This is a genomic window from Amycolatopsis plumensis, from assembly GCF_042652605.1.
Taxonomy (GTDB): domain Bacteria; phylum Actinomycetota; class Actinomycetes; order Mycobacteriales; family Pseudonocardiaceae; genus Amycolatopsis; species Amycolatopsis plumensis.
On record NZ_JBHSJY010000001.1, the window covers coordinates 3,611,542 to 3,668,722 of the forward strand.

Sequence of the window (57,181 nt, forward strand, 5' to 3'; positions counted from 1 at the left end):
TAACAAATCGACTACTCGCGGTGGCAGGCGGTGGGAGTGGTGACGGTGATCCTGGCCGTGCACGGGGTGGGCCGGCCGGCCCGCCAGCTCGACCCCGGTGAAGACGAGCGCTGGCTGACCGTCGAGCAGTTCGAGCGCGTCCTCGACGCCGTCGCGGACCGCGAGGACGTCCGGCTCACCTTCGACGACGGCAACGAATCCGACGTCGAGGTCGTCCTGCCGCGGCTCGCCGACCGGGGGCTGACGGCGGAGTTCTTCCCCTTGGCCGGCCGGCTCGGGCAGCGCGGTTACCTCGACCGCGACGGCCTGCGCGAGCTCGCGCGCGCCGGGATGGAGATCGGCTCGCACGGCTGGGAGCCGCGCGACTGGCGGCGGCTCGACGACCGGCACGCCGACCGCGAGCTGAAGGACGCCCCGAAGCTGCTGGGTGACCTGTGCGGCCGGCCGGTTCGGCGCTACTCGCTGCCGTTCGGTGCGTACGACCGGCGCGTGCTGGCGCGGCTGCGGCAGGCGGGCGCGACCCGCGTGTACTCGAGCGACGGCGGCGCGGCCCGCCGCGACGGCTGGCTCCAGGCGCGCACCGAAGTCCCGCACGACCTCGACGGCGACTGGCTCGACGGCGTCCTCGCCGGCTCCCGGCGGCGGGCCGGCCGGTGGACCAACCGCCTGTTCCGCCGCACGGCCCGCTGAACCCCTCGTGAGTGGTAAGGCGGGTTCTAACCCGCCTTACCACTCACGACCCCGGGGCGAGCGGCGGTCGTTCCGGTCACCGGCACACGGGCTGTGGGTCCTCGCGCCGGTGAGCAGCCTTTTCGTCACCTTCGGCCACCTGATGGGAAATTCCCGGACCCGGAGGTCTTGAACGCGCCCGTGCCGGGGTGCATCCTGGTGCCCCGCCGCCGTAAGGAAAGTTTCCTAACTAAAGGGAGCCCCAGGAATGCGGAAACTGATCCTGCTCGCGACGCTCGCGCTGGCCGCGGCCGTGATGCCGTCGGCCCTCGCGTCGGCGGCGCCCGCCCCGGCCGCCTCGCCCGCCACCGTCGAAGCCGCCCCGACCGCGGCCCAGCTGCTCGCGAAGACCAGCGGCTGCAACCAGATCTCGAACGGCAAGTACAAGACCGACGAAGACGCCTCGAGCAAGACGGTCGCCGTCTGCGACGCCAACGGTGCCGTTTTCTGGAAAGCCGACATGGACATCGACTGCGACGGCCAGCGCACCTCGCAGTGCAACGAAAACACCGACTGCTGCTTCCAGGACGACACCGCGTTCCACCAGTCCGACGGCAAGCCGCTCAACGCCGCGAAGCTGCCCTACATCGTCGTCCCGAGCTCCAGCAGCATCTGGAAGTACTCCTCCTCCGGGCTCAAGGGCGGCGGCTCCTGCGCGGTGATCTACAACGGCAAGGTCGAGTACGCCGTCATCGGCGACACCGGCCCCTCGCAGATCATCGGCGAAGCCTCCTACGCGACGGCGAAGGACCTCGGCATCAACCCCGACCCGTCCAACGGCGGCACCGACTCCGGCGTCACCTACATCTGCTTCAAGAACTCGACCGTCTCGCCGATCGAGAACCACGCCAACGCGGTGAGCAAGGGCCAAAGCCTCGCCACCACGTTCGTGAACAACAACTGACACCTATTCACGACCCGGCGGCGAATCGTGGTCGACGGCCACGGTTCGCCGCCGGATCGAGACGCAATTCTCACCCGGATCCCTTGCGTCTCACCGCAGTCTCACGCCTTCCCCCGTCCGCCGCAGTCGCGGTAACGATCCAGGGGCGCCCGCCGACCAACTTGAGGGTCGCGCGGAATAGCGGAGGTTTTGGCGTGAAGATCAGTGTCTTCGGGCTCGGTTACGTCGGCTGTGTCTCCGCCGCGTGCCTGGCGGGGCAGGGGCACCGGGTGGTCGGCGTGGACGTCAACCCGGTGAAGATCGACCTCATCACCCAGGGCAACGCCCCGGTGGTCGAGGAGCGGATCGGCGAGCTGACCGCCGAGGTCGTCGCGAGCGGCGCGCTGAGAGCCACGACCGACGTCGCGGAGGCCGTCGCCGACAGCGAGATTTCGCTCGTCTGCGTCGGGACGCCGTCGGCGCCGAACGGCAGCCTCTCCACGGTCTACCTCGAGCGGGTCGCCGAGGAAATCGGCGAAGCGCTCGCGAAGAAGAGCGAGCGGCACACCGTCGTCTTCCGCAGCACCATGCTGCCCGGCACCTGCCTCGACCTGCTGGTCCCGATCCTGGAGAAGTCCTCGGGCCGCACCGCCGGGGTCGACTTCGGCGTCGCGGTGAACCCGGAGTTCCTGCGCGAGGGCACCAGCGTCCGCGACTTCTTCGACCCGCCGAAGACGGTCATCGGCGAGATCGACCAAGCCAGCGGCGACGCCGTCGCGGCGTTGTACGAGGGCCTGCCCGGGCCGGTCTTCCGGGTGCCGATCCCGGTCGCGGAAATGACGAAGTACGCCGACAACTCCTTCCACGGCCTGAAGATCGGCTTCGCGAACGAGCTCGGCGCGATCTGCCGCGCGCTGGGCCTCGACTCGCACCAGGTGATCGACGTCTTCCTCGCCGACACGAAGCTCAACATCAGCCCCGCCTACCTCAAGCCCGGGTTCGCCTTCGGCGGCTCGTGCCTGCCGAAGGACCTGCGCGGGCTCGTCTACGCCGCGCACCGCGCCGACGTCAGCGTGCCGATCCTGTCGCACGTGCTCGCGTCGAACGACGACCACCTGCAGCGCGCGTTCGACCTGGTCGCGCGCACCGGCAAGCGCAAGGTCGGGCTGTTCGGCCTGTCGTTCAAGCCGGGCACCGACGACCTGCGCGAGTCGCCGCTGGTCGAGCTGGCCGAGAAGCTGCTCGGCAAGGGTTACGACCTGAAGATCTACGACGCCAACGTCAGCCTCTCGCGGCTGATGGGCGCCAACCGCGAGTACATCGAGAGCCGGCTGCCGCACCTCGGCCAGCTGCTCGCCGGGTCCGTCGAAGAAGTCGTGAACCACGCCGACGTCCTGCTCGTGGGCACCAAAGACCCGGACGTGCTGGCGGCCCTGCCGCACGGCCGGGAGATCGTCGACCTCGTCCGCCTGCCCGACGCCGCCGAGCGTCGCCTTGAAGAGGGATATGCCGGCCTTGCCTGGTAAAGCGCTCATCCTCGTCGAGAACCTCTCCGTTCCCTTCGACCGGCGGGTGTGGCAGGAGTCCACGACCCTGCGCGACGCCGGGTGGGAAGTCCACGTGATCTGCCCGCAGGGCACGAAACGCGACACCGAGGCCGAAGCCGTCGTCGACGGCGTCCACATCCACCGCTACCCGCTCAAGGCGGCGACCGGCGGCCCGGCCGGCTACCTGCAGGAGTACGGCAGCGCGCTGTGGCACACGCTGCGGCTGGCCCGCAAGGTCGGGCCGGTCGACGTCGTGCACGCCTGCAACCCGCCGGACCTGCTGTACCTGGTCGCGAAGGTGCTCAAGCGCCAAGGCGCGAAGTTCATCTTCGACCAGCACGACCTCTGCCCGGAGCTGTACCTCTCGCGGTTCGACCGCGGCCAGGACCTGCTCTACCGCGGGGTCTGCGCGCTCGAACGCGCCACCTACCGCGCCGCCGACGTCGTCATCTCGACGAACGAGAGCTACAAGCAGGTCGCCCGGATCCGCGGCGGCAAGAAGCCCGAGGACGTCTTCGTGGTGCGCAGCGCCCCGGTGGTCGAGCGGTTCCACGAGGTGCCGGCCGAGCCCGAGCTGAAGAAGGGCAAGCCGCACCTGCTCGCCTACCTCGGCGTGATGGGCCCGCAGGACGGCGTCGACTACGCCCTGCGTGCGCTCGCGAAGCTGCGTGACGAGGTCGGCCGCACCGACTGGCACGCGGTGTTCGTCGGCTCGGGCGACGCGTTCGACGACATGGTCGCGCTGTCGGCCAAGCTCGGGCTGGCCAATCAGGTCGAGTTCACCGGCCGGATCTCCGACGAGGATCTGGTCCGCTACCTGTCCACCGCCGACGTCTGCCTGTCGCCGGACCCGCTGAACCCGCTCAACGACGTCTCCACGATGAACAAGGTCATGGAGTACATGGCGATGAGCAAGCCGATCGTCTCGTTCGAGCTGCGGGAGGCGCGGGTGTCCGCGGGCGACGCGGCCGTCTACGCCCCGGCGAACGACGAATCGGCGTTCGCGAAGCTCGTCGCGCAGCTGCTCGACGACCCGGAGGAGCGGATCCGGATGGGCAAGCTCGGCCAGGCCAGGGTCGCGGGTCCGCTCTCCTGGGAGAACTCGGCGAAGGCTCTGCTCGCCGCATATGAGCACGCTGTGAAGTCTTGATCGCCGTTCAGTCAAGAAGTCACCGGACGTGTAACCAATGCTCCCGATCGGACGACGGTTGGGGTAACCGGCCGATCAACTGAACCCGTTCGGCGTACCCGGCTCAGGAATGGAGATCCCACCGTTGACTGACGACACGGTGCGCCTGGCCCTGGTCGGGCAGGTCCTGCGACGGCGGTGGCGGCTGCTGGCCGCCCTCGCCGTCCTGGGCGCGCTGGTCGGCGCCGGGGCGTCGATCCTGTTCTCGCCCGGCTACAAGACGACCTCGGGCGTGCTGCTCCAGGGGCCGCGCCAGGCCGACGAGCTGCTGACCCAGGCCGAGATCGCGACCTCCTCGGTCGTCCTCGACCGCACCGCAGCCATGCTGTCGTGGCACCCCAGCGGCGCCGACCTGAAGAAGCAGGTCAGCGCGTCGGTGGCGCAGAGCAACGTCGTGACGATCACCGTCTCGGCCGACACCGCCGAGCACGCGCAGCAGCTCGCCGACCAGGTCGCGCAGCAGTACGTCAAGTACTCGACGCAGCTGGCCACCAACTCCGCCGACGCCTCGGTGCAGCTGGCCCAGGAGCAGCGCGAGTCGCTGCGCGAGCAGGTCAAGCTGACCACGGACAAGATCAGCGACCTCGCCAAGAACGTCGGCGGCGGCCTGACCGTGGAAAGCGTGCAGGTGCGCACCCAGCTCGAGGGCCTGAAGACGTCGCTGGAGCAGGCGATCAACGACCTGAACCAGGCCGATCTCGCCACCGGCGTCGGCAACACCGTGGTGCTCGGCCCGGCCCAGCGCCCGACGTCGCCGGCGGCGCCGACGATGACCCACTTCGTCGCCGGGGGCGCGGTCCTGTTCTTCCTCGTGGGCGTGTTCGGCCACCTGTTCACCGCCCGCACCGACCGGCGGCTGCGGGGCGAGCCGCAGATCGCCTCCGCGCTCGGCGCGCCGATCCTCGCCGGGGTCGACGTCACCACCCCGGAGGGCGACCGCGCGCCGGCCACCGGCTTCCTCGGCAGGGTGCGGCACCTGCTCGGCGGCGACCGGCCGTGGGTGCTGCCGCCGGTCGCGACCTCGGCCGACGAGGTCAACCGCGACATCCGCTACCGCCGGGTGCTGGCCCGGCTGGCCACCGGCCCCGCCGACGTGCTGCTCCTGGTGGCCGAAGACGACGAAACCGGCCGCCTGGCCGCCGCCCAGCTCGCCGAGCTGGCCGACCGGCTGTCGGTGCCGCTGCGGGTCTTCGAGTTCTCGCCCGACCGGCCGACGGTGCCGGACGCCGCGGCGAGTTCCGGGGTCCTGGTCGTGCTCGGCGCCGGCACGCGCACCGCGTGGCAGCTCGTCCGGCTCGCCGAGGCCTGCGCCGACGCCCGCCAGGAGATCGTCGGCGCCGTCCTCACCCACCCCGTCCGGCCGAGCGAGCCGGCGAAACCCGGACCCGCGGCGGAAGCCCCCGAGAAAGCCCTGGCAGGTTCGGCGTGACGACTCCTCCCTCGCAGGCCCAGGCCGCGCCACTGGTCGATCTGCAGCGGCTGTTCGTCGCGATCCGCCGCCGCAAGCGGTTCTGGCTGGCCACCGCGCTGCTCGGGCTGATCGCGGGCGCCGTCCTCGCGGTCGTGCTGCCCGCGCCGCCGACCGCGGTCGCCAAGGTGATCGTGGTCCACCAGGACGACTCGCCGACCGACAGCGGCACGCTGATGCGCACCGACGTCGCCGTGCTGCAGACGACCCAGATCGCCGAAGCCGCGCTGAAGAAAGTGGGCAGCACGGATTCGCCCGAAGACTTCATGAAGAACTACGCGGGCCTGGGGCTGACGAACAACGTCCTGCAGATCACCGTCAAGGCCAAGAGCGGCGAAGAGGCCGTGGCGCGGGCGCAGGCGCTGGCCGAGACGTTCATCGCCGACCACGTCAAGCGCAGCCAGGCGGCCGCGGCCGCCCAGTCGCAGGCCATCCTCGACCAGCGCAAGAACGCCCAGGACGAGCTGAGCAAGGTCGAGCAGCAGATCGTCGAAGAGGAGGGCAAGGGCCGCCAAGCCAGCCAGCCCGCCCTCGAAAACCTCTACAGCCGCCGCGCCGCGCTCACCGCGCAGATCTCGGACTTCACCTCGCGCGCCCAGCAGGCCGGCATCGGCAGCCCGCAGGTCGCCGCGGGCACCCAGGTCGTCGACGCGGCCCGGCTGCTGCCCAAGGCGTTCCTCAAGACCACCGCGACCAACGCCGGCATCGGGTTCGCCCTCGGCCTGGCCCTCGGGCTCGCGCTCGTCGCCGTCGGCGCGGTCTCGCGGGACAAGCCGGTGCTGCGCCGGGAGATCTCGACGCACCTCGGCGCGTCCGTGATCGCGCAGCTGCCGTCGAAGCCGCGCGGACCGGCCCGGCTGTGGCGGCGCTCGCGCGCGGTCGCCGAACGTCAGCGCGTCGCCACGACGCTGGTCCGCCTGATCAAGCAGGACCCGCGCGAGGTGTCGCTGCTGGAGCTCGGCGCCCCGAACGTCGCCGCCGCGCTCGGCCTGGACATCGCCGGGGAGCTGGCCGCCGAAGGCGCCGCGAGCGTCATCGACGACCTGCCCGGGGAAGACGTCCGCAACCTCGCGCAGGAGACCCAGAGCGACGTTTCCGTGGTCGGCGCCGGTGACCCGCCTGGGAAGCCGGAAGAGCGCCGCGTCGGCGTCGGCACGGTGTCGCCCGGCACGGCGTGGACCGACCTGACGCACCTCGGCAAGGAAACCGTGCTGGTCGTGAAGGCCGGGCACGCGAACACGCTGTGGCTGCACACGGTCGCGCGGCAGCTGGCCGACCAGGAGATCCCGATCATCGGCGTCGTGCTGGTCGACCCGGACCCGCGGGACAAGTCCGACGGCACGCTGTGGGACGGCCTGCACACCGCCCTGCGCGGGCGGGGCCGCCCGGCGGCGCCGCCCGCCCCGGCCGAAGACCGTATCGACGAGCTGGTCGCTCGCGTCGCCGAGCGCGTCGCCAAGACCGAAGCGCCGACGCGCCGGTTCACCCCGGTCCGGCCGGTGCTCCCGCCCGCTCTCGCCACGCCGAGGCCGCCCGCGTCGCCGCTGCCACCGCCCGGCAGCGTGAGCGTGCCGGACCACCTGAACGCGCCGACGAAGAAGTTCGCCCCGGTCAAGCCCCCGAAGCGGCCGACGCCATTCAAGCGCGATCACGCCGAACCGAGCCACAAAGGCGATCTCGAACCCGAAAAGAGCGCGGAGGTCTCCTGACCCGCGCCGCAACCGAAGGGGAACGCACCGGAGATGTGCGGCATCGCAGGCACCTACCTCTGGCCGGACGGCGGGCCGCTCACCGACCGGCTGACCAAGACGCTGGCCCACCGCGGCCCGGACGGCTCCGGCCGCTACGAGCACGCGGCCGGCCCCGGCTCCGTGCACCTGGGCCACCGGCGGCTGTCGATCATCGACCTGTCGGAGACCGGCGCCCAGCCGATGGTCCTCGACGGGCTCGCCCTGAGCTACAACGGGGAGCTTTACAACGCCCCCGAGCTGCGCGCCGAGCTCTCGGCGGCCGGTGTCCGCTTCCGCGGGACGTCCGACACCGAAGTGCTGCTGCAGGCGTGGCGGCGCTGGGGCACGGACTGCCTGCCCAAGTTGCGCGGGATGTTCGCCTTCGCGCTGTTCGAGGAGGGCACCGGCGAGCTGTTCCTGGTCCGCGACCAGCTCGGGATCAAGCCGCTGTTCTTCGTGCAGCGGAACGGCGGGGTCGCCTTCGCCTCGGAGCTCAAGGCGCTCGCGGGTGAGCTCGGCGGGTCGCTGCAGGTCGACAACGCGGCGCTGATCGCGTCGCTGCTCTACTACTGGGTCCCGGACAGCCGGTGCGCCTACCAGGGCGCGGAGAAGCTGCAGCCGGGCACCTGGCTGCGCTGCCGCCCGGACGGCCGGGTCGACCGCGGCCGGTTCTGGTCGCTGCGGGAGGTCGCCGAGGAGGGCGCGGCCTTCGACGGCGAGGTCGACCTGCACGCCGTGATCGCCGAGTCGACGGCCAAGCACCTGCTCTCGGACGTCCCGGTGGCGACGTTCCTCTCGGGCGGCCTGGACTCCAGCTACCTGACGGCGCTCGCCGCGCGGTCGCAGCCGGGGATTTCGGCGTACACCATCGGGTTCCGGGCCGAGGACGCGAAGTTCGAGGCCATGCCGGACGACCTCAAGTACGCCCGGATCGTGGCGCAGCAGTTCGGCGTAGACCTGCACGAGATCGAGATCGCGCCGCAGGTGCTCGACCTGCTGCCGAAGATGACCTACCACCTCGACGAGCCGATCGGCGACCCGGCGGCGATCAACTCGTTCCTGATCTGCTCGGCCGCACGCGAAGCCGGCGTCAAGGTGATGCTGTCCGGGATGGGTGCGGACGAGCTGTTCGCGGGCTACCGCAAGCACCTCGCGAACCTGATCGCCCTGCGCTACCACAAGGTGCCGGGCGCGGTCCGGCGTCCGGTCGAGTCCATTGTGGACCGGCTGCCGGTGGCGTCGGCCAAGCGCGGGTACCGGTCGGTGCGGTTCGCGAAGCGGTTCCTGTCGTTCGCGGGCCTGCCCGAGGAGACGGCGTTCCGGCGCAGCTACACGATGTACGACCGCGCGGACCTGCTCGGTCTGGTGAACCCGGACCTGGCCGTTGACGTCGATTCGGTGTTGACCGAGCACGCTGACACGTACAACGACCAGGCCCTGGACGACTTCGTCAACCGGATGTGCCTGGCCGACTCGCGGATGTTCCTGCCCGGGCTGAACCTGACCTACACCGACCGCTCGACGATGGCGGCGTCCACCGAGGTGCGGACGCCGTTCGTCGACGTCGAGGTCGTGCGGGCGGCGTTCAAGATCCCCGGCAGCAAGAAGATCGTCGGCCGCGCCGGGAAGGTGGCGCTGAAGAACGCGGCGCTGAACATCCTGCCCAGCGAGATCGTGCACCGGCCGAAGGGCCTGTTCAGCGCGCCGCTGCGGGCCTGGATGAGCCGTGACCTGGCGCCGCTGGTGCGTGAAGTCGTCAACGACGGCGTGCTCGTCTCGTCGGGCTTCCTGCAGCGGGAGGCACTGCAGCGCATGGTCGCCGAGGACGCCGCCGGTCAGGAAGACCGCGGCAAGCACCTCTGGCACGTCTTGACCCTCGAATACTGGTACCGGAACGCGATGTCTGGAGCGGGAGCGAAGTGAAGCAGGTAGTCCAGAACTACAAGAGCGGGGAACTGGCGCTCCTCGACGTGCCCGAGCCGGCCTGCAAGCCGGGTGGCGTGCTGGTGCGGACGGTGTACTCGCTGATCTCGACCGGCACCGAGATGATGAAGGTGTCCGAGGCCAGCATGTCCCTGGTGGGCAAGGCCAAGGCCCGGCCCGACCAGGTCGCGAAGGTCATGCAGAGCGTGGCCACCAACGGCCTTTCGGCGACCTACCGCAAGGTGACGTCCAAACTGGACTCCTACACCCCGCTCGGCTACTCGCTGTGCGGCGTCGTCGAACAGGTCGGCGACGGCATCACCGACGTGGCGGTGGGCGACCTGGTGGCCTGCGCGGGCAACGAGCACGCGCTGCACGCCGAGCTCAACTGGGTCCCGAAGAACCTGTACTCGCCGGTGCCCGCGGGCGTCGACCCGCGGCACGCGGCGTTCGGCACCGTCGGGTCCATCGCCATGCAGGGTGTGCGCCGCGGCGAGCCGCAGATCGGCGACGTCGCCCTGGTGATCGGCCTCGGCCTGATCGGCCAGCTGGTGGTGCAGCTGCTGGCGTCGTCCGGCGTGCGCGTCGTCGGCGTGGACCCGGATCCGGAGCGGTGCAAGCTCGCCGAGAGCCTCGGCGCGCTGACCTGCGCGCACCCGGCGTCCGGCATCGTGGACACGGCGGTGGACGAGCTGACGCACGGCGCGGGCGTCGACCAGACGTACCTCGCCGCGGGCGGCAACACGAACGACCCGGTGGAGCTGGCCGCGAAGCTGTCGCGCGACCGCGGCCGCGTGATCGACATCGGCAAGTGCAAGCTCGACCTGCCGTGGAACGCCTACTACGAGAAGGAACTGGACGTCCGGTTCTCGCGTTCGTACGGGCCGGGCCGCTACGACCCGTCGTACGAGCTGGAGGGGCGCGACTACCCGATCGGCCAGGTCCGCTGGACCGAGCGCCGCAACCTCGAGTGCGTGCTGGACCTGATCGGGCGTGATCGGCTGGACGTCGAGCCGCTGATCACGCACGTCTCGGACTTCTCTTCCGCTGTCGACACCTACAAGTCGCTGAATGAGGGCGCGTTGAAGGCGGTGGCGGTGCTGTTCCGCTACCCGGACGGGGTCGCCCGGACGGAGCCGGTGGTGACGTCCGCGCGGGTCGCGGTGGCGTCCTCGTCGGCTGCCGCGCTGCCCGCGGGACAGCCGGTGCGCCTGGGCTTCATCGGGGCGGGCAACTACGCGTCGTCGATGCTGCTGCCGCACCTGGTCGAGCGCGCGGACGTGGAGCTCAAGCACGTCGCGACGACGTCGGCGCTGTCGGGCGCCAACGCGCGGCGCAAGTTCGGCTTCGCGGCGGCGTCGACGGACATCGACAACGTCCTCGGCGACTCGTCGATCGACGCGGTGTTCGTCGTGACGCGGCACAGCTCGCACGCCGAGCTGACCCGCCAGGCGCTGCTGGCGGGCAAGACGGTGTTCGTCGAGAAGCCGCTGGCGCTTTCCGAGTCGGAGCTGCAGAAAGTGCTGGACGCGATCGAGGAGTCCGGCAACGACCGGCTGCAGGTCGGCTTCAACCGCCGGTTCGCCCCGCTGCTGCACGAGGCCCGCGAGCAGTTCGGCCCGCGCGTCGGCCCGGCGAGCGTCCGGTACCTGGTCAACGCGGGCCGCCTCGACCACGGCAGCTGGTACAACCAGACGGAGTCGGAGGGCTCCCGTTTCGCGGGCGAGGGCGGGCACTTCATCGACACGGTGAGCTGGCTCCTCGACGCGGACCCGGTCTCGGTGTACGCGACGGGGGACTTGCAGGTGACCCTCGGCTACGCAGACGGCTCGACGGCGGTGATCACGTACGCCGAGACGGGCTCGTCGGGCTTCCCGAAGGAGACGTTGGACCTCGTCGCCGACGGAAAGGTCTTGAAGTTCGACGACTTCGTCCGCGCCTCGGTGTACTCGCGCAAGAAGTGGGCCAGCTCGCGTATCCCGAAGGGCCGCGACAAGGGCCAGGCGGCCGAGGTCAACGCGTTCTTGGAGGCGGTCCGGACGGGCTCGCCGATGCCGATCTCGGTGGCCTCCCTGGCCGCGACGACGCTGGCGACGCTGGCCGCGCAGACGAGCGCCGCGAACGCCGTGCCGGTGCGGATCGAGCTGCCGCAGAAGGCGGGTGCCCCGGCATGACAGGCATCGCGCCGACCCGCTCGAGGCGGCTGCGCTCGGGTGCGACGGGCACGGCGCCGGTCCGGCGGAGTGTGGCCGACTCGGCGGCGCCGAGGGTGGTCGGCCCGGCGGCGCCGAGGTCGGCTCGGGTCCGGTCGGCGGCGCTGTCGTGCTCGGCGGCGCTGAGGGTGGTCGAGGTTCGGCGGAGCGTGGCGGGTTCGGCGCCGAGGTCGGCACGGGTCCGGTCGGCGGCGCTTCCGGCGGTGGCGAGGGTGGCCGCGGTTCGGTGGAGTGTGGCCGGTTCGGCGGCGCTGAGGGTGGCTCCGGTCCGGCTGGCGGCGCTGCCCTGCTTGGCGGTGCCGAGGGTGGCCGCAGTTCGGTGGAGTGTTGTGGGTTCGGCGGTGGCGAGGTCGGCTTCGGTCCGGCCGGTGGCGTTGCCGCGCCTGGGCGTGCCGGGCACGGCGCCGGTCCGGTCGGCGCTGCTTCCGGTGGCAGGGGCGCGGCCATGATGGGACCCGGCTGGTACCTGCGCCGGCTGTCGCGGATGGGGCCGGCGGAGGTTGTCGGCCGTGCGCGGCATGCCGTTGTGCAGCGGCAGTGGCGGTCCGCGCTGCCGACGCCGCCCGACTGGCCCGCGCACCCGCGCTTCACCGCGGTGCTGCCCGCCGGCGTGCTGGGCAAGGTGTCCGGCGAGGCGGTCGCACGGCTGCTGGCCACCGCCGACGAGCTGATGGCCGGCCGCGCGGAGTTCTTCGGCGTCGAGCGCACCGATTTCGCGGCGCCCGACTGGTTCCTCGACCCGAAGACCGGGCGTCGCGCGCCCTCGGACGTGTACGCGTTCGACGTGCCGTACCGGTCGGAGGACACCGTCGGCGACATCAAGCAGATCTGGGAGCCGTCGCGCCACCAGCACCTCACCGTGCTGGCCGCGGCGTACGCCCTGACCAGCTCTCCGGCCTACGCCACGCGCGCAGCCGAGCACCTGCGTTCGTGGTGGGCTGCCAATCCGCCGTTGCAGGGGCCGCACTGGGTGAGCGGTATCGAGCTGGGCATCCGGCTGCTGTCGTGGGTCTGGACGCGCCGCCTGCTCGACGGCTGGCCGGGTGCGGCGGAGCTGTTCGAAGAGAACCCGGACTTCCAGCTCCAGCTGTGGCACCACCAGAACTGGCTCGCGACGCTGCGCAGCCACGGCTCCTCGGCGAACAACCACGTGATCGCCGAGGACGCCGGGCTGCTGGCGGCGGCGTGCGCGTTCGGCTGGTTCCCGGAGTCGGCGGGCTGGCGAACCGCGGCGATGCGCTCGCTGGACGTCCAGCTGGGGCGCAACACGTTCGCGTCCGGCCTCAACGCGGAACTGGCGTCCGAGTACCACGGCCTGGTGCTGGAACTCGGCCTGGCGGCGGCGGTCGAGGCCGACGCCGCGGGCACACCGGTGCCGGACTCGACGTGGGACGTCCTGCTCCGGATGACGGACGCCCTGGCGTCCATTGTGGACAACCGGATGCGCCCGCCCCGCCAGGGCGACGCCGACGACGGCTTCGGCCTCATCGTCGACGGCGCCTCGACCGACCGCTGGGCATCGCTGCTGGCCTCGGGGGAAGCGCTGTTCGGCCGCCTCGACTGGTGGCCGCCGATCCCGGGCGACGACGTGCGGACACCGTTGCTGGCGTCGCTGGTCTCGCGCACCCCGCGGGCGGCAGGTGTCCGCCCCGGCCGCCGTCCGGCGCACCTGCGGGACGCGGGGATGACGATCCTGCGTTCCGGCCCGGTGTGGGTCCGCTGCGACGGAGGCCCCCACGGCTTCCTGTCGATCGCGGCGCACGCCCACGCGGACGCGCTGTCGCTGGAGGTCCGCCACGATGGCGTGGATGTGCTCGCCGACCCGGGCACGTTCTGCTACCACGGCGAGCCGCAGTGGCGGTCGTACTTCCGGTCGACGCTGGGCCACAACACGCTCGAGCTGGCCGGCCGCGACCAGTCGGTGTCGGGTGGCCCGTTCCTGTGGACCCGCCACGCGGTGACGAAGGTCCTCGAGGTCCACACCCCGGACGACGGGCCGTCCCGCTGGTCAGCAGCCCACGACGGCTACGCCCCGGCGCTCCACCGCCGCACGGTCGAGCTGGACGGCGACGAGCTGTGGATCGTCGACGAGGTCCTGGGCGACGGTTCGCCGGGATCGGCACGGCTGGCGTTCCACTTCGGCCCGTCGGTGACGGTCATGCTCGACGGAACCACGGCCCGCCTCCGCTGGCCGGCCGCGCTCGATGCGCCGCTCGTCGGTGAGCCCAGTTCCACGGGCGGCAGCGCGCCTGCTGGTTCGGCCGCCGCCAGGTCGGCGACGGGGGCTGGTTCTGCTGGCGAGTCAGCGCCGCGGGCCGGCTCGGCGGCTGATGGGCGTTGGGCCGGTTCCGCTGGCGAGTCGGCGGCGGAAGCTGGTTCGGCGAGTGGAGGTTCGGCTGGTTCTGGTGGCGAGTCGGCGGCTCTGGCTGGCTCGGCGGCTGGTGGGCGTTGGGCCGGTTCCGCTCCCGAGCCGGCCGCCGCGGCCGGTGGTGGGCGGCCCGGCTCCGGTGAGCTTCCCGCCGATCCGGTGGTCGGGCGGGTTTCCGGTTCTCTCACCGGCGCTGTCCGGACCGCCGTGATGGAATTGCCGTCCGAACTTGCATGGACCGTGCACCGGGGGGAGACCGAGCCGCCGCTGGGCTGGTACTCCGCGGGGTTCGGGCGCAAAGAACCCGCCACCACCCTTGTCGGCTCCGGGTCGCCCGGTCACCTCACCACCCTGCTCCGCTTCAGTTAGGACCCGCCCGTGACAGCCCGCCGCTACCGACTTCGCCGCGCAGCTCCGCTGCTCGGCCTCCTGCTCACGGTCGCGGCGTGCTCGGGCGGGCCGGACACCGACGGCGGCCCGGCCCAGGCGACTCCGGCCCCCAGCGGGTCGGTCGCCGCCGTGTGCGACAAGCAGCCGGCCGGGCCCGCGGCCGCGCCGGCGGGGGCCGTGGTCGTCGATCCCGCCGTGCCGGGGGACCTGGCGGCCAAGACGCGCTCGGCCGGGCCGGGCACCACCTTCTGGCTCAAGCCCGGCAAGCACATCCTCGGCGACGACAAGTACGACCAGGTGTCCCCGAAGGACGGGAACGTCTACGTCGGCGCCCCGGGCGCGGTCCTCGACGGCCGGAAAATCAACCAGTACGCCTTCACCGGGCACGCGGCCAACGTCAAGATCAACTATCTGACCGTGCAGGGCTTCGCCGCTCCGCACGACGAAGGCGTGGTCAACCACGACTCGGGCGACGGCTGGGTGATCGAACACTCGACCATCCAGGACAACGACGGCGCCGGGCTGATGGCGGGCGCGCGCCAGCAGGTGCGCGGCAACTGCCTGCGCCGCAACGGCCAGTACGGCATGAACGCCTACTCCGGCAGCACCCCGATCACCGCGCTCGTCGTCGAGGGCAACGAGATCGCGGGCAACAACACCGGCGACTGGGAAGCCAAGATCGAAGGCTGCGGCTGCAGCGGCGGGATCAAGTTCTGGGACGTCAACGGCGCCGACGTGCGCGGCAACTGGGTGCACGACAACCACGGCACGGGGCTGTGGGCCGACACGAACAACAACGACTTCCTCATCGAGGGCAACCTCGTCGAGAACAACGACAGCGCCGCGCTGATCTACGAGATCAGCTACAACGCGATCATCCGCGACAACACGATCCGCAAGAACAATTGGGTCGACGGCCGCCGGTACGCCGACAAGAGCGACAACTTCCCGACGTCGGCGATCTACATCTCCGAGTCCGGCGGCGAGCCGCGGGTCAAGGCACGCACGGCGAAGATCGAGATCTCGCGCAACTACCTGGAGAACAACTGGTCTGGGATCACGCTGTGGGAGAACGCCGACCGGTTCTGCAACAGCCCGGCCAACACCTCCTCGGGTGACTGCACCCGGCTGGTGCCGTCCGTCAAGGAGTGCGCGGCCCCGGCGATCACCGGCGGGGCGCTCCGGTCCGACTGCCGGTGGAAGACCCAGCACGTCGACATCCACGACAACAAGTTCGTCCTCGACCCGGCGGTCGTGGGCTGCCAGGCCTCCTGCGGCCGGATGGGCCTGCTGTCGAACTTCGGCACCTACCCGGACTGGTCGCCGTACCGCGGCGACGACGTCCAGGAATCGATCACGTTCAAGCAGGACAACCGCTGGCACGACAACAGCTACGCCGGCCCCTGGACGTTCATCGCCCACTCGGCCGACCGCGTCCTCGAGATCGGCGAGTGGGAAGGCGCGCCGTACTCGCAGGACAGCGGGAGCACGTTCACCGCGCAGGGCGGGGGCTGACATGGCGGCGCATCCCGAACCGGCCGGCCTCCGCGGTGACGCCGCACCCGAACCCGCCTCCTCGACGCCGAAGTGGGCGGGCGTGGCGTGGGCCCTGCTGATCCTCAACACGCTCGGCTCGACCGGCGCGAAAACGGTCCTCCCGCTGCCGCGGTCGGTCAGCCAGCTGGTGACCATGGGCTCGCTGATGACGGCGTTCGTGATCGCGCTGGCGTTGAACAAGCACCTGCGGATCCGCCCGAGCGCGTACCTGCTGCTGCTGACGGCGTTGCTGGGGACGAGCATCCTCTCCAGCGCCGACCTGCAGGAGGGCGCCGGCGCGCTGTTCCGGTGCTTCCGGCTCACGGTGTTCGTCTCCACGCTCTGGCTGCTGACCCGCTGGTGGGACGGCGGGTTCAGCTTCGTCCGGTACCACATCCGCACGTACGCGGTCGTGCTCGCGTCGGTGGCTATCGGCCTGGTCATCTCGCCCGGCAACGCGATGCCGGAGGAGTACGGCGGCCGGCTCTCGGGCGCGATCTGGCCGCTGACCCCGCCGCAGATCGGCCAGTACGCGGCTGTCATCTCCGGGCTCACCCTCCTTCTTTGGTTCGGGCGCCGCACGACCTGGCGCAGCGCGCTGGCGATCGTGGTGCCGGTGCTGGGACTGCTACTGCTCACGCACACCCGCACGGCGACACTCGGTCTCGTCGCCGGGCTCGCGGTGGCCTTCCTGTCGATGGTGCTGACCAGCGCCCGCGCCCGGAAGGTGTTCGCGTGGACGGTCGGCATCGGCGGGGTCGCCGGCGTGGTGCTCGCGGGCGCGTTGCAGACGTGGTTCCTCCGCGGCCAGAGCGCGGACAACTTCTCCAGCCTGACCGGCCGCGCGAAGGTGTGGGACGCCCTGCTGGAGGCCCCGCGGTCGACGGCGGAGTACATCTTCGGGGTCGGGCTGACGGACAAGTCCTACGACGGCCTCCCGATCGACAACAGCTGGCTCGCGATCTACCACGAGCAGGGTTTCGTCGGGATCGCGCTGGTGGCGGGGTTCCTCCTCACGTTGGTCGTGGTGGCCGTGCTGCGGCCACCGTCGCTGGCTCGCGCGTGCGCGATCTTCCTGATCACCTATTGCATTTCGGCCTCGTACACCGAAGCGGGGCTCGGCGACGCGTCGCCGTACCTGCTCCACCTGGCGGTCGCCGCGTCGCTGCTGGTCCGCGGGGTGCCGCAGTCCGACGAACAGGCATTCATCCCGGCGAAGGGGGCAGACGTGCGAGGTGCAGGCGCGTGAAGGTGCTCGTGGTGCACAACCGCTACCGGTCCGAGCAGCCGAGCGGCGAAAACAACGTCGTCGACGCCGAGGTGACGCTCCTCGCCGACGGCGGCCACCAGGTGTCGTTGTTCGAACGCCGCAGCGACGACATCGCGGCGATGCCGCTGCCCCGCAAGGTCGCGGTGCCGCTGAGGGTGCCGTGGAACCCGGCGGTGCGGAAGGAGCTCGCCGCCCGGCTGCGGGCTTCGCGCCCGGACGTCGTGCACATCCACAACACGTTTCCGCTGCTGTCGCCCTCGGTGGTCGCCGCGTGCGCGGATGCGGGGGTGCCCGCGGTCGCGACGCTGCACAATTACACGATGGTCTGCCCACCCGGCACGCTCCACCGCGACGGCCGCATCTGCACCGAGTGCGTCGGCGGCTCGCCGCTGCCGGCGGTGAAGCACGGCTGCTACCGCGGTTCGAGCGCGGCCACGCTCCCGATGGCGGCGAGCATGGTCGCGAATCGGCGCCGGTGGTGGACGGGCGTGTCCCGGTTCTTCTGCATTTCGGCGGCCCAACGTGACCTCCTGGTGTCGGCCGGGATGCCCGGCGAGCGGATGGCGGTGAAGCACAACTTCGTCACCGACCCCGGCGTCCGCCGCACCGGCGCAGGCAAGCACGTGCTGTTCCTCGGCCGCGTCACCGAGGAAAAGGGGGTCGGCCTGCTGATGCGGGCCTGGGAGCGTCTCGACGGCGCCCTCGGTGTGCCGCTGGTCATCGCGGGCACCGGTCCGATGCAGGACGAGGTGGCGGCCTGGGCGGCCGGCCGCCCCGACGTCTCGTACGTCGGCCTGCAGAACAAGGCGGAATGCCGCGCGCTGACCGCCGACGCGGTCGCGGTGGTCGCGCCGTCGACGTGGCTCGAGGCCTTCGGCCTGGTGGTGGTCGAGGCGATGGCCGCCGGTGTGCCGACCGTCGCGGCGGCGCACGGCGCGTTCCCCGAGCTGGTCGACGACGGTGTCACGGGACTCCTGCACGTGCCGAACGATGCAGCCTCGCTCGCCGATCGCCTGCGCGCGGTCATCGGCGACCGCAACGGCGACATGGGCGACGCGGCCCGCGTCCGGTACGAGAAGGACTTCACCCCCGCGGTCGGCCTGGACCGCCTGATCGCCGGGTACGAGGCGGCGATCGAGGCGTGAGGCAGCTGGTCCGGACGGCGCCCGCGGCCCTGCCGGCCGTGCTGCGCACCCCGCTGGCGATGTCCGCCGCCCTGGCGACGGCGGTGCTGGTCGCACTGGGCATCCTGCACTTCCGCGACTCGGGCCTGACCGGCATCGACGCGGTCCTCCTTCCTTCGATCGATGGGGTCCGGCCACCGTGGCGGTACGTCGCCCTGGTCTTCGACTTCGGTGGCGAGCCGGTGGGGTCGGTGATCCTGATCGCGCTCCTTTCGGGGGTGTGCTGGCTGCTCCGCCAGGTCCGGACGGCCGTGCTGACGGTGGCCGGTGTCGTGGTGACGGTGGCGGTGACGACCGTGCTGAAGCCGGTGGTCGGCCGCACCATCCACGGCGAATTCCTGTCGTACCCGAGCGGCCACACGGCCATGGCGACGGCGCTCGCGCTGGTCATCGGGCTGTTGCTCACCGAGCGGATGGGGCTGGGGCGCACCGCCGGGGTGGCGCTCGCGCTGGGGTTGGCGTTGGTGGCCGGGGTGGCGATGGGCTGGGCTGAGGTCGCCTTGGGGGCGCACTACCCGACGGACGCTCTCGGCGGGTTCTGCGCTGCGCTGGCCGCGGTTCCGGGTACCGCTTGGATGCTGGACCGGGTGGCCGACCGGCTCTGAGGACGCTCGCTGGGGATGTCCTAAGTGGGTGACCGGACCGGGTGGAGGCTGCTCCCCGGCGCGGCCGGTCGGCCGGGGGGAGTGCTCGCTCGCTGCCGGACTTGGCCGGTGGATCAGGTCCCGCGTGGTGTCGGTTTCGGCGGGGCCCGTTCGTCGGTGGGGGACCTACCTGTGAAGGAGATCCCCGTGATCCAAGATCTGATCGCCGCCGAACGGCGGGAACTGGCCGCGCTGCTCGGCGAACTGCCGTCGGCCGCGTGGGGTGCGCGCACCCTGTGCGCCGGCTGGGGAGTGGCCGAGGTCGTGGCCCACATGACCATGCCCTTCCGGTTCTCCACCGGGCGGTTCGTTTGGGAACTCGCCAAGTCCGGCGGGCGCTTCAACGCCATGGCCGACCGCGTTGCCCGCCGCGAGGCCGCCGAGCTCTCCCGCGAAGCGCTGATCGCCTCGCTGAGGGACAACGCCGACCACCCGTGGCGGCCGCCGGGTGGGGGTGCCGAGGGCGCTCTGAGCCACGATGTCATCCACGGCCTGGACATCACGACGGCCCTCCAGCTGGACCGCCGGGTGCCGCTCGAACGCCTGGAAGCCATCTTCGCCGCGATGAAACCGAAGCAGGTCAAGTACTTCGGCACCGATCTCGCCGGAGTTGCCCTGCGGGCCGATGATCTCGACTGGTCGTACGGGACCGGTACGCCGCTCATCGGGGCGGCCCAGGATCTTCTCCTTGTCCTCTGCAATCGGCGGTTGCCCGCCGGGCGTCTTCGGGGTGAGCCGAGCACGCGGTTCACCATGGTCTGAGCAACGCGTCCACAGTGGAGGGACGAGGTGGTCGGAGCGGTCATGTCTTCGACGGTACCGAACACCCGTGCGAACGACAGTCGCTGAACCGGGTGAACGGGCTGCCGAAATTCTCCGTTCGCGACTTTCCCCTTGTGGCGCAACAGAAATCTACGCGGACGACGGAAACGGGCGGTGGAAATTGTCGGAGGCCGTCGGCAAGCTCGTGATCAGCAGCCGGCGGGTCCGCCGGTGAACGAAGAGCACTGATCCTGCGAGTAGGGCTTTGCCTTCCAGCCCGCAGCGTCGACCGTCTTGGAGGTGTCATGCGCCACGAAAGTCCACGGCCCGGAGTACGAGTTGTCGTGCCACCGGTTGGCCTGGCGGAAGGTGATGGCCTCTTCGATCACCGTTCCCTTGTAGGGCGACCAGTCCGGGAACGTCCCGAAGTTCGACAGCACGGCCATCCGCCCGCACAGGCTCGTGCAGCCGACGCGGCCGGCGTCGAAGCGGAAGGTGTTCCCGTGGATCTCCACCCGCTGCGTCTTCCAGCGGCAGTCGTCGTAGGCCGGGGCCTTCTCGATCGTGCCCGCGGTGCACGAAGACTTTGCCGCCACTTTCGTGCAGTAGCCCGTCGACGTGTTCGCCGGGCTGTTGCAGAAGCGGTCGGCGTTCTCCCACAGCGTGATCCCGGCCCAGTTGTCCTCGAACGTGTTGCCGCTGATGTCGACGGCCGACGTCCTGGCCCGCACGCGCGGATCGCCGCCCGACTCCGACAGGTACACCGTCGCCGCCGGGAAGTTGTCCCCGCGCGCCGCGAACACCCGGCCCTGGACCAGGGTGTTGCGGCGGAACGTGTTGCCGCGCAGCACCAGGTTGTAGCTGGTCTCGTAGAACAACGCCTCGGCGTCGTTGGCCTCGAACAGGTTGTCCTCGACCAGGAAGTCGTTGTTGTTCGTGTCGGCCCAGAGCCCGGCGCCGTGGTTGCCGTGGACCCAGTTGCCGCGGATGTCGGCCCCGTTCACCGCCCAGAACTTGGCGCCGCCGCTGCACCCGCAGCCGGGCACCTTGGCCTCCCAGTCGCCGGTGTTGTTGCCGGTGATCTCGTTGCCCTCCAGCACGAGCCCGGTGATGCCGTCGCCCTCCTGGTACGCGTTGAGCCCGTACTGGCCGTTGTTGCGCAGGCAGCTGTGCCGCACGACCTGGCCCGCGCCGGCCATCAGCCCGGCGCCCGCGTTGTCCTCGATGGTGGTGTTCTCGATGAGCCAGCCGTCGCCGGAGTCGTGGTTGACCACGCCCTGATCCTGCAGCGCGGCGAACCCGCGGACGGTGAGGCCGCGGATCTCGACGTTGCGGGCCCGCTGGGTGAAGGCGGCGCGGTTGATCCCGCGGCCGTCGACGACGGCGCCCGGCGCGCCGAGGTACACGTCGCCGTCCTTGGGGACGACCTGGCCGAACTCGTCCTTGCCGAGCGTGTGGGTGCCGGGCCGGAGCCAGAACGTCGTGCCGGCCGGGTGCGCCGCCGTCTTGGCCGCCAGGTCACCGTCGACGGCCGGGTCGACGGTGACGGCTCCGGACGGTGGTTGCTCGTACGCGGCCGGTTGGTGGCCGCACACCGGTCCGGGCCCGTCGGCGGCGCCCGCGACAACCGGGCACGCCACGGCGACCAGGAGCGAGCAAGCAGCGACGAGTACCGCACGAGATCTGCCCATGGCAGGAAGTTACGCACGATCGGGCCGGAAAACAGTCACCCTCAAGTGTCCTCATCGGACCCAACGGGTGATTCCGGCCCGATCGCGGAGGGATCAGGCGTATTTGCGGAACACGGGCTGCACCGGGCGCCCGCCCATCCACGGCGCCGGGTCGTTCGCGTCGAGGGCCTTCCGGTACACCGTGCAGGCCTGGGCGACGACGTCGATGGTCCTGTCGATGTCCGCCTCGGTGAGCGCGGCACTGACCACGAAGGACGGTCCGAGCACCCCGCCGCCGATCAGCTCGCGCAGGAACAGCGTCCGGTACGGCTGGGACGGCCTGCCCTGCTCGTCGAGCGTGCCGAAGACCAGGTTGCTGGCCCGGCCGCGGACGACCACGTGGTCCTCGACGCCGATCCCGGCCGCCACTTCGCGGACGCCGGCGGCGAGCCGGTCGCCGAGGGCGTGCAGGCGGCCGATGACGTCTTCGTCGCGGTAGACGTCCATGACCGCCATCGCGGCGGCCAGCGAGTGGGTCTCCGCGCCGTGCGTGGTCGAGAGCAGGAACACCCGCTCGCGATCGGTGCGCAGGCCACCGATCTCCATCAGCTCACGCTTGCCCGCCAGCGCCGACACCGCGAAGCCGTTGCCGAGGGCCTTGCCGAACGTCGAGAGGTCGGGCGTGACGCCGTAGAGGCCCTGCGCACCGTGAGCCGACCACCGGAAGCCGGTGATCATCTCGTCGAAGATCAGGACGACGCCGTGGCGGGTGGTGAGCTCGCGCAGGCCCTGCAGGTATCCCGGCGGCGGTTCCACCGCCGCGGCCGCCTCCAGGATCATGCACGCGATCTCGCCCTCGTGGCGCTGCAGCAGCTCCTCCGCGGCCTGCAGGCCGCCGTACGGGAAGGACACCGTCGCTTCCGTCGTCTCGTCCGGGATGCCGGCGTTCATCGGCGTGGTGCCGATGAACCAGTCGTCGGTGGAGAAGAAGGCGTGGTCGGCGCACTTGGCGACGAGCTTACGGCCGGTGGCGGCGCGAGCCAGCCGGACCGCGGCGGTCGTCGCGTCCGAGCCGTTCTTGGTGAACTTCACCATCTCGGCCGTCGGGATGTTCTCGAGGAACCGCTCGGCGGCTTCGGCTTCGATGATCGACGGCCGGATGAAGTTGCTGCCCTTCTCGAGCTCGCCGCGCACCGCTTCGAGAACTCGCGGGTGGGCGTGGCCCAGGCTGACCGCTCTCAGCCCGGCGCCGTACTCGATGTACTCGTTGCCGTCGACGTCCCAGACGTGGCCGCCGCGGCCGTGCGAGATGACGGGGGCCATCCCCGCGGGATACTGGTCCGAGCCCTTGGCGTAGGTGTGCGCACCGCCGGGGATGACCCGGTGCAGCCGCTCGTCCGCCTTCGTGGAGCGGGGCAGGTTCGTTCCCATGTCGTGGTTCACCTCGTTGGTTTCAACGCCTCTCCGAGAGAGGGCGCCCGTTCGTCCCGGTCACTGACCATTGTGACCGACAGTGGCCACGAAATGTCCAATTCAGGGTCTTTGTACGAAATCGTAATGTCCTCTTCAGGATCGTGTGCCCGATCGATACGGTACGAAACGTCAGAGGGATCGGTGAGTGACTGGAATCCGTGCGCGCACCCCGCCGGGATGTACAACGAAACCTGGGTATCGCCGGAAAGTTCGAAGGTTTTCACATTCCGGTATGTCGGCGAATCCGGTCGGAGATCCACCACGACGTCGAAGATGGCGCCGTGGGAACACCGCACGAGCTTCGCCTCGCCGGCCCCGCCGCGCAGGTGCATCCCGCGGACGACCCCCTTGCGGGACCGAGAAAGACTGTCCTGGACGAAGCCGTCCGGGTCGATGCCGACCGACGCGACGACGTCGCGGTCGAACGTCCGGCTGAAGAACCCCCGCCCGTCCGCGTGCGGGGTGGGTTCGAACAGATACGCACCGTCGATCTCGGGTACCGGAATGGCCTTCATCGCCCACCCCCGAAGAGGGCCGCCGAAAGGGCGGCGAACTGGTCCTTGAGCCGTTGCGCGTTCATCTCGTTCCGTTCCAGGAGCGTCTGGCGAAGTTCCGCCGAACGGTTCTCCAGTTCGGTGAACTGTTCGACGAGCCGGTCGAACCCGACGGTCTTCGCCCGCTGGGTGAAGCCATCGAGGCCCATCTCCGCCATGAGGACGTCGTTCTTCGGTGCGTAGCCGATCGCCACGGTCGGTTTCGCGACCTTCAGGGCGCAGAGCACGTTGTGGTAGCGCGTGGCCACCACGCTGTCCACCGCGGCCATCTCGTGCATCAGCTCGTCCAGGGTCTCCGCCGGGGCCGCCGTCACCAGCGGGGAAGCGGTCTTCTCGATGATCTCGTCGACGACCTGCCGGTCGATCCGGTCGCCGATGAACAGCCGGACGGGTCTGTCCTGAGCAACGAGCCAGGCGACGAAACGGTTCATCGTGTCCACGTAGTGGCGGTAGATGCGGTCGGCGTCGGCGCGGTCGTCGTTGCCGCCGTAGTAGGCCATCACGCCGACACCGACGGTGCCGGGCTTGCCGCCGGCGGCCGGGGTGGGGAGGGAGAACGCGAGGTCGGGGTAGACCTGGTCGGCACTCGTGTCGACGCCCATGGCGCGCATGGCGTCACGCGAGATGTCGTCCCGGTAGGAGCGGTAGGCGGCGAGCCGGCCGGACCAGCGGACCAGCGTCCGCGTCGCCCGGGCGCTGATCTCGTTGGCGCCGACGCAGACGAGCGCCACCTTGGTGCCGAAGAGGCGCCCGGTGGCGGAAAGGAGGAAGAGCGAATACGGGAAACCCCAGGGACGCAGCGGCAGCGTCGCTTCGAGAACGCCCATGCCGGGCACGATGACGACGTCCTGCTGGCGGACCCAGGCGGCCGTGCGGCCGATGTCGACCAGCTTGCCGAGTCCCTTGAGGACGACCGACCGGATGCCGGACGCCGTCTCGTACTCGGACTGGTTCCAGTGCAGCGGCGTCGTGTCGAGGCCGTACCGCTCGCGGACGATCTCCGGGCCGCCGACCAGGGCGCTCAGCTTCGCGTCCGGGTATTCGGCGCGCAGGTAGCCGAGCACGGCTTCGAGGGAACCGTCGTTGCCGAGGTTCCCCGAGCCGAGCAGGCCGAACACGCCGACGCGCGGGGCACGCTTCACGCGAGCCTGCCTTCCCGGCCGGCCACGATCTCGTTGACCGTGGCGACGTCCGAGGCGGTGGGCGCGCGGTCCTCGACGCGCTCGCCGTGGCCGGAGCGGGCCCGGCTGGTCAGCCAGGCGCCGAGGTGGCCGAAGCACTCGCGCTTGTCGGCGGCCGAGATCGGCGCGCGGCGGATCAGGTCCGCGAACCCGTACACGTACTCGCCGAGCAGGCGGACGGTGGGATTCCGGAGCCGGTTCGCGCGCCGCGGGTCCAGATTCGCGCACCGGCTCCGGATGGTCGGGTTGGCCCGCTCCGCGCGGCCGGGGTGGTCGCGGCGGAAGTAGAGCAGCTCGGGCACCTGGTGGAACGGGCCGTGCAGGGCCATCTCGGCCGAGTACGTCCGGTCGGCGTGGTGGTAGCTGTCGAGCGGCTTGACGCGGCGGAGGACGTCGGCGCGGATGACGCCGTAGAAGTCGTCGCCGCCCGGCTCGAACAGGATGCTGCGGAAGCGGTCCGGCGCGTGCGGGGACGCCGTGTTCAGCGTGTACTCCAGCCGCTGGACGATGCGGCCGTCGCCGTCGATGATCGCCTGGTCGCAGTGGGCCAGGATGATGTCCGGGCGCTCGTCGAGGGCCTCGACGCACCGCTTGAGCAGGTCGCGGGCGTAGAGGTCGTCGTGGGACACCCACTTGAACAGCTCGGTGCGCGAGACGTCGAATACGAAGTTGTGGTTCGGGGTCGCGCCGATGTTCTTCGGCTGGCGGACGTACCGGATTCGCGAGTCCTTCTCGGCGTAGCGGCGGCAGATCTCGTCCGTGCCGTCGGTGGAGGCGTTGTCCGAGATGATCAGCTCGAAGTCTTCGTAGGTCTGGCCGAGCAGGGCTTCCAGCGACTCGGCGAGGTACTCCTCGCCGTTGTACACCGGGAGGCCGAGGCTCAGCCGCGGGACGGTGGTCATGGAGTCCTCATTCCTTGATCGGCTCTTTGATCGGCTCGAACACCACGGTGGGCTCGTCGGCGCCCGGCGGCACGTACTCGCGCAGCCCGGCCCGCAGCTGGAACCACCAGACGACGGATCCGCTGAGGGTGGCCGTCGCGACGCCCCACGCGGAGCCGGCCGCGCCGCCGAGGAACGCGCCCGCGATGCCGAAGGTGACGTAGAACAGGGAGGCGATCAGCTGGGACCGCAAACTGCGGGGAGCGGCGCCGAGGGCGCGCAGGCCGGCGGCCGCGCCCGTGGTGAAGCTCGCGCCGACGACGGCGAGGGTCACCGGGAGGATCAGCGGGGACGACGAGTCCCACACCGAGCCCATCACCCAGCGGCCGGCGCTGTCGGGCACCAGGAGCAGCAGGCCGAGGCCCCAGCACAGCGCGGCGGCGGCCTGGCCGCCACCGAGGATCACGCAGAAGTGCTTCAGCCGGTGCGGCGCCCGCTGAAGCACCCGCGCGCCCTCGGCGACGGTGACGAGGGACAGCCCCATGAGCAGGGCCAGGAACGGGCCGAGGAGCTGCTCGGCGCCGCGGACCGCGCCGACGGCGGTGATCCCGGCGATGGCGCCGAGGCCGTAGGCGCGCAGCTGCGAGGCGCCGCTGTTGCTGACGTTTTCGACGAGGTACCGGACACTCAGATCGCGCTGCGTCCGGAGCCAGCCGAGCATCTCGCGCGGGTGCGGGAGGATCCGCGTCTGGAACCCGCCGTAGAGGGCCGCGACCGCGCCGGACAGGCCCCAGGCCAGCACGAACGCGACCACCGTGTGGAGCTGCGCGGCGACGTAGAGCGCCGGGATCAGGGCCACGCCCCACACGCAGTCGTTGACGAACGCCTTCTTGCCCTGCCCGCGAGCGAAGAACGCGAAGCGCCAGGCGTCCTGCAGCAGCAGGCCCGGCATGACGACGGCGAGCGCGACGAACGCGGTGCCGAGCGGGCCACCCGCGGCCAGCCCGGCCACCAGGCTGACCAGCCCCGTCACGCAGCCGACGCCGATCGCGGTGCCGGAGGCGCTGGCGACCCCGAGACGCCAGCGATCCTCGGCGACCGCGCTGAACCGCACCATCAGCGGGTCGGTGGCGAGCCCGCGCGAGACGTTGAGCACCACGCCGTAGGTGACCCAGGCGAGGCTGAAGATGCCGAACGCGAACGTGCCGAGCGAGCGGGCCACGTACAGCCCGACGGCGAAGTTGGTCAGGCTGGACACGGCCTGGTCGCCGAGGCCCCAGCTCAGCCGTCCGGCCATCGCGCGCACCGCGCCCGACCGGAGGATCGAGCGCGGCACCCGGCGATGGTTGGCCACGTCGCTCACTCCTTGACCAGGCCGGCGTCGTGGAGGGCGCGGGCCGCGACGTCGACGATGTCGAACGGCATCCCGGCCCGCTCGGCGATGTCGAGGAGGCTGTGCGAACCGTCGGAGAGGTTGAGCACCCACAGCATCGCCATCTGGGCCTGCTTGGCGTCGCTGCGGCCGCCGAGCGAGTCGTACAGCCCGCGCTTGCCGAGCTGCGGCTCGCCGTACGGGCTGAGGTTGACGTACCGGCGGTTGCGGTCCAGCACGCCGAAAGCATCGCGAAGGACACCGAGCGTGTCCTCCATGGCCGCGGGCGACACGAAACCCGGGTTGTCCGCCGAGGTGTGGTACTCGGGGTAGCCGGCGTACGGCGTCCGGGTCAGCGAGCCGACGCCGAGGTTGAAGCCCGGCGAGCAGAACTGGCGCTCGTCGTAGCCGTACGGCGAGAAGTCGACAACTCGGTGTTCCCGCGAGCGAAGCACGTGCTGCATGACGCGGTCAATCTCGGCGTCGTCGCGGCGGGACTTCTTGTACGTCAACGGTCCCGGGTCGCCCGCGCACGCCAGCACCAGCCCGTGACGCACCTTCTCGATCCGGGAAGCGTTGCGGGCCAGCCAGGTGATCGAGCCGATCGTGCCCGGCATGAACAGGAACCGGTACGTGTAGTGCGGCTGCGAAAGAGCGAGCTGCTGGGCCAGCGAGATGGCCACCGCGATGCCCGCGAGGTTGTCGTTCGCCAGCGACGGGTGGCACACGTGGCAGGACACGATGACCTCGTCGGTGACGCGGCCCGGGACGACGTGCTCGGCGTAGGTCAGCGAGCCGTCGGAAAGGGTCGAGTCGATGACGACGTCGTAGTCGCCGTCCGGCAGCGCGTCGAGCTTCTCCTGCGCGAGGCAGAAGCCCCAGGCCGGGGCGTAGTAGCTGGTCCGGTAGGGCACCCACGACGGCTGGTCCGGCAGCGTGTGCAGGTGCTCCCGCAGCTCGCTCAGCGGCATCCGCTGCCGCACCGGGACGCTGTACCCGACGACGTGCAGGTTCAGCTCCTGAAAGTCGATCACGCGCTCACCCGAGGGAGCGGCCACGTAGGCGTCCCGGATGTTCCACTCCTGCGGGATCGTCCAGTCCAGCACCGCCGTCCCGGTCGGGACCTCGTGCCGCTCCAGCGCGATGTGCTCGCCGATGATGTCCAGGGTCTGCCGCACGCCGTCGCCGGTGATGCTGCGGCAGATCGGGTACAGCCGCTCGACCAGGGCGTGCAGTTCCGCCCCGGTCCGCAGCTGCGGGGCGGCCACTACTTCCGCCGCAGGGTGGTGTCGACGCGGCCGGCTTCGCCCTCGCTCTTCAGCCAGGCCAGCCGGGTGAACAGCTGCTGGAACGACTCCCGGGTGAGCCCGAACTTGCGGTAGGCCTCGATGAGCTCGACGGCGCCGTCCTTGACCGACCAGTCGCAGGTGAAGCCGGGGATCGCCGCGCGGAAGCGCGAGAAGTCGACCCGGTAGGAGCGCGGGTCGGCGCCCGCTTCGCCGGTGATGTTCAGCGTCGAGCCCGGCACGGCCTCGACGACCTCCTGGGCGATCTCGGCGACGGTGACGTTGTTCTCCTCGGTGCCGATGTTGAACGCCTTGTTGTGCACGGCCTCCTTCGGCGCCGTCAGGGCCGCCGTGAAGGCGCGCGCGATGTCCTGGGCGTGCACCAGCGGCCGCCACGGCGTGCCGTCCGACAGCACCAGCACCTCGCCGGACAGGTGGGCGTGCGCGGTCAGGTTGTTCAGCACGATGTCGCCGCGCAGCCGCGGCGAGTAGCCGAACGCCGTCGCGTTGCGCATGTACACCGGCGTGAAGTCGTCGTCGGCGAGCTCGTGGACGTCGGCCTCGACGCGCACCTTCGACTCCGCGTACGGCGTCACCGGCCGCAGCGGCGCGTCCTCGTCGACGAGGTTGTCGCCGCCCGCGCCGTACACCGAGCACGTCGACGCGTAGAGGTACCGCTTGACGCCCGCGTCCTTCGCCAGCTTCGCGAGCTTCACCGACGCGTGGTGGTTGATGTCGTAGGTCAGCTCCGGCGCGAGCGAGCCCAGCGGGTCGTTCGACAGCGCGGCCAGGTGGATGACCGCGTCGAAGCCCTGAACATGAGAAGCGTCCACGTCCCGCAGGTCGACGACGTGCCCGGCCGGGTCGGCGGGGGCGGGCCCGAGCAGGCAGTCCTCGAACAGCCCGGAGTCCAGGCCGGTGACTTCGTGGCCGGCGGCGGCGAGCACCGGGGCCATCACCGTCCCCAGGTAGCCCTTGTGCCCCGTCAGCAACACCCGCATCGGAATCAGCCCTTCAGGTCGAGAGTGAGTTTCTTGACGAAAAACGCTTCGGCGTACTTCGCGGCGGCTTCGATCCCGCGGATCCGCGCCAGGCCGAGGAACGCCTCGCGGTCGTACCAGGGCCGGTGCCGCTGCGACGCGTAGTGCTCCTGCAACAGCCGGACCTTCTCCTCGGCGAGCTCGTCGGACAGCGGCTGGTACACCGACGGGCTGCCGAGGTCGCCGTCCCACTTGACGATTTCGTAGCCGAGCGCCAGGTGGTCGCGGAACGTCGTCGGCACCAGCTTCGCCAGCCCGCGGTGGTCCTGGTGCGCGTCGTCGGTGCGTGGCGCCAGGACGAGGTCCGGGTCGGTCCGCCGCCGCAGCTCTTCCAGGGCGTTCTTGGCCTCTTCCCAGTGGGCCGGGAAGCGCCCGTCCGGCAGCTTGAGCACCGTGACGTCGACGTCCGCGCCCGGGCAGAACGCCGCCAGCGCCGCCCGCTCCTCGTCCTCGCGGGGCGTGCCGCCGCCGGAGAGGACCAGGGCGTCGACCCGCAGGCCCGGCCGGGACTGGCACAGCGTCAGCAGCGTGCCGCCGGCGCCGATCGCGATGTCGTCGCAGTGGGCGCCGAGGGCGACGACGCTGCCGAGCCGTCCCGGTCGGAGCCCGATCACGCGATGCTCGCCGCGGGCTGCTTCTCCCACAGCGCCCACGGCCGGTCGCCGTGGCTGTAGGCGTAGTCCAGCGCCGCCCGTTCCTTGACCGTGTCGGTCGGCTTCCAGAACCCGCGGTACGGGTAGGCCAGCAGCCGGCCTCGCTTGGCCAGTTCGGCGCAGCCGTCGGCGACGAGGTCGCCGTTTTCCGGAATGTGGTCGAACACTTCCTGGCGCAGCACGAAGTAGCCGCCGTTCTCCCACAGCGGCATTTCGCTCACCGCGGTGATCGAGCCGACCATGCCGCCTTCGTCCATTTCGACGCAGTGGAACGACGACTGCGGCGGGACGACCATCATCGACGCGCCGGCGTCGGACTTCTCGAAGCGGTCGATCATCTCGGGCAGCGGCACGTCGGACAGGACGTCGGCGTAGTTCGCGAGGAACATCTCGTCGCCGTCGAGGTGCTCACGCACCCGCCGCAGCCGCTCGCCGATCGGCGACTCGATCCCGGTCTGCACGAAGGTGATCGTCCAGTCCGCGATGTCGGTCGAGAGCAGTTCGGCCTGGCCGTTGCGGAGGACGAAATCGTTCGAAATCGTTTCCTCGTACGACAGGAAGAAGTTCTTGATGTGCGCCGCGCCGTAGCCGAGGCACAGGATGAATTCGGTGTGGCCGAAATGCGCGTAATAGCGCATCACGTGCCAGATGAGCGGTCTCGGACCGACCATCGCCATCGGCTTCGGGATGTCGTCGGCCGCGCCGTTGCGCATCCGCATCCCGTAACCACCGCAGAAGAGGACGACCTTCACTTCACTGCACCTCGACGATTTCCAGGTGGGGGATCGGGAACACGAGCTTTCCGCCCCATTTCCCGATGTGGGAGAGCTGTTCGGTCAGTTCCTCCCGGAGGTTCCACGGGAGGACGAGCACGTAGTCGGGCCGGTCCGCGTCGATCCGTTCCGGCGGCAGCACCGGGATGCGCGTGCCGGGGGTGAACCGGCCGTGCTTGTACGGGTTGCGGTCGACCGTGTACTGCAGCAGGTCCGTCCGGATGCCGCAGTGGTTCAGCAGGGTGTTGCCCTTGCCCGGGGCGCCGTAGCCGACGACGGTTTTCCCGTCGTTGCGCGCCTCGATGAGGAACTTCAGCAGGTCCAGCCGCACGCGCGTGACGCGCTCGGCGAACTCGGTGTACCCGGACAGCTCGTGCAGCCCGGCGGACTTCTCCCGCTCCAGCACGTCGGTCATCCGCTCGCTGGGCTCGCCCGCGACCGCTGTGACAACCGGGGCTCCGCCCCGGGCCGGGGGCTCCGCCACCCGGAACCCCCCGAAAGCCTCGGTGGGACGCGCCCAGAGCCGGATCGATCCGCCATGCGTCGGCAGCAGCTCGACGTCGACCACGGTCAGCCCGCCGGTCGCCAGGGCCCGGCGCGCGGATTCGACCGTGTAGTACTGGAAGTGCTCGTGGTAGATCGTGTCGTACTGGTTCTTCTCGATCAGCGTGAGCAGGTGCTGCACCTCGATGGAGACCCAGCCGTCGTCGGCGACGAGCGCCCGCAGGCCCTTGGTGAAACCGAGGACGTCCGGGATGTGCGCGTAGACGTTGTTCGCGGCGACCAGGTCGGCCGGCCCGTGCTCCTCGCGCACGCGAAGACCGGTCTCCTCGGAGAGGAAGGCCGTCAGGGTGGGCACGCCGGCGTCACGCGCCGCCTGCCCGACGTTCACCGAAGGTTCCACGCCCAGACACCGGATCCCGTGCCCGACGACGTGCTTGAGCAGGTACCCGTCGTTGCTCGCCACCTCGACGACGAACGACTTCTCGCCGAGCCCGAGCCGCTCGACCGCGCCGTCGACGAAGCGCTTCGCGTGCTCGACCCACGACGTCGAGAAGGACGAGAAGTAGGCGTACTCGGTGAAGGTGTCGTCGGGGTCGATCAGCGGCGGGATCTGGGCGAGCCAGCAGTCGGTGCAGACCTGCAGGTGGAGCGGGAAGGTGGCTTCCGGCTCGTCGAGCTGCTCCGCTGCCAAAAATCGCTCACACGGGGGAGTCGCGCCGAGGTCGACGACACTGGCCGTGTTTGTCGAACCGCAGAGTCGACATGTGGTCATCTACCAGGCTCCTTGGCTCGCGGTCGCGATGTGCACCCAACACGTCGACCGGCGCCGGGAGGTCGTTACAGCGACGCGTGAGCCGCTGGTGGACCGATTCGGAACCGCAACCTGAATGGCCTAACTGTGGCCGGAATCACGAACCGTACCCGATCGAACCCGTAACGTCCACAGTGGACGTGCTCCTACGCTGGCGGGATGACATCGGAGTCCACACCCCGGCTGAGCGGGTTCACGGGCGTGGTGCTGACGGCCCGGTTCCTCACCGAGCTGATGCTCCTGGGTGGCCTGGCCCTGGCCGGCACCCAGCTCGGCACCGGGGTGGCGCTGGCGATCGCCGACGCGGTCCTGCTGCCGGCGGCGGCCGCCGCGCTCTGGGGCCTGTTCCTCGCCCCGCGAGCCCGCCGCCGCCTCCCGGAACCGGCCCGCTTCCTCCTGGAATTCGCCCTCTTCGCGGTCACCGGCGTGGTGCTCGCGCTGGTGGGCTGGCCGGTCACCGGGGTCGTGGTGGCCGTGGCCGGGATCGGCATCGCGGTGCTGACCCGGGTCGTCGCCAAGGATGGCTGAGCCCTCCCCGCCACCCGGCGGAGAGGGCTCGAAGCCGGTCAGATCTTCTCGGCCGCCGGGATGACGTCGGTGGCGAACTTCTCCAGGATCGCCGGGTGGTGGACGTGCGGAACCATGCCCAGGGCCACCTGGATGCCCAGGCCGTTCAGCCGCTCCAGTTCGGCCAGCAGCTCGCCGGACTTCTCACCGTTCTCGCCGATGTCGAGGATGTGGTAGACGGTCTTGGTGATCGAGTCGTAGTCGCGGCCCTCGTTCTCGCAGTGCTGCCGCAGCACGTCGAGCTTGCGCTCCAGCTCCGGCCCGTTGAAGAGGTTGCACTGGTCGGCGTACTTCGCGACGAGCTTCAGCGTCTTCTTCTCGCCGCCGCCCCCGATCATGATCGGCGGCCGCGGCTTCGACAGCGCCTGCGGCACGTTGAGCAGCCGGGCGGCGTCGAAGTGCTTGCTCTTGAACGGCGCATCGCCGTCCGCCCACATCTGCAGCACGTACTGGAGGTTCTCCTCCAGCAGTTCGAACCGCTCGCTCACGGAGGGGAACGGGAAGCCGAGCCCGCGGGACTCCTCCTCGTTCCAGCCCGCGCCGATGCCGAGGATCGCGCGGCCGCCGGAGAGCACGTCCAGCGTCGTGATGGCCTTGGCCAGCAGGCCGGGGTGCCGGTAGAGGACGCCGGTGACCACGGTGAGCAGCTTGGCGCGCTCGGTGTGCGCCGCGATGAAGCCGAGGGTCGTGTACGCCTCGAGCATGTCGTTTTCGGTCGGGCCGACGCCGCCGATCTGGAAGAAGTGGTCCATCACGGCGATGGAGTCGAAGCCGGCCTGGTCGCCGGCGCGGACGACGGCGGCCAGGTCGGCGCCCAGCGCGGACGCCCCGTTCGGCCAGGTGAAGTCCGGGATCTGCAGTCCGAGTTTCATGTCTTCCGACCGTATACCTGGAGTGGCCCCAGCTGCGGGGTCAGAAATCGCGGACCAGGAAGATCCGGCCGTGCAGGGGATCGGTGACCCACACCGTGCGTGCGCGCTGGTCGACCGCGACCTCGCCGGGATTGACGCCCAGCGACAGCTCGCCGCTCAGCGTGCCCGTCGTGCCGTCGACGCGGGAAAGGCCGTTCTGGCCGCCGTTGGTGTACACCGTGTTCGTGCCCTGGTGCACGGCCAGCGCGGAGGCTTCGCTGCGCAGCAACACGGTCTTGCGCTCGGCGTGTGTCGAAGCGTCCACAATGGACATGTGGTGGATGCCGGAGTTCGCGACGTAGACCGTGCCGCTCGCGTGGTGCACCGCGACGCCGGTCGGGTTGCGCCCGACCTTCACCGAAGCGACGAACTTCCCGCTGTCGATCGAGAACACCTCGACCGAGTCGGTGGCGGCGCTCGCGCAGTAAGCCAGCTTGCGCCCGGGGTCGACGCCGATGCCGGCGAACCCCGGCTTCGGGCCCGGCACGAGCGCCGCCAGGGTGCAGCTCGCGCCGTCGAGCACGGCGAGCGTCCCGGTGGTCCCGCTGGCCGCGTAGACGCGGTTGGCCTCCTCGTCGACCGCCAGCGCCGAGGCGCCCGCCCCCGCGCCGATCACGCTCACCAGGTCGTGCGTGCGGCTGTCGAGCGCCACCACGGTGCCCGCCGGCGGGTTCGCGACGTAGATCCGGCCGGCCTCCGGATCGACCGCCACGTCGCCGGGCGCGCCGCCGAGGTCGATCACGTCGACGACCGACACGCGGCGGGGATCCACCGCGGAGACCGTCCCGGCCTGGGCGTCGGTGATGTACGCGAGGCCGGTGACCGGGTTCACCGCGACGCCGGCCGGCGCCCCGCCGACGTCGAGCGACCGGACGTCCGCCGCGCGTGCCGTCCCGGGAAGGGCGAGCGCGCCGAAACCCGCGGTGACCAGCGCGAACAGGGTCCGCCGGGGTAGCCGTGCACCGCCCATCGGCGCCTCCGCTCCTGATCAACTCGCCGTCCGAGCGTAACCCGCGCCATCGCCACGTGAAGGAACTTCGCGTCCCCCGATCGCGTTGTTTCGACTGGGTAATCCACTTCCAGAGCGGACGGAGGCGAGCGCGCGTGCACGGGCACCAGAACGGACTCAAGACGGCATTGCTGCTCGGCCTGCTGTCGGCGATCATCGTCGCGCTCAGCGGGCTCTTCGGCCGCGGCGCGCTGGTGATCGGCCTGCTCGTCGCGCTCGGGATGAACGCGTTCGCCTACTTCAACTCCGACAAGCTGGCCCTGCGCGCGATGCGGGCGCGGCCGGTTTCGGAGGTCGAGCAGCCCGCGATGTACCGGATCGTCCGCGAGCTCGCGCAAGTCGCCCGGCAGCCGATGCCGCAGTTGTACATCAGCCCGACGGTCGCGCCCAACGCGTTCGCGACCGGCCGCAACCCCCGGCACGCGGCCGTGTGCTGCACCACCGGCATCCTCGACCTGCTCGACGAGCGCGAGCTGCGGGCCGTGCTCGGCCACGAGCTGTCGCACGTCTACAACCGCGACATCCTGATCTCCTGCGTGGCGGGCGCGCTGGCCAGCGTGATCAGCGTGCTCGCGAACATCGCGCTGTTCTTCGGCGGCAACAACCGCGACGGGAACCCCCTGCTCAGCCTCCTGTTGATCTTCGTCGGGCCGATCGCGGCGGCCATCATCCGGATGGGGGTCAGCCGCTCGCGGGAGTACCAGGCGGACGCGTCCGGCGCCGAACTGACCGGCGACCCGCTGGGCCTGGCCTCGGCGCTGCGGAAGCTGGACGCCGGGACGCGGGCGCGGCCGCTGGTCGCCGAGCCGCAGCTGGTGTCGCAGTCGCACCTGATGATCGCGAACCCGTTCCGCCCCGGCGAGGGCCTGAGCAAGCTGTTCTCGACCCACCCGCCGATCGCCGACCGCATCGCCCGGCTCGAAGAGATGGCCCGCCGACCGTTCTAGGCCGACGCTCCCGCCGCCACGGCGACGGCCTTCACGTAGTCGCCGTAACCGGACTTCGCGAGCTTTTCGCCCAGCGCGTAGCACTCGTAGGCGGTGATGAAGCCCATCCGCAGCGCGATTTCCTCGAGGCAGGCGATCCGCACGCCGGTGCGGTGTTCCAGCACCTGCACGAACTGGCCGGCTTCGAGCAGCGAGTCGTGCGTGCCGGTGTCGAGCCAGGCGAACCCGCGGCTGAGCTCGACCAGCGTGGCGCGGTCCTGGCGCACGTACGTCAGGTTGACGTCGGTGATCTCGAGCTCACCGCGCGCGGACGGCTTCAGGCCGGCGGCGATGTCGACGACCTGGTTGTCGTAGAAGTACAGGCCGGTGATCGCCTTGTTGGAGCGCGGCTTCAGCGGCTTTTCCTCGATGGTGATCAGCTTGCCGGTCTCGTCGACCTCGCCGACGCCGTAGCGCTGGGGGTCCTTGACCGGGTAGCCGAACAGGACGCACCCGTCGAGTTCGCGCACGGCCTGCTGCAGGCGGCCGGAGAAGCCCTGGCCGTAGAAGATGTTGTCGCCGAGGACCAGGGCCACGTCGTCGTCGCCGATGAAGTCCGCGCCGATCACGAAGGCCTCGGCCAGCCCGTTCGGGCTCGGCTGCTCGGCGTAGGAGAACGAGACGCCGAACTGGTCGCCGTTGCCCAGCAGCCTGCGGAACATCGGCAGGTCGGTGGGGGTGGAGATGACGAGGATCTCGCGGATCCCGGCCAGCATCAGCACCGAGATCGGGTAGTAGACCATCGGCTTGTCGTAGACCGGCAGCAGCTGCTTGGACACCGCCTGGGTGATCGGGTGCAGGCGTGTCCCGCTGCCTCCGGCCAGCACGATGCCCTTCATGGACGGCCTCCCTTTCGGCGTTGCTGAGACCTCCCCACCCTACGGGCCGCCGCTAGGGCCTGTATCGAAGTCGTCTCGGGCTGGTTCGGGTTGACCACGAAGCTGCATCTGGGGTGTGAGCAGGGGCAGAAGCCGTTGCCGGTCGTGCTGACCGCGGGACAGCGTGGCGATAGCCCGCAGTTCGTTCCGGTCCTGGCCGGGATCCGGGTGCCCCGTCCAGGCGGTCCGGTACGAGGCCACGGTGCACGTCGACGCGATCAACGAGTGGCGCTGACCCACTTCGATACAGGCCCTAGAAGGCCGGTCCCTTGCCGAAGTAGGCCTTGCAGCCGGCGTTGTTCTCGGTGGCAATCTCCAGCACGTTCCGGCCGTCGTCGACCGGCAGCAGGGTCGAGGAGTAGTTGGGGCACCAGTTGTTCCAGATGCCGCTGATGCGCACCGGGGCGGGCAGTTCGTACCAGTGGCCGCTGCCGAAGTCGTCGTTGGCCAGCAGCACCTGGCCGTTCTGCGGCTGCGGCACGCCCTTCGCGTCGGTGTAGATCTGCCCGACCATGACGATCCGCACCCCGTTCGGGCCGCCGGGGAACAGCGTGATCGTCTGCGCGTGCTGGAAGTAGTTGCCGTTGGCGGTGTCCACGCGGGTGCCGGGGTCGCCGGGATCGCCCCAGTTGGCGCCGTCGTCGGAGATCTTGAAGTACGGGTCGCAGTAGCGGTCGCGGAAGTTGCAGATCTCGTAGGCGAAGTAGTAGCGGCCGTCGGGCAGCCGGCGGATGATCGGCATGCCCGGCCGGACGCGGTCCGGCGGGATCGCCACGGTGAGCTGCTTGGTGCCCCAGTTCACGCCGTCGGTCGAGGCGACCCGGTTGAGCACCTGCGCGTACTTCGGCGCCTGCGTCTCGTCGGCGAAGTGGAGCCAGAGCGTGCCGCCGGCGTCGACGGTGAACTCGGGCTCCCAGATGCCGTCGATGTTGTGCGACCGGGCGGCCTCGGACAGGAAGCTCCACGAGCGGCCGCCGTCCTTGCTGGCCCAGACGCGGATCCCGATGCGGCGCAGCGGCCCGGCGTCCTGCCGGTAGGAGGCGGCCCACAGCAGCGTGCCGGCGCGGAGCCTGCCGACGCGCACCGGCAGTTCGTAGACGGTGCCGCAGCACATGCCGGACCGGCCGTCGGGGTCGCGGATCGCGCCGATTTCGTGGAACGACTCGCCTTCGTCGGTGCTCTCCAGGACGGGCGTGAACTTGCCGTCGGCGTCTTCGCTGGTCAGGGTGGCGATGATGCGCCCGCGGCCGTGCTCCAGCCGGATCAAGCGCGCGTACGCGCCGAAACCGGGGACGAGCTGCTGGCGCTCGGCCGCGCTCGCCGGGGTCAGCAGCGAGGCGACGGCGGCGAGCGTCAGCACGAAGGCCAGCGAACGACGCAACTCGACCCCCTCCACGCGGTGTCCGCGCGATTACAGCACGACCGGGCGACGGTCACCGGGCGCATTCACGCGTTCGGGTAACGCTCTTGCTGCCGGAGCCGAAAGATCACCCGAGGGGCCGCGGTGGTCCCGAGGGGGAAAGATGAAGATCCGGCTGGCCGGCGTGCTGCTGCTCCTCGTCCTGGCCTCGGCGTGCGCGCCGTCGAGCGGCTACGGCGAGATCGTCGCGGACCCGACCTACGAGCCCGCCCTGCCGACGCCCACGTCGACCGCGCCGCCGGTGCCGCGCGAGGTGCCGACGGAGACGCACACGGGCTCGGAGAGCGGCGAGTTCCAGACGACGTGGCCGGCGGACCAGGTGGGCTTCTTCACGTTCGACTGCCCCAAGTGCACGGCCAACGTCATCGTCGACACCGACGGCGGCGACCACAGCCTCGTCAACGCCATCGGCGCCTACAAGGGCACGAAGTGGATGAACACGCGGCCGGACCGCCCGGTGAAGCGGGTGACGGTCCACGCGAACGCCCCCTGGACGGCGACGATCTCCGACCACCGCAGCCTCCCGACGGCGGAGAGCGGCAAGGACACGGTCGGCAAGGGCGAAGCGGTGCTGAAGCTCCCGGCGGGCGTGAGCCGCATCAAGTTCACGGCGAAAACCCGCGGCAACATCGGCATGTGGGTGATGGCCACGTCCATCATCGACCGCGACCTGATCCTCAACCAGATCGGCGACGTGCAGGTCGAGCGGGACGTCGAGGGTCCGGCGTACCTGCAGGTCGTGGGTTATGAGGCCAGCTGGACGGTGACACCGTCCTGAGCGGGCACCCGGTGATCGGGTGCCCGCGGCGGCGTCACCGGTAGTTGGTGAACTGCAGCGCGATCTCGAAGTCCTTGCCCTTCAGCAGGGCGATGACCTCCTGCAGCTGGTCCTTCTTCTTGCCCGACACCCGCAGCTGGTCACCCTGGATCTGGGCCTGGACGCCCTTGGGACCTTCGTCGCGGATGAACTTGGCGATCTGCTTCGCCTTGTCCGACGCGATGCCCTGCAGGATTTTGCCGGAGATCTTGTAGATCTTGCCCGACAGCGCCGGCTCGCCGGCTTCGAAGGCCTTCAGGGAGATGTTGCGCTTGATCAGCTTCTCCTTGAACACCTCGACCGCGGCCAGCGCGCGCTCCTCGGTCTCGGACTCGATCGTGAGCGCCTCCTCGCCGGCCCAGTTGATCGTCGTGCCGGTGCCGCGGAAGTCGAACCGCGTGCCCAGCTCCTTGCTCGCCTGGTTGAGCGCGTTGTCCACCTCCTGGCGGTCGACCTTGCTCACGACGTCGAAAGAGGGATCCGCCACGTGTCCTCACACCTCGTACTCGCTTGTCAGGGGCCACCCAGCCTAGCCCCTGTCACCCGACGGGTATCCCGGTTGACCCCTGCTCGGGGGCGTTGGGTAAGCTTCTGTCCGGCCGGTGAGACCGGCCTGGGCGGGTTACCCGAGTGGCCAAAGGGGACTGGCTGTAAACCAGTTGGCATTGCCTACGGGGGTTCGAATCCCTCACCCGCCACGTTAGTTCGTCGGAGAGCCATGTCTGCGGAAAGCGCAGACATGGCTCTCTTCCGTTGTGTCCTTTGGGGGTCGAACCCCCAAACCCCCGCCAGGGGGCTCCGCCCCCTGGACCCCCGGCCGTGGTCGCCTTGGTATTTCGGCTGCCGGTGAACTGATGCCTCCCGGCGAACCGGCGCATAGGGGAACGGCCGGTTTCCCTTGCGGGAAAGGGAAACCGGCCGCGGCGGCGCTCGGGTTACGCCGCCTGGGAAACCGGCGTCGAAGCCGGGGTCAGGGCGAGGTCCAGGACCTCGCGGACGTTCGCCACCGCGTGGACGTCCAGCTGGCTCAGCACCTCGGCCGGGACGTCGTCCAGGTCCGGCTCGTTGCGCTGGGGGATGATCACCGTCTTCATCCCCGCGCGGTGGGCCGCCAGGAGCTTCTGCTTGACGCCGCCGATCGGGAGGACGCGGCCGGTCAGCGACACCTCGCCCGTCATCGCGACGTCCGCCCGGACCACCCGGCCCGAGAGCAGCGAGGCCAGGGCCGTCGTCATCGTGATGCCCGCCGACGGGCCGTCCTTCGGGACCGCGCCCGCCGGGACGTGGACGTGGATGCCGCGGTTGCGCAGGTCGCCCACCGGCAGCTCCAGCTCCGCGCCGTGCGACCGCAGGTACGACAGCGCGATCTGCACCGACTCCTTCATCACGTCGCCGAGCTGGCCGGTCAGCTGCAGCCCGGACGCGCCGGACTCCTGGTCCGCCAGCGACGCCTCGATGTACAGGACGTCACCACCGGCACCCGTCACCGCCAGGCCCGTCGCCACGCCCGGGGTCGCCGTGCGCTGGGTCGATGCCGGCAGCGACGACTCCGGGATGTGCCGAGGACGGCCCAGGTAGGCGTCCAGATCGGCAGCGTCGATCGAAATCGGCAGCGAGACCTCGTCCAGCGCCACCTTGGTCGCGACCTTCCGCAGCACCTTCGCGATCGTCCGGTTCGCGTCGCGCACGCCCGCCTCGCGGGTGTACTCGGCGGCGATCCGGCTGAACGCCGCGTCCGTCAGCACCACGTCCGCGGTGCCGAGGCCGGCGCGCTCCAGCTCGCGGGGGAGCAGGTGGTCCCGGGCGATGGTGACCTTCTCGTGCTCGGTGTAGCCGTCCAGCGTGACGAGCTCCATGCGGTCCAGCAGCGGGCCGGGGATGGTCTCCAGCGCGTTGGCCGTGGCCAGGAACACGACGTCGGACAGGTCCAGCTCGACCTCGAGGTAGTGGTCGCGGAACGTGTGGTTCTGCTCCGGGTCCAGCACTTCGAGCAGCGCCGCGGTCGGGTCGCCGCGGTAGTCGGCGCCGACCTTGTCGATCTCGTCGAGCAGCACGACCGGGTTCATCGAGCCGGCTTCCTTGATGGCGCGGACGATCCGGCCCGGCAGCGCGCCGACGTAGGTGCGGCGGTGACCGCGGATCTCGGCCTCGTCGCGGATGCCGCCCAGGGCGACCCGGACGAACTTGCGGCCCATGGCCTTCGCGACGGACTCACCCAGCGACGTCTTGCCGACCCCGGGAGGGCCCGCGAGGGCGAGCACGGCGCCCGAACGACGTCCGCCGACCGGGCCGAGACCCGACTCCGCGCGGCGCTTCCGGACGGCCAAGTACTCGATGATGCGTTCCTTGACGTCGTCCAGGCCCGCGTGGTCGGCGTCCAAAATGGCCCGTGCCGCCGCGATGTCGTAGACGTCCTCGGTGCGCTCGTTCCAGGGCAGCTCCAAGACGGTGTCCAGCCAGGTGCGGATCCAGCCGCCTTCGGGGGACTGCTCGGACGTGCGGTCCAGCTTGTCCACTTCGGCCAGTGCGGCCTTCTTCACTGCGTCCGGCAGCTCGGCGGATTCGACGCGGGCGCGGTAGTCCGTCTCGTCGGCGGTGCCGTCGAGCTCGCCGAGCTCCTTGCGGATGGCCTCGAGCTGGCGGCGCAGCAGGAACTCCTTCTGCTGCTTCTCCATGCCCTCGGCGACGTCCTTGCGGATCGTGTCGGTCACCTCGAGCTCGGCCAGGTGCTCCTTGCTCCACTCGAGGGCCTTCTCGAGCCGGGCGCTGACGTCCAAAGTGGACAGCAGCTCGAGCTTCTGCTCGGTGGACAGGTAGGGCGCGTTGCCGGACAGGTCGGCGACCGCGGAGGCGTCCTCGACCTGCTGGACGGCGTCGATCAGCTGCCAGCCGCCGCGCTGCTGGAGGATCGAGATGACGACGGCCTTGTACTCGGCCGCGAGCTTGGCGGTCTGGTCGCCGGTGGTCTCGGGGGCGTCCTCGGCGTGCACCCAGCGGGCCGCGCCGGGACCGTCGGCGATCCGGCCGACGACGGCGCGGGCCGTGCCGCGCAGCAGGACGGCGGCCTTGCCGCCGGGCACGCGGCCGATGCGCTCGACCGTGGCGACGGTGCCGAACTCGGCGTACTCGCCGTGGACGCGCGGGACGATCAGGACTTCGGCCTTGGTGGCCGCGGAGGACCGGATGCCGGGGAAGGACGCCTGGCTCGGCGTCTTGGCCTGGGCGGACTCCACCGCTGCCCGCGTCTCGGTGTCGGTCAGGTCGAGCGGGACGACCATGCCCGGCAGCACGACGTCGTCATCGAGCGGGAGCACGGGCAGGAGGCGGGTGTCGGACATGTGCACTCCTCGTGTAGTTGAGTCTGCCTAGCTCAACTCTCCGATGGGTGCGTTTGTTTCCGATGGTGCGTTCGCCCACAGCGATCGCCAAAGCCGCAGGTCAGCGCCCTGGTTTCGCCGCGACGGCGCACCACGCGAACGGCCGGGCCTCCGCTTCGAGGGCGTTGATCTTCCGGTCCGGCCGCCAGTCCGGCAGGTGCACGATGCCCGGCTCCAGCAGCGGCCAGTCGCCGAAGAGCGGCTCGATTTCTTCGCGGTTGCGCAGCCAGACCGGGTTGCTCGTCTTCCGGTACTGCTCGACGAACCAGCGCAGCCCTTCGAGCATTTCGCCGGTGCCGTCGCCTTCGCTCATCTGCGAAATCGCCAGCCAGCTGCCCGGCGCGAGCGCGTCCCGGTACGTCGCCAGCAGCCCTTCCGGGTCGTCGTCGGGCCCGACGAAGTGCAGCACCGCCGCCATGATCAGGCAGACCGGCTGCGAGAAGTCGATGAGCCGCCGCGTCTCCTCGGCCCGCAGCACCGACTTCGCGTCCCGCATGTCGGCCTGGACGATCCCGGCCCACTCGGTCGCCATGCCCTCTTCGAGGATCAGCGTGGCGTGGGCGACGGCGACCGGCTCGTAGTCGACGTAGACGACCTTGGCGTCGTGGTCCTCGGGCAGCTCCGCCTCGACGACCTCGTGCACGTTCCCGGCCGTCGGCACGCCCGAGCCGAGGTCGATGAACTGGCGGATCCCGGCCCGCAGCGCCGCCCGCACCGCGCGGTTCATGAACTCGCGGTTCTGCTTCGACCCCGGCCGCACCAGCGGCCACTGCTGCTCCATGCGCCGGCCGAACTCGCGGTCCACGGCCCAGTTCTGGGTACCGCCCAGGTACCAGTCGTAGATCCGGGCCGCGGACGGCTTCTCGGTGTCGACACCCTCGGGCGCTCTCGGCGCGGAATCCCGCTGGTCGGTCACTTCAGGCTCCCCTCGCTGGCGGCGAGGGCAAGCCTATAAGCCCCGGCCGGACCGGGTAATCCTCCAGTAGTTCACCGAACAGCCGGTCGACGCTGCCAGTACGTCCACAGCGGGCGGTAACCCTGCGCGTACCAGAACGGCGTCGAGAGCGGGTTCGCCGCGGCGTGGTGCAGCAGGACGACGTCCGCGCCCTCTTCGTCGAGAACGTGGTGGGCGTGCGCGGCCAGCGCGGTGCCGACGCCGGACGACCGCGCCGTCTCCGCGACGGCCAGCGACGACAGGTAGCCGACGCGGTCCGCGGCGACGCGGTCGCTGATCCAGCCGGTCTCGCCGGGGTGCTGGACGTTCACCATGCCGAGCGGACGGCCGTACAGCTCGGCGATCCACAGCGGCGGCTCCGGCCGGTTCAGCTGCTCCGCGAGGTCCTTGGCCATGATGTCCTCGACACCCTTGCGGAAGTTGACCGTGCCGTACTGCGCGTCGAAGGTGTGCAGTTCCAGACCCAGCTCGACGGCGGTGTCGAGGTCCCCCGGCTCGGCGCGGCGGATCTTGACGCCGGGCGTGCCGCGCGGGCCGGCCGGGATCATCCGCTCCGCCGGGCGGACCGCGATCACCCGCAGCGGCGCGAAGCCGTGGTGCAGCATTTCGCGCGTGCCGGCGGCGTCGCGGCTCGCCCGCGGGACGATCGCCGCCGTCTCCGTGTCACCCGGCTCGGCGACGGCGCGCAGATGTTCATCCCATCGGGTGAGGAGGGCGTCGAGGGCCTCGGCCGGCCGCGGGCCGGCGAGCTGGAGGTCGAGGCGGTGCTCGGTCAGCGCCCGCCACGGCGCGTTGGGTGCGTCCTGGTCGACCTGGATGCGCGAGGCGAGGGCGGAGGCGGCGGAATCACCCGTCGCGACCTCCAGCACCACCGCGTTTTCCGCTGCTTCGAAGGGAGTCGAGCCGGGGAGGAGGGAGTCCACCGCCGCGAGCCGCGCCGCGTGTTCGGTGGCAATCACGTCGCTGTGCATGACGCCATTGAAGCGCTACCCGCCGCCGTGTGCGTGGAGAACCGCCTCGATTGCGACACCTGCCCTTTCACCCCTTGGTCCACGCAGGTCAGCGCGTTCGAGGCATTGTTAACCCTGGGGTGATCTCCTACTGTCTCGAAAGGGACACGGGTACGCCCTACGGGGTACGGTATGGCCCTTGTCCACACCCGAAGTCACGGATCAGCACCGGTGGACAAGCCGGGAGGGAAGGTCGGATGCCGGACACCAACGCCCATGGTGACGCCGTCGCGCAGGCGCAACCCGGGCCGGGAGCCGCTTCCGGGACACCACCCGTCTCCGCCGAAGCCCGCACCGACGAACGCCGCTTCCGCGTCTACACCTTCGCCGTGCTGAGCCTCGGGCTCGTCGCCGCGTTCGCGGTCGGCTCGTGGCTGCCGTTCCACTGGGACGACCGGCTGCTGTGGGTCGGGCCCGTGCTCGCGGTCGCCTTCCTGCTCGCCGAACAGCTCGGCATCAACGTCGACGTCCGCAGCGGCATCTCGTGGACGATCTCGTTCACCGAGATCCCGCTCGTCATCGGGTTCTTCGTCGCGCCGTTCGAGGTCGTGCTGGCCGCGCACCTGGTCGCCGGCATCGGCACGCTGCTCGCCCGCAAGGTCGCCGGCCGCGTCCTCTACAACGCGGGCGCCTTCCTGCTCGAGATCACCGGCGCCTTCGCGGTCGCCGGGCTGGTGAAGCACCTGGTCGGGACGGGCGACGAGATCCCGTGGGTCGCGGCGCTGGCCGGCACCCTGACCGCGCCGCTGGTGAGCACCCTGCTCGCGCTGGCCGCGGTCCGCGTGCTGCGGCGCCGCATGCGGGTCAGCACCGCCGTCCGGCTCACCGGGCGGATCCTGGTCGTCGGGTTCGTCAACGCCTCCGTCGGCCTCTCCGGCTACCTCGTCATCTCCACCACGCCCCAGGCGTGGCCGCTGGTGCTCGCCGTCTTCCTGGGCCTCACCGCGCTGTACTGGGCGTACTCCGACCTGCTACGCGAGCAGCGGGACATGGAGGCGCTCTCCGACGTCAGCCTGATGGTGGCCCGCTCGGGCCAGCAGGCCGCGGCGCGCCCGGCCAGCCGCGCCGACGAGCTCGTCGGCGGCGTCGACGTCCGCGAATGGGCGACGATCGCCGAGCGCATCAAGGACCAGCTCGCCGCCGGCCGCGTCGTGCTGCGGCTCCGGCTGGAACCGAAGGACACCATGCGGGTCGTGGTCGCGGGCGACGACCTGCCGGCCGCCGACCCCGCCGCCGACGACCCGCTGCTGCGGCTGCCCGGCGCGCACGTCCGGCACTTCCGGATCACCGAGGCCAACCCCGACGTCCGCGCGGCGCTGCTCGACCGCGGCGCGCAGGAGGCGCTCGTCGTCCCGCTGCGCAGCGCGAACCGGCTGCTCGGCGTGGTCGAGGCGCACGACCGGCTGTCCCGCTGGCGCGGCTTCGGCAAGTACGACGTCCAGCTGCTCGGCACGATGGCCAGCCACCTCGCGACGGCGCTGGACAACCGGCGCCTGCTGGCGACGCTGCGCCACGACGCCTACCACGACCCGCAGACCGGGCACCTCAACCGGCCGGGCTTCCAGCAGGTGGCGAAGGAGCCGCTGCGGGACTTCGCCAACGCCGTGGTGCTGCGGATCGACCTCGACGTCTTCTCGACGGTCAGCGACGCGCTCGGCTACGCGTGGGCCGACCGGATGGTCGTCGCGGCGGGCCGCCGCATCCGTGACGCGCTCGGCCCCGACGTCCCGCTCGCCCGGCTCGAAGGCGCGTCCTTCGCGGCCCTGCTCGTCGGCTGCCCGCCGGAAGACGCCCACCAGGCGGCGGTCCGGCTGCGCGAAGAGCTGTCGGCGCCGTACCCGGTCGACCGGCTGTCGGTCGAGGCGAACGCGATGATCGGCTACGCGACGACGTCCGCGGAGGAACCGGGCGACGTCGTCGACATCGAGGGCCTGCTGCAGCGGGCGGACGTCGCCGTCCGCGCGACGAAGGGCGGCGAAGAGGTCCGCGGCTACGTGCCGAGCATGGGCCAGATCTTCCTGCGCCGTTTCCAGATGGTGACGCAGTTCCGGCAGTCCCTCGAGGACGGCCAGGTCAGCGTGCACTACCAGCCGAAGATCACCCTGCCCAACCGGCAGGTGCAGGGCGTCGAGGCGCTGGTCCGCTGGGTGCACCCGGAGTTCGGCAGGCTCGGCCCGGACGAGTTCGTCCCGGCCATCGAGGCGGCGGGCCTGATCGGCGTCCTGACGGGGTTCGTGCTCGGCGAGGCGCTCAAGCGCTGCCGCAAGTGGCTCGACGAGGGCCTGCGGATCTCGGTCGCGGTCAACCTGTCGGTGCGGAACCTGGCCGACGAGGACTTCCCGAACAAGGTGGCCCGCGAGCTGGAGCACCACGGCATCCCGCCCGAGCTGCTGACGTTCGAGCTGACCGAGTCCGGCGTGATGTCCGACCCGCAGAAGGCGCTGCCGATCCTGCGCGAGCTGCACTCGCTGGGCATCACCCTCGCCGTGGACGACTTCAGGACCGGGTACTCGTCGCTGGCCTACCTGCGGCAGCTGCCGGTCGACCAGGTGAAGATCGACAAGAGCTTCGTCCTCGGGATGGGCACGGACCTCGGCGACCTCGCGGTGGTCCGGTCGATCGTCGAGCTGGGGCACTCGCTCGGGCTGACGGTGGTGGCCGAGGGCGTCGAGGAGGACGTGGCGCGCGACCAGCTCGAGGCGATGGGGTGTGACGTCGCCCAGGGCTACCTGATCTCGCGGCCGCTGCCGGAGGACCGCTTGGAGGCGTGGCTGCAGGCCCGCACCGCGCGCTCGCCGGGGCGGCACTCGGAGACCGTGCTGACCCTCCTGACCTGAGGTTTTGCCGTTTGGGGACCCCGGTTGCACGGCCGGGTGAAGCCCCTTGCTAATCTTTCCAAGTCCTCGCGAGAGGCCAGGCCCCTTTAGCTCAGTCGGCAGAGCGTCTCCATGGTAAGGAGAAGGTCTACGGTTCGATTCCGTAAAGGGGCTCTCGACCTCAGCCGCGTCACGCCTGCGTGTCGCGGCTTGGGTCATGTAAGGGCGGTGTAGCTCAGTTGGCAGAGCAAGCGGCTCATAATCGCTGTGTCGCCGGTTCAAGTCCGGCCACCGCTACGCGGTAACGACGGGGCTGGCCCCCGGGACCTGAGAGAGAAGGAAACGCTGTGGCTGCCACCGACGTGCGACCCAAGATCACGCTGGCGTGCGAAGAGTGCAAGCACCGCAACTACATCACCAAGAAGAACCGGCGCAACAACCCGGATCGCCTGGAGATGAAGAAGTTCTGCCCGAACTGCGGCACGCACCGGACGCACAAGGAAACCCGCTGACGCTGTGTCTTGTGGGGGCGCAGCCCCCACACCCCGCCCGGGGCAAGCCCCCGGACCCCCGTCGTGGGTCACCTTGGCTTAGCACCTCGCTTTCGAAGAGCCGCCCTGGATCATCAGGGCGGCTCTTTGTTGTTGGTAGCCTCGTCGCCGTGCCCTTGGACCAGTCGTTCACCGGGCGGAGCTATCCGCCGCAGACCAGTTACGAAGTGAGCCGGGAGAAGATCCGGGAGTTCGCCGACGCGATCGGCGACGCGAACCCGGTCTACCGCGACCCGGAGGCGGCCCGCGAAGCCGGTCACCCGGACGTGATCGCCCCGCCGACGTTCCTCACGATCATCAACCTCGCCTCGATCAACGCGATCGTCACCGACCCCGAGCTCGGCCTCGACTACTCGCGGATGGTGCACGGCGACCAGGGCTTCACCTACACGCGCCCGGTGTACGCCGGCGACGTGCTCGAGGTGACCACCCACATCGACGGCATCATGGCCCGGGCCGGCAACGACTTCATCAACCTGCGCGCCGACATCACCGACGCCGCCGGTCAGAAGGTCTGTACCACCCGTGCGCAGCTGGTGGTTCGAGGGGAGAACGCGTGAACACCGGCGACGAGCTGCCCGCCCTCGAGGTCCGGATCACCCGCGAACAGCTGGTCCGCTACGCCGGGGCGGCGCTGGACTTCAACCCGATCCACTGGAACGAGGCGTTCGCGAAGGACGTCGGCCTGCCGGACGTGATCGCGCACGGGATGCTGACGATGGCGGTGGCCGGCCGAGTCGTCACGGACTGGCTCGGCGACCCGGCCCGGCTGGTCGACTTCAGCGCCCGGTTCACCCGTCCGGTCGTGGTGCCGAACACGCCCGAGGGTGCGCTGCTGGAGATCACCGGCAAGGTCGCGGACGTCAAGGACGACGGCATCGCGCGGATCGACCTCGTGGTGAAGTTCGACGGCAAGACGGTGCTCGGCAAGCCCCAGGCCATGGTCCGCACCTGACCTCCCGCCCCACCGCTCGTGAGTGGTAAAGCGGGTTCTAACCCGCCTTACCACTCACGACCGGCTGCGGCAGACCGGCTACGGGAGTTTCAGGATCGCCAAGACCGCGTCGGCCATGCCCTGCTCTCCCCGGGTGTTCGGGTGGAACGGAAGGCCGGGCGCGGCGGGCAGCAGGCCCTCCACCCAGCGCTTGTCCGGCGCCGCGCAGACGTCGTGGCCCTTGCCGGGGGCGGCCGTGTCCGCGTACCCCGCCCGGTGGGCGTCCGCCTGGTCCTCCAGCATCTTGTTCAGCTTGCCCAGCGCGCCCCGGAAGTAGTCGATGTCGCCCGCGCCGAACGGCAGGGACGGCCAGCACCCGGCCCCGTCCGGCAGCACCGTCGGATAGCCGACCACCACCACCTTCGCCTTCGGGGCCCGCTCGTGGATCCGGTCGAGGAGCGCGCCGACCTTCGGGGCCGTGGTGTCGATGCGCTCGGCCAGCTGGTCGTGGCCGCCCGCGGTCAGGCGATCCCGGCACGGTGCGGTGTCCTGGTGCGTGGTCGCGCAGCTCGACGCGTACGCGGTGAAGCCGACGTCGTTGCCGCCGATGCCCACCGTCACCAGCGTCGTCTCCGCCGTCACCGCGTCCAGCTGCGGCGGGTTCGTGCCGTTGCCCGTCTTCTGCGCCTGGCTCAGGTGGTCCGTCGTCGCGCCGCTGCAGCTGACGTCGGCGAACTGGGCCGGCTTCAGCTTCGCCGAGACGAGGTGCGGGTAGTTGTCGTCGGAACGTTCGCAGCCGGCCGGGGTGCCCACCCGGCGGCCGGTCCGCGGCGACGACGTGTACGAATCCCCGAGGGCGACGTAGCGGCCCGAGCCGCCTCCGGTGTCCACCCCCTCGGGTGGCGCCGAGGACGAGCCGTGCTGCCACTTGTAGTAGCCGAAGGCCAAGAGACCGACCACGAGTACGAGCACCAGGCAGCCCCCGCCGCCGCTCTTCTTCGCCACTTCTTCGTTTCTACCGAACGCGGCGCGCCGCCGACCTAGTCAATCCGGGTGATCCGCTGCGCGAGCAGGTCGTTGACCAGCCCGGCGCCGGTCTCCGGGTCGTCCACGCTGACCAGCACCGTCCGGCCGTTCTCCAGGGAGAGCGCGAGCGCCGGACCGCCGCGGATCTTGTACGCCGTCGTGCCGGTGACCGGGTTGAAGCGCAGGCCCAGCCCGCCGTCGCCGAACGTCGACAGCTCGCGCGTGGTCGCTTCGCGGATGCGGTCCAGCGGCAGGTGCCGCCAGGGGACGCCGAGGAGGCCGAAGCGGATCGTCACGCCCTTGGCGTCCACGGACGCCGACAGCCGGTACGTCAGCGCCGTCACCACGAAGCCGACGAAGGCGATCCAGACGGCCGTCGGCCACGGGAGCCCGGTGGGCAGGAGGGCGATCGCCACCGGGATCAGCGCCAGCGCCCACAGCATCGCCGGGTTCACCGCCCGGCCCGACCAGAACGCGCGCTGCCCTGGCCGGAGCCCGACGCTCGGCCGGTGCCCCGGGGTCGCCTGGACCGGCGGCGACGGCAGGCCGCCGATGCGCGCCGCCACGACGCCGAGGGCCGCGGCGCCCAGGAGGAAGGGCACGACGGCGAGGCCGCCTCCGGCCGCCTGCCAGTCCGGGGCGTCGAGGTTCGCCACGAGCACCGTGAGCAGGACGGCGGCCGGCATGGCGGCGAACCCGGCGCCCACCCCGACGGTCGGGCGCGGCAGCGGCCGCCCGCGGCGCAGCGCGGTGACCGCCGTCGTGGCGAGGAGCAGGACCGCGACGGCGCCGAGGCCCAGGCTCACGCCGGTGAACGCCCCGAGCGGGGTGTGCCCGTTCGGCTCGCTGCCCCAGTGCGTCGCGACGGGGTCGGGCAACCGGTCCGCCCACGCGTTCGCCAGCGCACCCGCGACGGCGAGCGCGGCGCCCGGCAGCACGGCCGTGGCGAGCAGGACCCGGATCAGCTTCGTCATGAGTACTTCTCCTTCAACACCCCGGTGAGCTCGTCGAGGCCGACGCCCGCGCGCTTCGCCTCGCGGACCAGGTCCTCGGCCAGCTCGGCCAGCCGCGCCCGGGAGGACGCGCCGCCGATGACGACGGCGCCCCGGCGTCGCCGCAGGTCGATCAGGCCTTCGTCGCGGAGCAGCGCGTACGCCCGCAGCACGGTGTGGACGTTGATCTCCAGGGCGGCGGCCAGTTCCCGGGCGGGCGGCAGCTGCTGCCCGGGGGCCGGGTGGCCGTCGGCGAGGGACCGGCGCAGCGACGCGGCCACCTGCTCGAAGAGCGGGACGGTCGAGCTCGGGTCGATCTGAACGAGCATAGTTCTAACTATAATAGAACAATGACGCGCTGCGCGAGAGCTGCGTCACATCGGGCGCGGATCAGCCGGCGATCAGGTCCCCGGCCAGTTCCAGGGCGTGGTCGACGTCCTTGGCCACGTAGTGCAGGTCGACGAGGACCTCGGTGATGCCCAGCTCGCGAGCCGTGTCGAGGCAGGGGAGGACGTCGGCGGCGGTCTCGACGGCGGTGCCCGGCCGCGGGTTGATCCGCAGCACGCGGCGCAGGGTGCCCGGATCGCGTCCGGCCTTCGCCGCCGCTTCGAGCGCCACCGACCAGAGGCCGGTCAGGTATTGCTCCGGCATCCAGCCGGCGAGCCAGCCGTCCGCGCGGCGGCCCACCCGGGCCAGCGCCGGCGGCGAGAACCCGCCGAGCAGCACCGGCGGGCGCGGCTCCTGCGCCGGACGCAGGCCCACCGTCGACGGCGCGATCCGCCACTGCGGGCCGGTGTGCTCCGCCGGGTCGCCGGTCCATAGCGCTTCGAGTGCGTCGAGCAGGTCCTCGAGCCGCCGGCCCCGGCCCTCCCACGGCACGCCGGTGGCGAAGTACTCCTCGCGGAGCCAGCCGAGCCCGAAACCGACGTCCAGCCGTCCCGAGCTGGCCAGGTCGAGCGAGGTCAGCGCCCGCGCGAGCAGCACCGGGGAATAGACCGGGCCGGTCAGCGCGCTCATCCCGAGGCGGGCCGTGCGGGTCACCGCGGCCGCGGCCGCCAGCGTCGTGAACGGGTCGGCGAAGGTCTCGAACTCCCGCGGGTACGGGTGCTCCGGCGTCCCGCCGCCCGGGTACAGGTCCGACGGCTCGAGCGGCGTCAGGATCCGGTCGCCCACCCACAGCGAGGTGAAGCCGAGGTCCTCCGCGGCCGTCGCGAAGCGCCCCACGGCAGCGGGGTCGGCGAGGGCGCCGTACTGGGGGAGCGCGAGCCCGAGCCGCAGCGGAGCACCCGCCGGACGGGGGGTGGTCGTCATGGCGGACATCCTGGCATGATCAGGAGGTCGGCGGGAAGTTTTCCGCAGGCCGGCCGGGGTGCGGTGGTCGATCGGGGGGCGCGGTTGCGGGCTCCCGCGAGGCTTGCCGTAGACTTCGGGACTTGGAACGCACTACGGTCATCCCCGCCTGGATGGTGGGGACGATGGAATGCGTCCACCGGGGCTCCGAGCGATCGGGGCTCCACAGGGGTGTAGCTCAATTGGCAGAGCAGCGGTCTCCAAAACCGCAGGTTGCAGGTTCAAGTCCTGTCACCCCTGCGTAACGGAACTGGTGGAGCGGAGGAGTGGTCGTGAGCGACAGCGACGCCAGCGGCGGCGAGCAGGAGCAGGACGGCACCGGGCAGAAGCCCGAGAGCCCGTCCCGTCCCGTCACAGCCGCTGCCCGGCGTGAGCGCCGTGCGACCGCTCGTCCGGCGGGGAAGTCCGCGGCACGTGCGGACGACCGGACCCGCCCGGCCGGGAAGTCGGGGGAGAAGACCGCCCCCGACGCGAAGGGCGCTCCGACTCCGAAGCGGGACCAGAAGCCGAAGAAGGCCTCCGTGTTCGCGCGGCTGGTGCGCTTCATCCGCGAGGTCTGGGCGGAACTGCGCAAGGTCATCTGGCCCAACCGCAAGCAGATGGTCACCTACACCGCGGTCGTGCTGGTCTTCGTGGTGTTCATGGTGGCCCTGGTGAGTGGCCTGGACCTGCTGTTCAAGTGGGGCATCGGCCACATCTTCGGCTGACGCGCCCCCGGCGCGGTGCCGATGGGGCCCCGGGCCCCGGCAATGATCAACTGAGAGGACGGAACGTGACCTCCGACAACGGCACAGCAGCCGGTCACGACCTGACCGAGCTTTCCGACGAGCAGGTGCACGCGGCACTCGGTGACGAAGAGTCCGCCCACCTCGAGCCCGTCGACGTGTCGGACTCCGAGGTCGACGACGACGCTGCCGCTCCCGGCGACGACGACGCTTCCGCCGACGACGTGATCGACGAGACCGCCGCCGAGCCGGCCGCGGACGACGAGGACCCGGTCGCCAAGCTGCGCGCCGAGCTGCTCGCCGCCCCCGGCGACTGGTACGTCGTGCACTCCTACGCCGGGTACGAGAACAAGGTGAAGACCAACCTCGAGACCCGCACGCAGACCCTGGACGTCGAGGACTACATCTTCCAGATCGAGGTCCCGACCGAAGAGGTCACCGAGATCAAGAACGGCCAGCGCAAGCAGGTGCAGCGCAAGGTGCTGCCCGGCTACATCCTGGTCCGGATGGACCTCAACGACGCCTCGTGGAGCGCGGTGCGCAACACGCCGGGTGTCACCGGGTTCGTCGGCGCCACCTCGCGGCCGTCGCCGCTGACCGTGGACGAGGTGCTGAAGTTCCTCGCGCCGCAGGTCGAGAAGGAAGCCCCGGCCAAGGCCAGCAAGGGCGAGGCCGCCGCGGCCGCGCCGCTCGGCGGCCCGGCCGTCGAGGTCGACTTCGAGGTCGGCGAGTCGGTCACGGTCATGGACGGCCCGTTCGCAACGCTGCCGGCCACGATCTCCGAGGTCAACGTCGACGGGCAGAAGCTGAAGGTCCTGGTGTCGATCTTCGGCCGGGAGACCCCGGTCGAGCTGTCGTTCAACCAGGTCTCCAAGATCTGACGGCCGGCCGTTCCGGCCGCAGTCCCCGCGTCCACGGCAGGTACGCGGGGAACGTAGTACAGGACAGGAAAAGAAATGCCACCCAAGAAGAAGAAGCTTGCGGCGATCATCAAGCTGCAGATCAAGGCGGGTGCGGCCAACCCCGCGCCGCCGGTCGGCCCCGCGCTGGGTCAGCACGGCGTCAACATCATGGAGTTCTGCAAGGCCTACAACGCCGCGACCGAGTCGCAGCGCGGGGACGTCGTCCCGGTCGAGATCTCCGTGTACGAGGACCGGTCGTTCGACTTCAAGCTGAAGACGCCGCCGGCCGCGAAGCTGCTGCTGAAGGCCGCGGGCGTGGAGAAGGGCTCCGGCGAGCCGCACAAGACCAAGGTCGCCAAGGTCACCTGGGACCAGGTCCGCGAGATCGCCAAGACCAAGGAGACCGACCTCAACGCGCACGACATCGACCAGGCCGCGAAGATCATCGCCGGCACTGCTCGTTCGATGGGCATCACGGTCGTCGACGCCTGATTTCCTGAAGTACCCGTGGGAGAGCCAGGGCTGGCTCGTCACCACACTGATCCACTCGTAGTTAAGGACAGAAGAAATGCCCAAGCACAGCAAGGCTTACCGCCAGGCTGCGGAGCAGATCGACAAGACGCGCCTGTACGCGCCGCTCGAGGCTGCGAAGCTGGCGAAGGAGACCTCCAAGACCAAGATGGACGCGACCGTCGAGGTCGCGATGCGTCTCGGTGTGGACCCCCGCAAGGCCGACCAGATGGTCCGCGGCACCGTGAACCTGCCGCACGGCACCGGTAAGACCGCCCGCGTCATCGTCTTCGCCGTCGGCGACAAGGCCGCCGAGGCCGAAGCCGCCGGCGCGGACGCGGTCGGCACCGACGAACTGATCGAGCGCATCCAGGGTGGCTGGCTCGACTTCGACGCCGCGATCGCGACGCCGGACCAGATGGCCAAGGTGGGCCGCATCGCCCGCATCCTCGGCCCGCGTGGCCTGATGCCGAACCCGAAGACCGGCACGGTGACCCCCGCGGTCGAGAAGGCCGTGAAGGACATCAAGGGGGGTAAGATCAACTTCCGCGTCGACAAGCAGGCCAACCTGCACCTGGTGATCGGCAAGGCTTCCTTCGACACCGAGAAGCTGGTCGAGAACTACGCGGCCGCGCTGGACGAGATCCTCCGCGCCAAGCCGTCGTCGGCGAAGGGCCGTTACCTGAAGAAGGTCACCTTCACCACCACGATGGGCCCGGGCATCCCGGTCGACCCGCTGCGGACCCGCAACCTCCTCTCCGAGGAAGCGGCCGTCTGAGGCTGAGATCACCAGAAAGGGCGTCCCCGCTTGCTGCGGGGGCGCCCTTTCTTCGTGTCTTATTGACGACATGCCGACTTTCGCGTCGTTCGACGGGCTCCGGTTGCACTACACGGTGTGGGAGGGCGACGGCGCCCACCGCCCGGTCCTGCTGCAGCACGGTTTCGCCGCGGACACGAACGCGAACTGGATCTCCACCGGCGTCGTCGCGGCGCTGCGATCGGCGGGGTTCACGGTGGTTTCCCTGGACGCCCGCGGCCACGGCCGTTCCGAGAAGCCGCACGACGAGTCCCGCTACACGTCGGACACCATGGCGCAGGATGTCTCGGCCCTGCTGGACGAGTTGGGCCTCGACGAGGTGTCGATGGTGGGCTACTCGATGGGCGCGATCATCGCGCTGACAGCGACGGCGGCCGACAAGCGCATCCGTTGCTTGGCCACGGGCGGCGTCGGTTCGGGCATCGTCGACTTCGGCGGCGTCGACCTGCGCGTGGTGAAACCGGCGGACATCGCTGCGGCCCTGCTGGCGGAGGACCCGGCGCTGGTCCCGCCATCGGGAGTCCCGTTCCGCCTCTTGGCCGACGCCACGGGCGGCGACCGGCGCGCGCTGGCGGCGGTGGCGCTGGCTTCGGCTTCGGGGGACGGGCACCTGGACCTGTCGTCGATCGGGGTGCCGACGCTGGTCCTGGCGGGCGAGCAGGACCAGCTGGCAGCCGAGCCGGAGCGACTGGCGGCGGCGATCGCGGGGGCGAGGTTGATGCGGATCCCGGGCGACCACATGACGGCGGTGATGTCACCGGCGTTCGCGGAGGCCCTGGTTTCGTTCCTGTCCGCTCCGCACCCGCGCTAGCGGCTCGTCGGCGTCACGGTCGGGGCGCCGCTGCACTTCGCCGGCCCGATCGCGTGGCCGGTGATGAGCCACTGTCCCTTGTCGACCTTCGAGACGGTGAAGACGCCCAGCGCCGGACCGCCCGTGACGGGGAAGGTGCACGAATCGATCGTCACGGTGTCCCCGGGCAGTGGCTCCGAGACGCTGGACGGCAGGGATTCGGCGTAGTCGTTCTTGTTCGTCACCTGGGTGGCGAGGAATTCGACGGCTTTCTTGCAATCCGTCTGGGCCGCGTCCTGCCGGAACGTCTGGGCGATGTCCTGCGCGAACCGGGTCTGGGTGTCGCGCTGCCCCTCGTTCTGGAACCGGCCGCAGGCGTCGTCGACCCGGCCCTGGGCGACGTTGTGGTAGACCATCCGCACCGCTTCGTACGGGTTCGTCGAGAACACGTGGTTCGTGTGGTACTTCCCGCCGCCTTCCTGGGCGAGCTGGGCCGAGGTCTTGCCGGCGTCGTTGGGGAAGAAGTGGTTGTACAGCCACGTGCCCGCGATCGCGAGCAGGATGAAGGCCAGCACCCAGGCGATGACCTTCTTGCCCAGCCAGGTCAACCACTTCGGTGCCCGCCGCCGCTCGACCGGGACGAGCTGGTAGCCCGGCGGGATCATCGGGGGCTGGCCACCCTGCTGCGGCGCCGGCTGCGACGGCGGAGCCTGGACGACGCCCGAGTCCGGCACGGGCGCCGGCTGGTTGCCCTGCTGGGCCTGGGTGAAGCGCAGATAGTCCTGGAACTGCTGGAACTGGCGGAACTGCTCCAGCTGGGCCGGGTCCACCGGCGGCTGACCGGCGGCGCGGGATGGCTGCGGGAGTGCCGGGGCGCCCTGGCCGGGCACCGGAGCGGCGTCGTTCCCGGGAGCGGGCGCGTTCGAGCCCGCCGGTTCGATTTCCGAGCCCGGCTTTCCGTCATCGCGCTGCTCCGCCACGTGACCATGATGCCCCACTCCGCCGCGAAGGTGGGGGTCGGAGAAGGCATGTCGACTTGACAAGGTATTCTCGATGACGGTTCTACCGAAGACCGCTGGTTTTCCCCGCCAACACGGGGAACGAAGGTCCCGCATCACGCCGGGCGGCCCGCGCAGGAGGAACGAGGCCGGGCACCCGAGTGCCCGAAGACGCCCCGCGCCTGCTTGCGCGAGGGCGTTTCGTCGTCTGAGGGGCTCCTCGAACAGCCAGTGGAAACACTAGCCAAGAGAGGAGGCGACCATGGCGAAGCCCGACAAGGTGGCGGCCGTCGCCGAGATCGCGGAGAGCTTCCGCACCAGCTCGGCCACCGTCGTTACCCAGTACACCGGCCTCTCCGTGTCCCAGCTGTCCCAGCTGCGCCGCGCTCTCGGCACCAGTGCCAAGTACCGGGTCGCGAAGAACACCCTGGTCAAGCGGGCGGCCGAGGACGCCGGCATCCAGGGTCTCGAGGACCTGTTCGTCGGCGCGACCGCCATCGCCTTCGTCGAGGGTGAAGCGGTCGACGCCGCCAAGGCGCTTCGCGACTTCGCGAAGGACAACAACGCGCTTGTGATCAAGGGCGGCTACATGGACGGCAAGCCGCTGTCCGTGGACGAGATCAACCGGATCGCCGATCTCGACAGCCGTGAGGTCCTGCTCGCCAAGGCGGCGGGCGCGTTCAAGGCGAAGCTGTCCCAGGCCGCCGCGCTGTTCCAGGCGCCGGCGTCCCAGGTCGCCCGCCTGGCTGCCGCGCTGGAGGAGAAGCAGCGCAACGCCGCCGGTACCGAAGCAGCCGAAGCACCCG

Annotated in this window: 52 protein-coding genes and 4 tRNA genes (1 of these 56 cut by a window edge); 32 read left to right on the top strand and 24 right to left on the bottom strand. The window is 70.6% G+C overall.

Features of this window, described 5'->3' with window-relative positions; genetic code table 11:
- Positions 1–30 precede the first annotated feature (30 nt).
- From ACFPLC_RS17480 to ACFPLC_RS17550, 15 genes are all read left to right on the top strand, one after another.
- On the top strand, positions 31–690 hold the full coding sequence (locus tag ACFPLC_RS17480; RefSeq protein WP_378189309.1) for a polysaccharide deacetylase family protein: 660 nt from the start codon (positions 31–33) through the stop codon (positions 688–690).
- Between the two features lie 247 nt (positions 691–937).
- Entirely contained in the window at positions 938–1,633 is a 696-nt protein-coding gene (locus tag ACFPLC_RS17485; protein ID WP_378189308.1) for a glycoside hydrolase family 75 protein, read from the top strand.
- A 194-nt stretch (positions 1,634–1,827) separates the two neighbouring features.
- On the top strand, positions 1,828–3,138 hold the full coding sequence (locus ACFPLC_RS17490; protein WP_378189307.1) for a nucleotide sugar dehydrogenase: 1,311 nt from the start codon (positions 1,828–1,830) through the stop codon (positions 3,136–3,138).
- Positions 3,119–4,309, top strand: coding sequence for a glycosyltransferase family 4 protein (locus ACFPLC_RS17495; RefSeq protein WP_191311537.1), 1,191 nt, complete (start codon positions 3,119–3,121; stop codon positions 4,307–4,309). The genes ACFPLC_RS17490 and ACFPLC_RS17495 overlap by 20 nt, the downstream gene beginning before the upstream one ends.
- Positions 4,310–4,418: 109 nt before the next feature.
- Positions 4,419–5,777, top strand: a complete 1,359-nt coding sequence (locus ACFPLC_RS17500) for an exopolysaccharide biosynthesis protein (protein WP_378189306.1) — start codon at positions 4,419–4,421, stop codon at positions 5,775–5,777.
- Positions 5,774–7,525 carry a Wzz/FepE/Etk N-terminal domain-containing protein gene (locus tag ACFPLC_RS17505; RefSeq protein WP_378189305.1) on the top strand — a complete coding sequence of 584 codons (1,752 nt, stop codon included), beginning with the start codon at positions 5,774–5,776 and terminating at the stop codon, positions 7,523–7,525. Before ACFPLC_RS17500 ends, ACFPLC_RS17505 begins: the two co-directional genes overlap by 4 nt.
- A gap of 33 nt (positions 7,526–7,558) precedes the next feature.
- Entirely contained in the window at positions 7,559–9,469 is a 1,911-nt protein-coding gene (gene asnB / locus ACFPLC_RS17510) for an asparagine synthase (glutamine-hydrolyzing) (protein WP_378189304.1), read from the top strand.
- The gene (locus tag ACFPLC_RS17515) at positions 9,466–11,643 is read left to right on the top strand and encodes a bi-domain-containing oxidoreductase (RefSeq protein ID WP_378189303.1); all 2,178 of its coding nucleotides are present in this window, start codon (positions 9,466–9,468) and stop codon (positions 11,641–11,643) included. The genes asnB and ACFPLC_RS17515 overlap by 4 nt, the downstream gene beginning before the upstream one ends.
- Positions 11,640–12,131 carry a hypothetical protein gene (locus ACFPLC_RS17520; RefSeq protein WP_378235863.1) on the top strand — a complete coding sequence of 164 codons (492 nt, stop codon included), beginning with the start codon at positions 11,640–11,642 and terminating at the stop codon, positions 12,129–12,131. The genes ACFPLC_RS17515 and ACFPLC_RS17520 overlap by 4 nt, the downstream gene beginning before the upstream one ends.
- Complete coding sequence (locus ACFPLC_RS17525; protein WP_378189302.1) at positions 12,128–14,419, top strand: heparinase II/III family protein; 2,292 nt, start codon at positions 12,128–12,130, stop codon at positions 14,417–14,419. The genes ACFPLC_RS17520 and ACFPLC_RS17525 overlap by 4 nt, the downstream gene beginning before the upstream one ends.
- A gap of 9 nt (positions 14,420–14,428) precedes the next feature.
- Entirely contained in the window at positions 14,429–15,955 is a 1,527-nt protein-coding gene (locus ACFPLC_RS17530) for a right-handed parallel beta-helix repeat-containing protein (protein WP_378189301.1), read from the top strand.
- A gap of 1 nt (position 15,956) precedes the next feature.
- Positions 15,957–17,225 (top strand): O-antigen ligase domain-containing protein, encoded by a 1,269-nt coding sequence (locus tag ACFPLC_RS17535; RefSeq protein ID WP_378189300.1) that lies wholly within the window; start codon positions 15,957–15,959, stop codon positions 17,223–17,225.
- A complete protein-coding gene (locus ACFPLC_RS17540) occupies positions 17,222–18,391 on the top strand; it encodes a glycosyltransferase (RefSeq protein WP_378189299.1) in 1,170 nt (389 codons plus the stop codon). The genes ACFPLC_RS17535 and ACFPLC_RS17540 overlap by 4 nt, the downstream gene beginning before the upstream one ends.
- Entirely contained in the window at positions 18,388–19,035 is a 648-nt protein-coding gene (locus tag ACFPLC_RS17545) for a phosphatase PAP2 family protein (protein ID WP_378189298.1), read from the top strand. The genes ACFPLC_RS17540 and ACFPLC_RS17545 overlap by 4 nt, the downstream gene beginning before the upstream one ends.
- 186 nt (positions 19,036–19,221) lie before the next feature.
- On the top strand, positions 19,222–19,836 hold the full coding sequence (locus ACFPLC_RS17550) for a maleylpyruvate isomerase family mycothiol-dependent enzyme (RefSeq protein ID WP_378189297.1): 615 nt from the start codon (positions 19,222–19,224) through the stop codon (positions 19,834–19,836).
- 209 nt (positions 19,837–20,045) lie between these two features.
- Here ACFPLC_RS17550 and ACFPLC_RS17555 read toward each other — a convergent pair whose 3' ends face one another.
- The 11 genes from ACFPLC_RS17555 to ACFPLC_RS17605 all read right to left on the bottom strand — a co-directional run bounded on the left by ACFPLC_RS17555 (position 20,046) and on the right by ACFPLC_RS17605 (position 31,995).
- Positions 20,046–21,527 carry a right-handed parallel beta-helix repeat-containing protein gene (locus ACFPLC_RS17555; protein ID WP_378189296.1) on the bottom strand — a complete coding sequence of 494 codons (1,482 nt, stop codon included), beginning with the start codon at positions 21,525–21,527 and terminating at the stop codon, positions 20,046–20,048.
- A 93-nt stretch (positions 21,528–21,620) separates the two neighbouring features.
- A complete protein-coding gene (locus ACFPLC_RS17560) occupies positions 21,621–22,937 on the bottom strand; it encodes a glutamate-1-semialdehyde 2,1-aminomutase (RefSeq protein WP_378189295.1) in 1,317 nt (438 codons plus the stop codon).
- 8 nt (positions 22,938–22,945) lie between these two features.
- Entirely contained in the window at positions 22,946–23,494 is a 549-nt protein-coding gene (gene rfbC / locus ACFPLC_RS17565; protein ID WP_378189294.1) for a dTDP-4-dehydrorhamnose 3,5-epimerase, read from the bottom strand.
- Positions 23,491–24,675, bottom strand: a complete 1,185-nt coding sequence (locus ACFPLC_RS17570; RefSeq protein ID WP_378189293.1) for a polysaccharide pyruvyl transferase family protein — start codon at positions 24,673–24,675, stop codon at positions 23,491–23,493. Before ACFPLC_RS17570 ends, rfbC begins: the two co-directional genes overlap by 4 nt.
- Entirely contained in the window at positions 24,672–25,616 is a 945-nt protein-coding gene (locus ACFPLC_RS17575; RefSeq protein WP_378189291.1) for a glycosyltransferase family 2 protein, read from the bottom strand. The genes ACFPLC_RS17570 and ACFPLC_RS17575 overlap by 4 nt, the downstream gene beginning before the upstream one ends.
- A 7-nt stretch (positions 25,617–25,623) precedes the next feature.
- Entirely contained in the window at positions 25,624–26,949 is a 1,326-nt protein-coding gene (locus ACFPLC_RS17580) for an MATE family efflux transporter (protein WP_378189290.1), read from the bottom strand.
- 5 nt (positions 26,950–26,954) lie between these two features.
- Positions 26,955–28,235, bottom strand: coding sequence for a DUF4910 domain-containing protein (locus ACFPLC_RS17585; RefSeq protein ID WP_378189289.1), 1,281 nt, complete (start codon positions 28,233–28,235; stop codon positions 26,955–26,957).
- Positions 28,235–29,254, bottom strand: a complete 1,020-nt coding sequence (locus ACFPLC_RS17590) for an NAD-dependent epimerase/dehydratase family protein (RefSeq protein ID WP_378189288.1) — start codon at positions 29,252–29,254, stop codon at positions 28,235–28,237. Before ACFPLC_RS17590 ends, ACFPLC_RS17585 begins: the two co-directional genes overlap by 1 nt.
- Before the next feature lie 5 nt (positions 29,255–29,259).
- The gene (locus ACFPLC_RS17595; protein ID WP_378189287.1) at positions 29,260–29,907 is read right to left on the bottom strand and encodes a PIG-L deacetylase family protein; all 648 of its coding nucleotides are present in this window, start codon (positions 29,905–29,907) and stop codon (positions 29,260–29,262) included.
- On the bottom strand, positions 29,904–30,698 hold the full coding sequence (locus tag ACFPLC_RS17600; RefSeq protein ID WP_378189286.1) for a sugar phosphate nucleotidyltransferase: 795 nt from the start codon (positions 30,696–30,698) through the stop codon (positions 29,904–29,906). The genes ACFPLC_RS17595 and ACFPLC_RS17600 overlap by 4 nt, the downstream gene beginning before the upstream one ends.
- Before the next feature lies 1 nt (position 30,699).
- A complete protein-coding gene (locus ACFPLC_RS17605; protein ID WP_378189285.1) occupies positions 30,700–31,995 on the bottom strand; it encodes a class I SAM-dependent methyltransferase in 1,296 nt (431 codons plus the stop codon).
- 198 nt (positions 31,996–32,193) lie between these two features.
- On the opposite strand from ACFPLC_RS17605, the gene ACFPLC_RS17610 reads away from it, so the two are divergent.
- On the top strand, positions 32,194–32,562 hold the full coding sequence (locus ACFPLC_RS17610; RefSeq protein ID WP_378189284.1) for a DUF2568 domain-containing protein: 369 nt from the start codon (positions 32,194–32,196) through the stop codon (positions 32,560–32,562).
- A 38-nt stretch (positions 32,563–32,600) separates the two neighbouring features.
- Here ACFPLC_RS17610 and ACFPLC_RS17615 read toward each other — a convergent pair whose 3' ends face one another.
- Together ACFPLC_RS17615 and ACFPLC_RS17620 are read right to left on the bottom strand one after the other, a co-directional pair.
- Complete coding sequence (locus ACFPLC_RS17615) at positions 32,601–33,473, bottom strand: LLM class F420-dependent oxidoreductase (RefSeq protein ID WP_378189283.1); 873 nt, start codon at positions 33,471–33,473, stop codon at positions 32,601–32,603.
- A 40-nt stretch (positions 33,474–33,513) separates the two neighbouring features.
- Positions 33,514–34,482 (bottom strand): YncE family protein, encoded by a 969-nt coding sequence (locus ACFPLC_RS17620; RefSeq protein WP_378189282.1) that lies wholly within the window; start codon positions 34,480–34,482, stop codon positions 33,514–33,516.
- A gap of 134 nt (positions 34,483–34,616) precedes the next feature.
- Here ACFPLC_RS17620 and htpX point away from each other — a divergent pair, with 134 nt between their 5' ends.
- Positions 34,617–35,468, top strand: coding sequence for a zinc metalloprotease HtpX (htpX, locus tag ACFPLC_RS17625; protein ID WP_378189281.1), 852 nt, complete (start codon positions 34,617–34,619; stop codon positions 35,466–35,468).
- Here the strand turns inward: htpX and rfbA are convergent.
- Positions 35,465–36,346 (bottom strand): glucose-1-phosphate thymidylyltransferase RfbA, encoded by an 882-nt coding sequence (rfbA, locus tag ACFPLC_RS17630; protein WP_191311585.1) that lies wholly within the window; start codon positions 36,344–36,346, stop codon positions 35,465–35,467. The genes htpX and rfbA overlap by 4 nt on opposite strands.
- Before the next feature lie 292 nt (positions 36,347–36,638).
- Positions 36,639–37,781: an exo-alpha-sialidase gene (locus tag ACFPLC_RS17635; protein ID WP_378189280.1), complete on the bottom strand. Its 1,143-nt coding sequence runs from the start codon at positions 37,779–37,781 to the stop codon at positions 36,639–36,641.
- A 127-nt stretch (positions 37,782–37,908) separates the two neighbouring features.
- On the opposite strand from ACFPLC_RS17635, the gene ACFPLC_RS17640 reads away from it, so the two are divergent.
- Positions 37,909–38,583, top strand: coding sequence for a hypothetical protein (locus tag ACFPLC_RS17640; protein ID WP_378189279.1), 675 nt, complete (start codon positions 37,909–37,911; stop codon positions 38,581–38,583).
- A 34-nt stretch (positions 38,584–38,617) separates the two neighbouring features.
- Here the strand turns inward: ACFPLC_RS17640 and ACFPLC_RS17645 are convergent, their stop codons facing one another.
- On the bottom strand, positions 38,618–39,109 hold the full coding sequence (locus tag ACFPLC_RS17645) for a YajQ family cyclic di-GMP-binding protein (protein WP_191311589.1): 492 nt from the start codon (positions 39,107–39,109) through the stop codon (positions 38,618–38,620).
- Positions 39,110–39,238: 129 nt separating this feature from the next.
- Here ACFPLC_RS17645 and ACFPLC_RS17650 point away from each other — a divergent pair.
- Positions 39,239–39,320, top strand: a tRNA-Tyr gene (locus tag ACFPLC_RS17650).
- 237 nt (positions 39,321–39,557) lie between these two features.
- On the opposite strand, the gene lon is transcribed toward ACFPLC_RS17650, so the two are convergent.
- From lon to ACFPLC_RS17665, 3 genes are all read right to left on the bottom strand, one after another.
- The gene (gene lon, locus ACFPLC_RS17655; protein ID WP_378189278.1) at positions 39,558–41,960 is read right to left on the bottom strand and encodes an endopeptidase La; all 2,403 of its coding nucleotides are present in this window, start codon (positions 41,958–41,960) and stop codon (positions 39,558–39,560) included.
- A gap of 100 nt (positions 41,961–42,060) precedes the next feature.
- Positions 42,061–42,915, bottom strand: a complete 855-nt coding sequence (locus ACFPLC_RS17660) for an SAM-dependent methyltransferase (protein ID WP_191311593.1) — start codon at positions 42,913–42,915, stop codon at positions 42,061–42,063.
- A 71-nt stretch (positions 42,916–42,986) separates the two neighbouring features.
- The gene (locus tag ACFPLC_RS17665; RefSeq protein ID WP_191311595.1) at positions 42,987–43,925 is read right to left on the bottom strand and encodes a GNAT family N-acetyltransferase; all 939 of its coding nucleotides are present in this window, start codon (positions 43,923–43,925) and stop codon (positions 42,987–42,989) included.
- Positions 43,926–44,161: 236 nt separating this feature from the next.
- Between ACFPLC_RS17665 and ACFPLC_RS17670 the strand changes: the two genes are divergently transcribed.
- The 6 genes from ACFPLC_RS17670 to ACFPLC_RS17695 all read left to right on the top strand — a co-directional run bounded on the left by ACFPLC_RS17670 (position 44,162) and on the right by ACFPLC_RS17695 (position 48,286).
- The gene (locus tag ACFPLC_RS17670; protein ID WP_378189276.1) at positions 44,162–46,801 is read left to right on the top strand and encodes a putative bifunctional diguanylate cyclase/phosphodiesterase; all 2,640 of its coding nucleotides are present in this window, start codon (positions 44,162–44,164) and stop codon (positions 46,799–46,801) included.
- A gap of 80 nt (positions 46,802–46,881) precedes the next feature.
- Positions 46,882–46,954 (top strand) — tRNA-Thr (locus ACFPLC_RS17675).
- Between the two features lie 50 nt (positions 46,955–47,004).
- Positions 47,005–47,077: transfer RNA gene (locus ACFPLC_RS17680), tRNA-Met, on the top strand.
- Between the two features lie 50 nt (positions 47,078–47,127).
- On the top strand, positions 47,128–47,292 hold the full coding sequence (gene rpmG / locus ACFPLC_RS17685; protein ID WP_005152047.1) for a 50S ribosomal protein L33: 165 nt from the start codon (positions 47,128–47,130) through the stop codon (positions 47,290–47,292).
- 149 nt (positions 47,293–47,441) lie between these two features.
- The gene (locus ACFPLC_RS17690) at positions 47,442–47,891 is read left to right on the top strand and encodes a MaoC family dehydratase N-terminal domain-containing protein (protein WP_378189275.1); all 450 of its coding nucleotides are present in this window, start codon (positions 47,442–47,444) and stop codon (positions 47,889–47,891) included.
- Complete coding sequence (locus tag ACFPLC_RS17695; RefSeq protein WP_378189274.1) at positions 47,888–48,286, top strand: MaoC family dehydratase; 399 nt, start codon at positions 47,888–47,890, stop codon at positions 48,284–48,286. The genes ACFPLC_RS17690 and ACFPLC_RS17695 overlap by 4 nt, the downstream gene beginning before the upstream one ends.
- Before the next feature lie 78 nt (positions 48,287–48,364).
- Here ACFPLC_RS17695 and ACFPLC_RS17700 read toward each other — a convergent pair whose 3' ends face one another.
- The 4 genes from ACFPLC_RS17700 to ACFPLC_RS17715 form a co-directional block, all read right to left on the bottom strand.
- On the bottom strand, positions 48,365–49,270 hold the full coding sequence (locus ACFPLC_RS17700; protein ID WP_378189272.1) for an SGNH/GDSL hydrolase family protein: 906 nt from the start codon (positions 49,268–49,270) through the stop codon (positions 48,365–48,367).
- A 35-nt stretch (positions 49,271–49,305) separates the two neighbouring features.
- Positions 49,306–50,265: a hypothetical protein gene (locus ACFPLC_RS17705; protein ID WP_378189271.1), complete on the bottom strand. Its 960-nt coding sequence runs from the start codon at positions 50,263–50,265 to the stop codon at positions 49,306–49,308.
- Positions 50,262–50,612 (bottom strand): GntR family transcriptional regulator, encoded by a 351-nt coding sequence (locus tag ACFPLC_RS17710; RefSeq protein ID WP_191311608.1) that lies wholly within the window; start codon positions 50,610–50,612, stop codon positions 50,262–50,264. The genes ACFPLC_RS17705 and ACFPLC_RS17710 overlap by 4 nt, the downstream gene beginning before the upstream one ends.
- A gap of 61 nt (positions 50,613–50,673) precedes the next feature.
- Positions 50,674–51,594, bottom strand: a complete 921-nt coding sequence (locus tag ACFPLC_RS17715) for a TIGR03619 family F420-dependent LLM class oxidoreductase (protein ID WP_378189270.1) — start codon at positions 51,592–51,594, stop codon at positions 50,674–50,676.
- A gap of 206 nt (positions 51,595–51,800) precedes the next feature.
- On the opposite strand from ACFPLC_RS17715, the gene ACFPLC_RS17720 reads away from it, so the two are divergent.
- The 6 genes from ACFPLC_RS17720 to ACFPLC_RS17745 all read left to right on the top strand — a co-directional run bounded on the left by ACFPLC_RS17720 (position 51,801) and on the right by ACFPLC_RS17745 (position 55,398).
- Positions 51,801–51,873: transfer RNA gene (locus ACFPLC_RS17720), tRNA-Trp, on the top strand.
- Between the two features lie 26 nt (positions 51,874–51,899).
- Positions 51,900–52,340, top strand: a complete 441-nt coding sequence (gene secE / locus ACFPLC_RS17725) for a preprotein translocase subunit SecE (protein ID WP_378189269.1) — start codon at positions 51,900–51,902, stop codon at positions 52,338–52,340.
- A gap of 65 nt (positions 52,341–52,405) precedes the next feature.
- Positions 52,406–53,239, top strand: coding sequence for a transcription termination/antitermination protein NusG (nusG, locus tag ACFPLC_RS17730; RefSeq protein WP_378189268.1), 834 nt, complete (start codon positions 52,406–52,408; stop codon positions 53,237–53,239).
- A gap of 75 nt (positions 53,240–53,314) precedes the next feature.
- Entirely contained in the window at positions 53,315–53,752 is a 438-nt protein-coding gene (gene rplK / locus ACFPLC_RS17735) for a 50S ribosomal protein L11 (RefSeq protein WP_043781763.1), read from the top strand.
- A 76-nt stretch (positions 53,753–53,828) separates the two neighbouring features.
- On the top strand, positions 53,829–54,548 hold the full coding sequence (gene rplA, locus ACFPLC_RS17740; protein ID WP_378189267.1) for a 50S ribosomal protein L1: 720 nt from the start codon (positions 53,829–53,831) through the stop codon (positions 54,546–54,548).
- 70 nt (positions 54,549–54,618) lie between these two features.
- Positions 54,619–55,398, top strand: a complete 780-nt coding sequence (locus tag ACFPLC_RS17745) for an alpha/beta fold hydrolase (RefSeq protein WP_378189266.1) — start codon at positions 54,619–54,621, stop codon at positions 55,396–55,398.
- Here the strand turns inward: ACFPLC_RS17745 and ACFPLC_RS17750 are convergent.
- On the bottom strand, positions 55,395–56,357 hold the full coding sequence (locus ACFPLC_RS17750; protein WP_378189265.1) for a hypothetical protein: 963 nt from the start codon (positions 56,355–56,357) through the stop codon (positions 55,395–55,397). The two genes, ACFPLC_RS17745 and ACFPLC_RS17750, sit on opposite strands and share 4 nt — an antisense overlap.
- A gap of 280 nt (positions 56,358–56,637) precedes the next feature.
- On the opposite strand from ACFPLC_RS17750, the gene rplJ reads away from it, so the two are divergent.
- A protein-coding gene (rplJ, locus tag ACFPLC_RS17755) for a 50S ribosomal protein L10 (RefSeq protein ID WP_191311624.1) crosses the window boundary here: on the top strand, positions 56,638–57,181 show its 5' portion. It continues 11 nt past the right edge of the window; 544 of the gene's 555 nt are visible here — the first part of the coding sequence; it begins with the start codon at positions 56,638–56,640; the stop codon falls past the right edge of the window.

Coding starts and splice junctions, on each gene's coding strand:
- ACFPLC_RS17520 (WP_378235863.1), top strand. CDS start 11,640: ATGACAGGCATCGCGCCGACCCGCTCGAGGCGGCTGCGCTCGGGTGCG.
- ACFPLC_RS17640 (WP_378189279.1), top strand. CDS start 37,909: ATGAAGATCCGGCTGGCCGGCGTGCTGCTGCTCCTCGTCCTGGCCTCG.
- ACFPLC_RS17665 (WP_191311595.1), bottom strand. CDS start 43,925: ATGCACAGCGACGTGATTGCCACCGAACACGCGGCGCGGCTCGCGGCG.
- ACFPLC_RS17495 (WP_191311537.1), top strand. CDS start 3,119: ATGCCGGCCTTGCCTGGTAAAGCGCTCATCCTCGTCGAGAACCTCTCC.
- ACFPLC_RS17500 (WP_378189306.1), top strand. CDS start 4,419: ATGGAGATCCCACCGTTGACTGACGACACGGTGCGCCTGGCCCTGGTC.
- ACFPLC_RS17525 (WP_378189302.1), top strand. CDS start 12,128: ATGATGGGACCCGGCTGGTACCTGCGCCGGCTGTCGCGGATGGGGCCG.
- ACFPLC_RS17620 (WP_378189282.1), bottom strand. CDS start 34,482: ATGGGCGGTGCACGGCTACCCCGGCGGACCCTGTTCGCGCTGGTCACC.
- ACFPLC_RS17590 (WP_378189288.1), bottom strand. CDS start 29,254: ATGCGGGTGTTGCTGACGGGGCACAAGGGCTACCTGGGGACGGTGATG.
- ACFPLC_RS17745 (WP_378189266.1), top strand. CDS start 54,619: ATGCCGACTTTCGCGTCGTTCGACGGGCTCCGGTTGCACTACACGGTG.
- ACFPLC_RS17575 (WP_378189291.1), bottom strand. CDS start 25,616: ATGACCACCGTCCCGCGGCTGAGCCTCGGCCTCCCGGTGTACAACGGC.
- ACFPLC_RS17485 (WP_378189308.1), top strand. CDS start 938: ATGCGGAAACTGATCCTGCTCGCGACGCTCGCGCTGGCCGCGGCCGTG.
- ACFPLC_RS17560 (WP_378189295.1), bottom strand. CDS start 22,937: ATGGGAACGAACCTGCCCCGCTCCACGAAGGCGGACGAGCGGCTGCAC.
- ACFPLC_RS17535 (WP_378189300.1), top strand. CDS start 15,957: ATGGCGGCGCATCCCGAACCGGCCGGCCTCCGCGGTGACGCCGCACCC.
- ACFPLC_RS17605 (WP_378189285.1), bottom strand. CDS start 31,995: ATGACCACATGTCGACTCTGCGGTTCGACAAACACGGCCAGTGTCGTC.
- rfbC (WP_378189294.1), bottom strand. CDS start 23,494: ATGAAGGCCATTCCGGTACCCGAGATCGACGGTGCGTATCTGTTCGAA.
- rplA (WP_378189267.1), top strand. CDS start 53,829: ATGCCCAAGCACAGCAAGGCTTACCGCCAGGCTGCGGAGCAGATCGAC.
- ACFPLC_RS17555 (WP_378189296.1), bottom strand. CDS start 21,527: ATGGGCAGATCTCGTGCGGTACTCGTCGCTGCTTGCTCGCTCCTGGTC.
- ACFPLC_RS17615 (WP_378189283.1), bottom strand. CDS start 33,473: ATGAAACTCGGACTGCAGATCCCGGACTTCACCTGGCCGAACGGGGCG.
- ACFPLC_RS17610 (WP_378189284.1), top strand. CDS start 32,194: ATGACATCGGAGTCCACACCCCGGCTGAGCGGGTTCACGGGCGTGGTG.
- ACFPLC_RS17710 (WP_191311608.1), bottom strand. CDS start 50,612: ATGCTCGTTCAGATCGACCCGAGCTCGACCGTCCCGCTCTTCGAGCAG.
- asnB (WP_378189304.1), top strand. CDS start 7,559: ATGTGCGGCATCGCAGGCACCTACCTCTGGCCGGACGGCGGGCCGCTC.
- rplK (WP_043781763.1), top strand. CDS start 53,315: ATGCCACCCAAGAAGAAGAAGCTTGCGGCGATCATCAAGCTGCAGATC.
- lon (WP_378189278.1), bottom strand. CDS start 41,960: ATGTCCGACACCCGCCTCCTGCCCGTGCTCCCGCTCGATGACGACGTC.
- ACFPLC_RS17715 (WP_378189270.1), bottom strand. CDS start 51,594: ATGACGACCACCCCCCGTCCGGCGGGTGCTCCGCTGCGGCTCGGGCTC.
- ACFPLC_RS17705 (WP_378189271.1), bottom strand. CDS start 50,265: ATGACGAAGCTGATCCGGGTCCTGCTCGCCACGGCCGTGCTGCCGGGC.
- ACFPLC_RS17670 (WP_378189276.1), top strand. CDS start 44,162: ATGCCGGACACCAACGCCCATGGTGACGCCGTCGCGCAGGCGCAACCC.
- rfbA (WP_191311585.1), bottom strand. CDS start 36,346: ATGAAGGGCATCGTGCTGGCCGGAGGCAGCGGGACACGCCTGCACCCG.